General features: G+C 40.7%; 43 protein-coding genes, 1 pseudogene and 1 other annotated feature (1 of these 45 cut by a window edge). Of the genes and pseudogenes, 5 read left to right on the top strand and 39 right to left on the bottom strand.

Annotated features, from left to right (window positions below; all coding sequences use genetic code 11):
- Nucleotides 1–289: 289 nt before the first annotated feature.
- The 9 genes from cas2 to NC238_13465 all read right to left on the bottom strand — a co-directional run bounded on the left by cas2 (nt 290) and on the right by NC238_13465 (nt 8737).
- The gene (gene cas2, locus NC238_13505) at nt 290–580 is read right to left on the bottom strand and encodes a CRISPR-associated endonuclease Cas2 (protein ID MCM1566924.1); all 291 of its coding nucleotides are present in this window, start codon (nt 578–580) and stop codon (nt 290–292) included.
- Between the two features lie 8 nt (nt 581–588).
- Nucleotides 589–1620, bottom strand: coding sequence for a type I-C CRISPR-associated endonuclease Cas1c (cas1c, locus tag NC238_13500; protein MCM1566923.1), 1032 nt, complete (start codon nt 1618–1620; stop codon nt 589–591).
- The gene (cas4, locus tag NC238_13495) at nt 1617–2288 is read right to left on the bottom strand and encodes a CRISPR-associated protein Cas4 (GenBank protein ID MCM1566922.1); all 672 of its coding nucleotides are present in this window, start codon (nt 2286–2288) and stop codon (nt 1617–1619) included. The genes cas1c and cas4 overlap by 4 nt, the downstream gene beginning before the upstream one ends.
- A complete protein-coding gene (cas7c, locus tag NC238_13490; GenBank protein MCM1566921.1) occupies nt 2285–3166 on the bottom strand; it encodes a type I-C CRISPR-associated protein Cas7/Csd2 in 882 nt (293 codons plus the stop codon). Before cas7c ends, cas4 begins: the two co-directional genes overlap by 4 nt.
- 2 nt (nt 3167–3168) lie before the next feature.
- Nucleotides 3169–4953 carry a type I-C CRISPR-associated protein Cas8c/Csd1 gene (gene cas8c, locus NC238_13485; GenBank protein ID MCM1566920.1) on the bottom strand — a complete coding sequence of 595 codons (1785 nt, stop codon included), beginning with the start codon at nt 4951–4953 and terminating at the stop codon, nt 3169–3171.
- Nucleotides 4950–5606, bottom strand: coding sequence for a type I-C CRISPR-associated protein Cas5c (gene cas5c, locus NC238_13480; protein MCM1566919.1), 657 nt, complete (start codon nt 5604–5606; stop codon nt 4950–4952). The genes cas8c and cas5c overlap by 4 nt, the downstream gene beginning before the upstream one ends.
- A 124-nt stretch (nt 5607–5730) precedes the next feature.
- Nucleotides 5731–7965, bottom strand: a complete 2235-nt coding sequence (gene cas3 / locus NC238_13475) for a CRISPR-associated helicase Cas3' (GenBank protein ID MCM1566918.1) — start codon at nt 7963–7965, stop codon at nt 5731–5733.
- A gap of 31 nt (nt 7966–7996) precedes the next feature.
- Nucleotides 7997–8170, bottom strand: coding sequence for a DUF3320 domain-containing protein (locus NC238_13470; GenBank protein MCM1566917.1), 174 nt, complete (start codon nt 8168–8170; stop codon nt 7997–7999).
- Nucleotides 8171–8524: 354 nt separating this feature from the next.
- On the bottom strand, nt 8525–8737 hold the full coding sequence (locus tag NC238_13465; protein ID MCM1566916.1) for a helix-turn-helix domain-containing protein: 213 nt from the start codon (nt 8735–8737) through the stop codon (nt 8525–8527).
- 128 nt (nt 8738–8865) lie between these two features.
- Here NC238_13465 and NC238_13460 point away from each other — a divergent pair.
- Nucleotides 8866–8957: pseudogene (locus NC238_13460) on the top strand (response regulator).
- Nucleotides 8958–8998: 41 nt separating this feature from the next.
- On the opposite strand, the gene NC238_13455 reads toward NC238_13460, so the two are convergent.
- Complete coding sequence (locus NC238_13455; GenBank protein MCM1566915.1) at nt 8999–9226, bottom strand: hypothetical protein; 228 nt, start codon at nt 9224–9226, stop codon at nt 8999–9001.
- Nucleotides 9227–9495: 269 nt separating this feature from the next.
- On the opposite strand from NC238_13455, the gene NC238_13450 reads away from it, so the two are divergent.
- Nucleotides 9496–11103, top strand: coding sequence for a helix-turn-helix domain-containing protein (locus NC238_13450; protein ID MCM1566914.1), 1608 nt, complete (start codon nt 9496–9498; stop codon nt 11101–11103).
- An 86-nt stretch (nt 11104–11189) separates the two neighbouring features.
- Here NC238_13450 and NC238_13445 read toward each other — a convergent pair whose 3' ends face one another.
- From NC238_13445 to NC238_13375, 15 genes are all read right to left on the bottom strand, one after another.
- Nucleotides 11190–11468, bottom strand: a complete 279-nt coding sequence (locus NC238_13445) for a dehalogenase (protein MCM1566913.1) — start codon at nt 11466–11468, stop codon at nt 11190–11192.
- A gap of 40 nt (nt 11469–11508) precedes the next feature.
- Entirely contained in the window at nt 11509–12813 is a 1305-nt protein-coding gene (locus NC238_13440) for a reductive dehalogenase (GenBank protein MCM1566912.1), read from the bottom strand.
- Between the two features lie 43 nt (nt 12814–12856).
- Nucleotides 12857–14044, bottom strand: a complete 1188-nt coding sequence (locus NC238_13435) for a cation:proton antiporter (protein MCM1566911.1) — start codon at nt 14042–14044, stop codon at nt 12857–12859.
- Nucleotides 14045–14144: 100 nt separating this feature from the next.
- A complete protein-coding gene (locus tag NC238_13430) occupies nt 14145–15464 on the bottom strand; it encodes a reductive dehalogenase (GenBank protein MCM1566910.1) in 1320 nt (439 codons plus the stop codon).
- Nucleotides 15465–15489: 25 nt separating this feature from the next.
- Entirely contained in the window at nt 15490–15774 is a 285-nt protein-coding gene (locus tag NC238_13425; protein ID MCM1566909.1) for a dehalogenase, read from the bottom strand.
- 519 nt (nt 15775–16293) lie between these two features.
- Nucleotides 16294–16632 (bottom strand): hypothetical protein, encoded by a 339-nt coding sequence (locus tag NC238_13420; protein ID MCM1566908.1) that lies wholly within the window; start codon nt 16630–16632, stop codon nt 16294–16296.
- Between the two features lie 26 nt (nt 16633–16658).
- Nucleotides 16659–17378 carry a DUF169 domain-containing protein gene (locus tag NC238_13415; protein MCM1566907.1) on the bottom strand — a complete coding sequence of 240 codons (720 nt, stop codon included), beginning with the start codon at nt 17376–17378 and terminating at the stop codon, nt 16659–16661.
- 134 nt (nt 17379–17512) lie between these two features.
- A complete protein-coding gene (locus NC238_13410; protein ID MCM1566906.1) occupies nt 17513–18616 on the bottom strand; it encodes a TIR domain-containing protein in 1104 nt (367 codons plus the stop codon).
- Between the two features lie 207 nt (nt 18617–18823).
- The gene (locus NC238_13405; protein MCM1566905.1) at nt 18824–19531 is read right to left on the bottom strand and encodes a hypothetical protein; all 708 of its coding nucleotides are present in this window, start codon (nt 19529–19531) and stop codon (nt 18824–18826) included.
- A 302-nt stretch (nt 19532–19833) separates the two neighbouring features.
- A complete protein-coding gene (locus NC238_13400; protein MCM1566904.1) occupies nt 19834–21741 on the bottom strand; it encodes an AIPR family protein in 1908 nt (635 codons plus the stop codon).
- 307 nt (nt 21742–22048) lie between these two features.
- On the bottom strand, nt 22049–22549 hold the full coding sequence (locus tag NC238_13395; protein MCM1566903.1) for a TIR domain-containing protein: 501 nt from the start codon (nt 22547–22549) through the stop codon (nt 22049–22051).
- Nucleotides 22549–22965 (bottom strand): hypothetical protein, encoded by a 417-nt coding sequence (locus NC238_13390; protein MCM1566902.1) that lies wholly within the window; start codon nt 22963–22965, stop codon nt 22549–22551. The genes NC238_13395 and NC238_13390 overlap by 1 nt, the downstream gene beginning before the upstream one ends.
- A 3-nt stretch (nt 22966–22968) precedes the next feature.
- Nucleotides 22969–23553 carry a toll/interleukin-1 receptor domain-containing protein gene (locus NC238_13385; GenBank protein ID MCM1566901.1) on the bottom strand — a complete coding sequence of 195 codons (585 nt, stop codon included), beginning with the start codon at nt 23551–23553 and terminating at the stop codon, nt 22969–22971.
- A 727-nt stretch (nt 23554–24280) separates the two neighbouring features.
- Nucleotides 24281–24493, bottom strand: coding sequence for a helix-turn-helix domain-containing protein (locus NC238_13380; GenBank protein ID MCM1566900.1), 213 nt, complete (start codon nt 24491–24493; stop codon nt 24281–24283).
- A gap of 50 nt (nt 24494–24543) precedes the next feature.
- Nucleotides 24544–24873: a helix-turn-helix domain-containing protein gene (locus NC238_13375; protein MCM1566899.1), complete on the bottom strand. Its 330-nt coding sequence runs from the start codon at nt 24871–24873 to the stop codon at nt 24544–24546.
- Nucleotides 24874–25024: 151 nt separating this feature from the next.
- Between NC238_13375 and NC238_13370 the strand changes: the two genes are divergently transcribed.
- Together NC238_13370 and NC238_13365 are read left to right on the top strand one after the other, a co-directional pair.
- On the top strand, nt 25025–25411 hold the full coding sequence (locus tag NC238_13370) for a response regulator (GenBank protein MCM1566898.1): 387 nt from the start codon (nt 25025–25027) through the stop codon (nt 25409–25411).
- A 308-nt stretch (nt 25412–25719) separates the two neighbouring features.
- A complete protein-coding gene (locus tag NC238_13365) occupies nt 25720–26601 on the top strand; it encodes a DUF3102 domain-containing protein (protein ID MCM1566897.1) in 882 nt (293 codons plus the stop codon).
- 78 nt (nt 26602–26679) lie between these two features.
- Here NC238_13365 and NC238_13360 read toward each other — a convergent pair whose 3' ends face one another.
- The 14 genes from NC238_13360 to NC238_13295 form a co-directional block, all read right to left on the bottom strand.
- On the bottom strand, nt 26680–28038 hold the full coding sequence (locus tag NC238_13360; GenBank protein MCM1566896.1) for a PFL family protein: 1359 nt from the start codon (nt 28036–28038) through the stop codon (nt 26680–26682).
- Nucleotides 28039–28103: 65 nt separating this feature from the next.
- Entirely contained in the window at nt 28104–28373 is a 270-nt protein-coding gene (locus NC238_13355) for an ACT domain-containing protein (protein ID MCM1566895.1), read from the bottom strand.
- A gap of 144 nt (nt 28374–28517) precedes the next feature.
- Nucleotides 28518–28787 (bottom strand): cell division protein ZapA, encoded by a 270-nt coding sequence (locus tag NC238_13350; protein ID MCM1566894.1) that lies wholly within the window; start codon nt 28785–28787, stop codon nt 28518–28520.
- Nucleotides 28788–28831: 44 nt separating this feature from the next.
- Complete coding sequence (gene pheT / locus NC238_13345) at nt 28832–31243, bottom strand: phenylalanine--tRNA ligase subunit beta (GenBank protein MCM1566893.1); 2412 nt, start codon at nt 31241–31243, stop codon at nt 28832–28834.
- A 161-nt stretch (nt 31244–31404) separates the two neighbouring features.
- Nucleotides 31405–32427 (bottom strand): phenylalanine--tRNA ligase subunit alpha, encoded by a 1023-nt coding sequence (pheS, locus tag NC238_13340; protein ID MCM1566892.1) that lies wholly within the window; start codon nt 32425–32427, stop codon nt 31405–31407.
- A 460-nt stretch (nt 32428–32887) separates the two neighbouring features.
- Nucleotides 32888–33712: an RNA methyltransferase gene (locus NC238_13335; GenBank protein ID MCM1566891.1), complete on the bottom strand. Its 825-nt coding sequence runs from the start codon at nt 33710–33712 to the stop codon at nt 32888–32890.
- Between the two features lie 84 nt (nt 33713–33796).
- Nucleotides 33797–34183 carry a 50S ribosomal protein L20 gene (gene rplT / locus NC238_13330; GenBank protein MCM1566890.1) on the bottom strand — a complete coding sequence of 129 codons (387 nt, stop codon included), beginning with the start codon at nt 34181–34183 and terminating at the stop codon, nt 33797–33799.
- A 28-nt stretch (nt 34184–34211) separates the two neighbouring features.
- A complete protein-coding gene (gene rpmI / locus NC238_13325) occupies nt 34212–34412 on the bottom strand; it encodes a 50S ribosomal protein L35 (GenBank protein MCM1566889.1) in 201 nt (66 codons plus the stop codon).
- Between the two features lie 22 nt (nt 34413–34434).
- Nucleotides 34435–34956 (bottom strand): translation initiation factor IF-3, encoded by a 522-nt coding sequence (gene infC, locus NC238_13320; protein MCM1566888.1) that lies wholly within the window; start codon nt 34954–34956, stop codon nt 34435–34437.
- A gap of 44 nt (nt 34957–35000) precedes the next feature.
- Nucleotides 35001–35130, bottom strand: a sequence feature (ribosomal protein L20 leader region).
- A gap of 36 nt (nt 35131–35166) precedes the next feature.
- Entirely contained in the window at nt 35167–36225 is a 1059-nt protein-coding gene (locus tag NC238_13315) for a BMP family ABC transporter substrate-binding protein (GenBank protein ID MCM1566887.1), read from the bottom strand.
- 4 nt (nt 36226–36229) lie between these two features.
- Nucleotides 36230–37132: an HD domain-containing protein gene (locus tag NC238_13310; protein ID MCM1566886.1), complete on the bottom strand. Its 903-nt coding sequence runs from the start codon at nt 37130–37132 to the stop codon at nt 36230–36232.
- Nucleotides 37133–37230: 98 nt separating this feature from the next.
- Nucleotides 37231–39156: a threonine--tRNA ligase gene (gene thrS / locus NC238_13305; GenBank protein MCM1566885.1), complete on the bottom strand. Its 1926-nt coding sequence runs from the start codon at nt 39154–39156 to the stop codon at nt 37231–37233.
- A gap of 385 nt (nt 39157–39541) precedes the next feature.
- The gene (locus tag NC238_13300; GenBank protein MCM1566884.1) at nt 39542–40375 is read right to left on the bottom strand and encodes a putative sporulation protein YtxC; all 834 of its coding nucleotides are present in this window, start codon (nt 40373–40375) and stop codon (nt 39542–39544) included.
- 121 nt (nt 40376–40496) lie between these two features.
- Entirely contained in the window at nt 40497–41141 is a 645-nt protein-coding gene (locus NC238_13295) for a hypothetical protein (protein MCM1566883.1), read from the bottom strand.
- A gap of 167 nt (nt 41142–41308) precedes the next feature.
- Between NC238_13295 and NC238_13290 the strand changes: the two genes are divergently transcribed.
- Nucleotides 41309–42060, top strand: partial view of a GerAB/ArcD/ProY family transporter gene (locus tag NC238_13290; GenBank protein ID MCM1566882.1) — the 5' portion only. The gene runs 334 nt beyond the window's last position; the window shows 752 of its 1086 coding nt (coding positions 1–752); its start codon is at nt 41309–41311; its stop codon lies off the right edge, out of view.

Genomic DNA, 42060 nt, shown 5'->3' with positions numbered 1-42060 from the left:
CTGATATATCAGACTGATTAACAATTTCAATCCACGCACCCATGTTGGGTGCGACTCGACGAGTCAAGAATATTAAATTGTTCTACTTATTTCAATCCACGCACCCATGTTGGGTGCGACAGCAAAAACAACCCCAAAAACGATTAATTGACAACAATTTTGTTTGTTATATACCTTTAAAATTAAAAAATCAGATTACTCCTTATCGATTCTTTAATTTTAAACGTGAGTTTTGCCCCATATTACGGTGCGAAAGTTCCAGCAATTTCATGTTCGCTAAACATTCGCACTAAATGATAATTGTGTCTTCAACGTCAAACGATTCCTTGGTACCGATGTGAATAATTTTGCTTTTATAATTATTTCCTAAATAATAAAACCGCAAGCTATCTTTTTCTTTATCGATGATTTGCTCCAGTTTATGCTGCACTTCTCGGCATTTAGCAGCATCCAGTACACACTCAAACACTGAGTTCTGAACACGTTGCCCGTAATTTACACATTGCTTGGCAACTTGGCGCAAACGTTTTCTCCCAAGTGCTGTTTCCGTATTGACATCATAGGTTATCAGCACCAACATTTTTTCACCTACTTCCACATAAACGGCGGATATCCGTCCAAATCGCCGCGAATAAATCTGGCCAGCAGCATGGCCTGCGCATAGGGCACAAGTCCCCATTCTAATTTTTCTTGTAAAAATGGATGTGTAATGATCTCCTGCTTCCTACTCTGCCAAGCTTTCAAGATGATTTTTCTTGTGTCATCATCCATGATCACCGCACCATTTTCCTTTTGCGTAAAACCTTCCGCCTTGACTTCTCTTTTGTTGATTAAAGAAATAACAAACCGATCGGCATAAACCGCACGCATCTCCTCCATCAGATCCAGCGCAAGTGAAATTCTTCCCGGCCTGTCCCGATGTAAAAATCCGACATAAGGGTCAAGCCCGACCGTTTCCAGGGCTGCGGCGACATCGTGAGCTAAAAGCGTATAGACAAACGACAGCATGGCATTGACATTGTCCAGAGGCGGGCGTTTATTCCGGCAATTGAAATAGAAAGATTCTTTTTGTTGGAGAATTAACTCGTCCAATACGCTGAAATACTGAGAGGCGGCTTCCCCCTCAAAACCCCGGAGTTGTTCTAAATCCTCACATTGATCCACGAATTGCAGAGAATTAGCAAGAACTTTAGAAACCTTTTTTAACTGATCGACATCCAGGCGAATCGCGTAGTCCCGGGTAGCGCGTTCAATCACCCAACGGGCATTATAAATCTTTCCCAGAATAAAGTTTTTGGCAATCTGTATACTTTGCTCCTTGTTGTCGGCAAGCCTGTACTGCGCCTTTCTGAGCGTCACATTGCCCCGAACCTCCCCCACCACTCTGGCCAGGAATTTACCGCTTGGTTTCATAAAGCTTAAGGCAATATTGCGTTTAGCGCAGGCGCCCATTAAAGCCGGACTGGCGCCGGTATAACCGAAAGCCACAATTCCTTCAAGATTATGGAGCGGGATTCTGGATACTTCTTGATCTTCTTTTAAAATGACAATATTTTCTCCATCCAGTGATAAATACGTGTTGGGAGAAGTGACATAGATCGTATTGAGCAGTTTTCTCATTCTGTCACCTCCAGGAGGTTTTTCCGGATGTAATGCTGAACGGAGGGATTTTTACATAACCTCGGCATACAGATCTCCATAAGGGAACAGGACTTGCAGCCTTTATTCGGCTTGACTTTCGGGGTATATCTCCGATCATAGTATTCATGCATTTCTTGAAACATCGTTTTCACCCGCCCGCGTAAATCCTCATCAAGAATAACTTTGAGCCGGCGCTTTGTTTCACCGTAGAACAAAAACGCTTCCGGAATTTTGCATAAGAGCATTTCCTCCAGACACATGGCCTGGGCGCATAGTTGCAGCACATCGGCTTCGTTTTCTTTGGGTTTTCCGCGCTTATACTCTACAGGGACCGGTTTAAATGTTCCTTCCCGGCCGAAGATATTGACGCCGCCGGGATCCCTGTACAGTTCAACCACATCACACGTTCCGGTTGTTCCCAGGATACGCGAAAAAATTCCCATACCCCGGGAAATAATTAAATCCCCGCGTTTTTCTTTGATGGTGTTATCGTGGGTTTTTTCATGCAGGATTCCACCCTCGACGGTCCGCAGGTTTTCCTGCCATTGCTGTTCGATGTGAATCAAGGCCCACTGGCGTTTGCAAAAGGAAAAGTGCTGGATGCCGGACAACAACAGGAAATCTTCTTCCTTATATTCCTTACTCATATCATTCTGATGCACTGTACTTCTTTCGGAATTTTTTCCTCATCAACACTGATATCATAATCAGAATATATTCTCGCCGGTTTTGTTTCATCTTTACGCTTAATCATTACTGTATCGAATAGCTTATATGCTTGGGTATTCCCAAATTCACTTTCATGTTTAAATACAATTAACTCTCTGACATTCATTTTTCCTCTTGCTGCAGAGTGATCATGTTCAAACATATTAATGATAGCTTCCCATAAAAGTTGTAAATCCTCCTCAGAAAATCCGGTTACATTTTTCGCTAAGTTGGCGGAAATGTAGCCTTCCGCCCGATAGAGAGCGTAGGGTACGATGTGTTTTCTCCCCATTTCCGTTTCTTTTCTCTTAAAATCTTCTTCTGTCGTTATCGCAACCCTGGTTATGGTAATTTCTTGCTGAACAATGGGGTCAATACTTCTGGCAAATCCAATTTGCACAGGTCCCCTGACTTGTCCACAGTTAAGCTTTGCTTTTACAAAAGTCGTCATAACGGCTCCAAATGTTCTGATATCAAAGAAGTTCGCACACATAAAATCCCGAATCTGACTATCCTTTTCACCCTTGCTCTTTTGTGCTTCTTCCTCTTTGATGCCCAAATATTCATAGGCTGACTTATCACTGGTGTTTAAGGGAATACCATCTTTGATATATATTTTGTAACCCTTGCTGTTCCCTTTCACTGTTTCAACATAATTTCTGATTTTTCTTTTTAAGCATACATCCGTAACAATGCCATAGCCTGTCTCCGCATCAATTCTGGGCATATTACCGGCATCAGGGTCCCCGTTAGGGTTTCCATTCTCAACTTCAAATAAAATTACAAATTCATACCTGTTCTTAATTGCCTCGCTCATCATTATTTCTCCTCACTTTTTTTATTATTTTTCTGATAGAGTGCATTTTTTTGATGGTAGTAGCCTAAAATGAACACGCCTTGTTCTTCTAACGATAAATTTGCTGGAAATGGATTCTTCTCCATAGCCAGTTTGTCTAAAATATCGGCTATTCTTTTATCACTAGCATATCCGTAGTCTGCTTTGGAAATATGGTGTTGCGATAATCTTAACAACACCGGAAAAACTGACGCCGGTGTAGCACAAGCTGATGTAAAATACCGGTCTTTAATCGTTGTATTGATTCCTGGATTGGCATCTTGCTGTGCCTTTTCTAAAACTGCAAATAATCTTCCTAAGATATACGCGCTGTTTTCACTTTGCTCATTCAGGGCCATCGTTAATACCTCCTCGAATTTTTTCGTGTTTCTTGATAAATACGCTTTGATTATTGACACTTTATAATAACTGATATCTTTTTCCGCTTTAATTCTTAGCATGATGGCATTATAGAGTCCTGCAGGATATGGCGTATCGGTAATAATCGCCTTGAGTGCAGCACCCGCCATTAACGGCGTAGCTGCTTTATCCTTAGACGTCGGAGATACCGTTTCGTTTAACAATCTCCATACCGAAAAGGTATCCGGATCTGTAGGATATTGTTTCTCTATTCTTAAATCTTCGTAATGTTTTCCTATTTTTTTCACGAATTCCCCAAAAGAGTTAGAAATATAAAATCTGACCGCTAATCTCGCTGCATTTGGAGATATTGCAAGGATATGGAAGTTTGTTTTTTCATCAAAAACATCCGACAATTCGCCAATGGGTTTCCCTTGTGTTATTTTTTCAAAAATAGATTTAATTTCCCTTGCCGCTAGTTCATCATGAACTGAATTCTCTCCATTACTTACTTCCCCGCCATTTATATATAAGGACATAAGATCCGGATAAATTTTCTTTGGACTTTCTGCCCAAAAAATAATGGTTGCATCGCCTAAATTTAGTTTATGAGAACTATCTGCTAAGAGGAAATTCAAAACTGTGGTATAGGCAAAGGTTGCATATTCACTTACCGGTGCATTTAAACCCTGCTCTTTTTCACGGCCGTAAGACTCATAGGCGCGTTCATTAAAAGAAACCAGAGAACCTCCTACGGATAGTGCACCTCGAACGCCGCTTATTTTTGGATGTACTTTTACAATAGAACTCTCTTTGCCTGTTACAAGGCACTGCATAACATTTAGATTATCTACGTTACTCTTGTATCTTTCCCAAGCTTGTCTAATTTCTTTGTTCTGGTGAACAAATTCACCACCATTAAGCTTAAACACAAAGTTTGCACCAGTTAATATTTCATCTAAATAATCTTTTAATGCAGGATGCTCCATTGCTTTATCAATATTCCAATTACTCACGAACTTAACAACTGCTTTAGCCGTTGCGTTATTAATATCTTGTAGAAATCTTGTATGCAATTGTTTAAAAGCTTCGAAACATTCTTTTGATCTTTTAATCTTTCCTTTATTATCTATACCAAAGAAATAATTTGAATTTCCCCATAGGAAATTTGACTTTACACCACTAGTTTTTCCTCCTAAATCCGGTACTTCCATACTTTGCGGAACTTCTACAATTTTTTTACCCCGCTGAGCACCTATCTTGAGAGGAATGATATTTAATAATTCACCTTCTAATGATAAATTAACGGCATAGGATACATTCGCTTTGCTGTAGCCTAATTTGGGTATGTTGTTATCCTTATCATTTGCCAATATCTCATAATACTTGACTAAAGACTGTAAAATCATTTGACCACCTCACAAGCTGATAAATCAATAATACCGTCACGCATAACTGCTCTAAAAAACATTGATTTAATATCTTCCAAATCCGTAAAATCCATATCATAGAGCATATACCCAAGGTCTGTTTCTCCTATCAAGCCGGATTTGGGCACGTCATCCTCAATCAATCTAAAATTTGCCGGAAATTCTCTGCAGCCAAAGCAAGGATTATGATAACATTGGCCTTTTCTCATCCTCCTAAGCGCAATATTATAATGTTTTTCGATTGTATCCGTTTCTCCGGCTTTGTCTGTTAGCTCAAAGTGTGCTTCTATGATATAACGTACATTTTTAAGAATTATTGACGCTCTCTGCTGTCTATCTTCATTCGTATTTATGTAGAGGAGTTTAGCGCCGCCGTTCATAACCGAATCAACGGATCTTGCCGATATTTTAGAACTAACTTCATTTCTTCTAATATTAGTAAATTCAATCGGATTGTAGACATGTATCTTGTCTATACGCCAGATAATTGCGGGTTTCCAGTAAATAGACTCTATAATGCCCCGTGCTGCAGACGGCGTTATGACGTCATAGCTGACCCTCTCCACTTTCATCTCCGGGCGCGTGAAAAGCGCATAATCCCCCCACGTCTCCAAGCTAACTCCATACCCCATTTCCATCACTCCTTTATTCTTATTGTCGCACCCAACCTAGGTGCGTGGATTGAAATTTATTCTAGTTGTTAATCGAAGAGATTATGTCGAGCAGCCAATGGTACATCCTTGGCTGCTCGATGTTTTATACAAAAATCGCTACACCGGATTCTACGGTAAATTCAAGTCCCGTTTTTTCATTGTACATATTGATATCCCTCAAAACATAGATTCCCTCATTGATAACTTCTACCATACCGGCTCCGTTCATTTTCTCAAACTCATTTTCATAAACATTGACTGAATAGGGTTGTATCGCTCTTAAGATGGCCTTATATTCGTTTATATAACGAAGCTTATTAATTAATCCTTCTGCCTTCTCATCAAATCCAATGATGATCGGTACCGTATTATCATCAATCAATTTAAATTGACTAGCAACTTGTTTGAAGTTGAAATTAAAATTACAACCTGCCGCTCCATTTTCCATTTCCTCAAAAATATTATTTACATCCAGTCCCTTCTCCCCTTCGAAGTCATATAATTCTTTAAAATATGTCTCGATGGCTTGAGGAGAAAGGATATCTTCAAATCGCGTCATAATTGTTTTACTTACTTCAATCGGTCGTTTTATTGAACTTGGCATATTTTTAGTAAAAATGCTTTCCGGCTCAAAAACGTTGACGATACCGACTTCGAATTTATTCTCCCTGTTACATCTCCCCGCAGCTTGCACAATGGAATCAATTCCAGCCATTGATCGATAAACCAAAGGGAAATCCACATCAACTCCAGCCTCAATTAGTTGGGTAGAAACAACTTTACAAGGCAGCCCATCTTTTAATCTTTGCTTTATTTCATCCAATACTTCGCTCCGATGTTTGGGACACATTCTTGTTGATAAATGAAATACCCCCTCCCCACTTAGTTTTGAATATATTTCTATGGCGTTTTTTTTGCTGTTAACGATGCATAAAGCCTGATTGGAGCTGTTTAACCCCGCTGCAATTTGTACTGCTTCCATTTTCCCTCTATTGATAATTTTGGTGCGTCTGAAAAATTCGTATAACGAATCCGTATTTTCACATATTTCATTGACTGTTATTTCTTTGGGGAATCTGTCCTTCAGTGATGGTTGGGTAGCACTGCATAATACACAGGTTGATTGATAACTCCTGACTAATTCTGAAATAGCCATAAGACAGGGCGTAAGAAATTGCGTGGGTATCATTTGGGCTTCATCAAAAATAATGACGCTGTTGGCGATATTATGAAGTTTTCTGCATTTTGAAGACTTATTTGCAAACAGGGATTCAAAGAATTGAACATTCGTCGTTACCACAATCGGGATATCCCAATTCTCCGATGATAATTTCAATTTATACAAAATTAAATCTTCATCATCCTTAAAATCAAAATTGGAATGATGTTCCAAGACATTTTCCTGCCCAAATATATCTTTAAAAATTTTTCCGGTTTGTTCTATGATGCTTGTATACGGAATCACATAAATAATTCTCTCCATACCATGCTCAAGTACATGGTTAATGGCAAACGCCAGGGAGGAAATTGTTTTACCCCCGCCAGTTGGAACAGTGAGCGTATACAGACCTTTTTCACGCTTTGCTTTTTCGATGCAATCATTTAAAATTTCGGCTCTTTTTTTATTGATCTCCCGTTCAATATTTTTAAAATTACTGATATAAAGATTCAGTTTCTCATTAAATAATTGGTAATCATAATGAACACTTCTATCAACTTTACCCATATTCATAAATTCTTCTGTATCTAGAAAATCGGAATCTACCAAGCATGAATAGATCATTCTGATGAAAAAGGACAGTGAGAATCCGCCTTTATTTAAGGGTTTTATAATGGGAAGCTTTCCAGGCAAAAAATCATCAATATTGATCTCTTTTTTGAAATATGCGTAATCATGAAGTTGATTTGCTCTTTTTAACCGCCCGTTTAAGGTCACTTCCAGCGGGGTATCACTTTTATTCCCGCCATCAGGAAGTCCGCCATGATGACCGGCAATACAATAGGCTAACAATTTACCCATTGAATCAATCGTTTCATTGATTTCAATTGCCCCAGCGGTAGAATGATCTACCCTGTCGTTAGAATTATTGATTACTTTATTTTGAAATTCTGTTGAGTACTTTCCGATATCATGTAACATTCCGCATATATAGGCATAGTCTCCATTATTAAAGCTATCAGCAAATTTCTTTGCTTTATGAGCGGTATTTTCCAAATGCTCTTTTATACTTTGGGTTTCCGAATCATTTTCTCTAATATGAGCTATATGCATGATCGATATCGCATTCCTCTCTCCATCTGGAACTATTTTGGGTCTCCACAACCCTACCCCCATCATCAACCGTCACATATCCCCGCTTTATCCCATCTTAACCCCAGCCCGAATAACCTCTTCCATCCCAGCACTCCTCCTGGCGAACCCAAACAACAAGAATTTTATCCAGCCTTCTTTCCAGTCTGGCTCCCATCCGCGCAATGCCCCAGGCGTTTAAGACCAGCTTGCCTAACAGGTTTTTGGCGATCAGGGCTTCCGTGGCCGCCATGACCTCTCCGGTCTGGGAAAGAATCAATCCGGTTACTTTTTAATTTGATATTCGCTAAATTTCGCAGCTATCCTCCCAAATAATTAGAGTTGTGGAAATTAATTCTAATAATAACAAAGTAACCCTTTGCTGGAAAAGGCTACTTATATATCAGAAAGGATTCATACTTTCTAATATACTAAAAAAAGTGCTGTTCGCACTTTTTTAAAACTATAGTTTTTCATCAACTACCCACGTTATGAAATGATCAACCAAAGCTGGGAATAGAATGATTGTTTTCTTTTTTTGCAATCCGTTCACCTAATTCTTTGTAATCAATCTTCAAATATTATCACTCTGTTTAACTTTATCAACTCAGCGATAAAGTTGTTTATTTTCTGTAAGCCCGACCAGATAGTCAACGCTGGTTTTATAAAACTGTGCAAGTTTAATCATGATGTTCAGTGGAACATCACGCTCCCCTCGCTCATATTTGGAGTATAAAGATTGATCACACATCAGGTATTCTGCAATTTGTTGTTGGGTTAGATCATGATCTTCACGAACATCACGTATTTTTAAGCGCATTATCATCACCAAAGCAAGTATATCTTAGGACGATAAGTCCTATTGACATATTGGACTACTATTTGTCCTAAATTATTCAACGAAGGCCACCGATGTGATTGTGGTGGAATATGTGGAGGAGATGAGTATTGCTTACTATCGGCATTTACGATGACAGGCCGTTGTGTCGCCAGTTATTGGAGGCATTCATTTATATGAAAAAGAGAAGGGGGTTTTATTTACCCTTAATGTCCATTCCATAATTCCCCATTCTCTCTTTCATCACTCTGAATAAAAATCATTCACTTGTTTTTTATACCCGGCATGCACCCGCGGATCAATCTTAGCCAACAGATCCATCTCATAAGTCAGTTCCTTGAATACCTTCATAGCTGGGTCTGTGTGCCACAGTTCCAGCGTAAGCGGAGCATGGATGCGGAGCACGGCTGCGCCAGGGAGGGCGCTATCTGCATACCCCGCTCTCTTGACATAAGTAAAACGAATTTCCATAATGATTGTATTAGATTCTCTGACGTATCAGAGGTAAGCCATGAACTGCTATAAAGCCTTTATAAAAACCATGGGAACAGGGAGTTTATAAAGAACTTTTACTTTGGCTTTAGAGATGGGTTAATCATTACGTAAAATGCATTAAAGACTATAAGATGAAATACTTCGCAGTTTGTACTATACTATGAAGAAGATTACCAATAAGGCTCGTTCCAACTGAAAAGTATATGACTTTTATACTTGGGGGGGTATATTCGCTGGATATCTACATGACTACACTTCTGGAGAAATTAAATGCGTTTAATCCAAAACTCTATACATCCGCCAATGGGCTATCTGCGATCCGAACCTTGAAACTCATAGAAACTGGAAAGCAGACCTTTGAATCCGATGTTCTGTATATGGGTACTAACGCTAACCTTGAAACTTTTGCAAAAAATGGTGGAACTCATCTTATTTTGATAACAGATGAGGCTTTACCAGATTACTTCGAAAAGAATCCACCCTTTAACCTATTGAAAATTGAGGGAGAAATAAATTTTAATGCAGTTTTTAATACGATACAGGATATTTTCAATAATAAAACCAAACACTCCCTTGATTCTGAAATTTTACTAGATTCTCTCGCTCAGGGGCAGGGGATACAACATATTATCGATATGGCATTTAGATTAATAGGAAACCCGATGATGGTATTAGATAAAAGTTTTAAGCTGCTTGCTTACACAAAAAATATTACGGTTAATGATCCTATTTGGATTGAACTGACAACAAAAGGTTTTTTTTCTTACGAGACTGTTTCTTTGATGAAACACAAAAAAGCTTTGGAAGAAGTTAACAACAGCAAACTTCCCGTATTGTTCTTACCTAAGGAAAAAATTAAGGATGGCCATTCCAATAGCAATTATTCAGTATTTCCTTTACTATCAGAAACCTCTGTTCCCCAAGTACTTTCAAGTATTAATATTAAAGGAAAAGCTGTCGGCAGAGTTGTAATAATGGAAGTATTACAACCGATTAAGGATGAAGATATCGATCTTCTTTCACTTTTATGCAAAGTCATTTCCTCTGAGATGCAGAAAAACAAATTCCTGATTAACTCAAAAGGCATTATGTACGAATATTTTTTAGCTGACTTGCTTAGTAAAAAGATAAAGGACTCAAAAGTAATCGATGAAAGATTAATGTATTTAGATTGTAATTTTAAAAAAAACTTATGTGTTCTCACAATAAAACCCGCTCAATTTGACCTTGCGAATATTCCCCTTTCATACATTAGAGATATGGTGGAAAGTCTGATTAGTTTTAGCAAACCGATCATTTATGAGGATAACGTCGTGATCCTTATTAGCAGGAGTATTGATACTCCCTTTCACGAAATTGATTTTGAGTATATGTTGCAGTTCCTTAGTGAAAATAAACTACATGCAGGGTTAAGTCGCACTTTTCAAGACCTCAGTGAAACCTATGAATTTTACCAGCAATCACTTACAGCAATGGATATCGGCGTTAAATCTTCTCAAGAAAAATATTTCTTTGAATATGAAAAATATTTAATATATCATGTTATTGAGTTATGCTCATCTTACACTGACTTAAAAGATTTATGTCATCCATCCCTCCTAACCCTTATAGATTACGACCAGAAAAATAAAACTAATTTCACCCAAACACTCTATACTTTTATAGAAAATTCAAAGAAACTAATTGAAACCGCAAACATTTTACATATTCACCGTAACACAATGAGCCTTCGTATTGAAAAAATACAAGAAATCATGGAAGCGGATCTAGATGACAGCAATTTTTTACTTCACCTGCAGTTTTCTTTTAAAGTTTTAGACTACCTAAACAAGTTGAATCTAAATAACGACTAAAATAAACAAAAGCGCTAGACAACATTGCTTGTCTAGCGCTTTGAACGATGTACATGATTAATTTCTATTATCATTAATTCTTTAGGCTACATCCAGGAATGCCATACCGCCCAGAGGCTTAAACAACCAACTACAGATCCCGCAAAGAGAAGCATTGCCCCTCTTTCCCTTGCAACCTTGTGCTTTCCCACAGCATTAATGTATACGAAGGACGTTCCCATTACGATACAGGCATAAATGAAATAAACCAGCACCCAGCCGTACCAAGTCATAACCTTTCCGCTGGCAGAAGTGAGACTATTAACTCCGATTTCAATTAAAACAGATAAGGCCCCGACAAAAAAAGAGTAAATCATTCCGACCATACGCTCACCTCCTTTGCTTTGTAATCTAGAGATCTAAAAATTAAAATAGTTCCGGCCATTCCAGCCACCACTTATTTTCTTCTATGACTTCGGTACCGTAACCAAAGAAATCATCAATATTTTTTAATAGTCTTGAAGCTAATTGCGACTTGGAAGCCGCGGCTACTCCCATCGAGTGAAACCAACTTTCTTCCTTATTGTTCCATGGACAAACTTTCATACAGCGGCCGCACATCGTGCCATTCTTATTAGAAATCCGGAATGTCGTGCATCTTTGGACGTTGGTATTCCATTTTTCATAGCCATTATGAATAATAGGGTTATCATCATGACTGATAGCTCCCGAAGGGCATTCATCCGCACATTTTTTACACGTGGCACAGAATTCCCGGGCACCAAAGGATATGGGTTTATCGGGTTCCATAGGCATGTCCGTCGTAACAACGGCTGCCTTGAAACGGTAACCCAGGCGGGGATGAGCAACACACTCACCGGTGCGGGTCATTTCACCAAGACCGCACGCTACCAATACCGGTGGAACTACCACCTGATAATTTCCACAATGATGCGCTCTTGCTGAATAGCCAAGATTACGAATATAAGCGGCAATGGAGCATGCAATAACACCCGAATTCATATAAGCCATATAACTTTGGGATGAGCTAATTCCGTCAAAGCCCGTTGAACTCAATACTGTGGGCAGGCTCTGGTCCACGATGATCCCAATAGCATATTTATGAGTCGTTGTTATCGGGGTTGTTTGCGAAACATTATAGGGACCGTGGCCTACCGCCGGACCTTTCTCGGAGTAGAAGGCGTGAGGCGGCATTAACCCAACCCCGACCTCCGAGGCTCCAAGAAACATACCCAGATCTTTAATATGGTTAGCCAGCAAATCCTGCGGCGGCAAAGGAAGTTTGTCCTCTCTTACCGGCCCCTCCACAAATTCAAGTGTACCAATGCCATGAGACATTGTGAATAGCGCGCTCATCAGAGGGTGCTTTCCACCAAGTTTGATGAGTGAAGCTAAAACCTGGTCGCCATAAATACCACGGGCAGCTTTGGCAAACCCTGTTTCCGTTTCACTGATCCTTTCAATGGGCCCAACAATTTTTGTTGAACCCAATTGTGTCGCATTTTCAGGGTTATACTCATACCGTTTGACGAAGACAGCTCCGTGGTCTCCGGCCTTGAGAACTGTTTTTTTATTGGATTTCTGAAGGGCGGCTTTACTATATCTTACGTTCGTAACCGACGGCTTTAAGGTTTTATCTGCCGTATTGGGTGCAGTTCTGCTTTTATGAATCTCCTGTTGATCTTGTCTTTTTTGGTTTTCTTCATTCATTTCTTTTCACCTCGTATATAATTTGATTATTAATGATTTTCAATTAGTCTTTCGTCAACCAATTAAAAATAGGCGGAGATAAGGTACAAGTTACAATGGCTAGTAAAATAATCGTTCCGTTTAAACTACTGCTAATAATTCCAAGTTTTAGGGCCACTGCGCCTGTCGCGATAATTAAACTCAATCTTGTTGATAGAAGAGTCGTTGCAGCGATTGATCTTTTCCACGAATAATTGATTTTTAGGAAGAATACCGGAGATAAGGTAACCGCGTAAACAGCAAGAACTAAAATTGGCAACAGTAAGAGCGAACTTACATTATTGATAATATCTTTAATGCTAAAATTAACCCCAACCATGATAAAGAAAATCGGTATGAATATACCATAGGCTATTGCGTCCAGCTTATGAAAGATCTGACTTGTTTTCCGATCACTTACTAAGGAAATAATAACCCCCACCAAGAAAGCGCCAAGAATAGCTTCAGTCTTTAAAAGCTGTGCAATGATAATAAATAAAATAAGGAGTGCAAACGATGCTCGGATTTTTATCTGAGAATTTTTATGGGCCAGTTGTTCAATAATCGGTAATTTTGAAATAACCTTACCCAACTTCCAGATAATGATAATGATGGGTATGAATAACAAGATAGAAGCAATATCTTTCATGGAATTTGCGCTTTTGAAGGTGATATAGGACGACAATAGCAACATCGTAAATAAATCCGATAATAATGCGGCCAGTAAAACGCTTTGCCCATATTGCGTGGTCAACATATCACGTTCTTTTAGAATTGGAACCACAACGCCAACCGATGTACTGGACAAAATAATCGTGAAGATAACGATATCGGGTATTAACCCAATGGCTTTAAGCCCAATCGATACGAATAACGAGAGAATAAAAGTTGTTGCAAATAGTAATAAGGCGATAAGAAAGGGGTGTTGGTGCCATTTTACATTCTTTGTCCTTGCCATTGATCTGATCATCTCAAAATCAATTTCCAACCCAGCCATAAACATGAGAAATGCAAATCCTAGATTATAGAGCAGGTTTAGCCATTCGCTCCCTTGAATTAAGTCAAAACCGCTTTTCCCAATAATAATTCCTGCGATAATTTCCCCGACGACTATCGGGATAGAAATATATTTAATCTTTTTGACGATGAGTGGAATAATGAGAGCAATGACTGCAATGATTAAGAGCGGATAATAAGATATTCCTTCGGCCATAGGTCTTGCTCCTTTTCAAACATACTTCTGCCGTTGATACGATCATTACGATGAGATAAAAAGAGACGCTAGACAACATCGATCGCCTAGCGTACGAAAACTACTTTTTAAATAGTTCCGGCCACTGAAGCCACCAGCGGTTTTCTTGTATAACTTCGGTACCATATCCGAAGAAATCATCGATATTCTTCAATAATTTTGCTGCAAGCTTAGATTTGGAAGCAGCGTAAATACCCGCGGTATGGAACCAGCTATCCTCTTTATTGTTCCAGGGACACGATTTCATACATACTCCGCACATGGCTCCTTTAGTATTGCATATTCGGAAAGACGTGCATTTTTTAATATCTGTGGGCCATTTTTCATAGTTATTAAACCGTGACGGACAATCGTTATGACTAATTGCGCCTGATGGACACAAATCTGCACATTTTTTACATGTTACGCAAAATTCCCTTGCTCCGAAAGAAATAGGTCCATCGGGTTCCAAAGGCATATCTGTCGTTACAGCAGCCGCCTTAAATCGGAATCCAAGCCTCGGGTGCACAATACTTTCACCAGTTCGCGACATTTCGCCTAACCCCGCGGAAACGAGAGCGGGTGCTAAAATCATTTGGTAATTCCCGCAGTGATGGGCCCTGGCTGAGTACCCCATGTTTCTGATATAAGATGCAATTGAAGTCGCTATAACACCGGATGTGAAATACGCGTAATAGCTCTGGCTGGAGCTGATCCCATCCATTCCTGTCGAAGAGAGAATCGTATCTAAATTTTGATCGATAATAATACCTATAACATATTTATGGTTTGTCGTTACCGGGATTTTTTCGTCGGGCTTTCTCAAGCCACGGGCTACTTCGACAGCATGAGGTACAGTATGTGTCCAATACGCATACTCGGGCATCAATCCTACTCCGACCTCATCCGCCTTGAGAAATTTAGCCAGATCTTTAATATGTTGTGTCATGGATTTCGGATCAAGAATAGGAAGAGGCTCCGCTCTTACAGGTCCATCTACGACGTTTTCACCGCCAATGACATGTGACATATTGAAAAGAGATTTTACCAAAGGATGCCTTTCTGGGATCTTCTTCAAACCTTCAGCAACCTCAGGGCCGTATTCTCCTCTACCCGCCCTGTTAAAGCCTGTATCTTCTGCGCTTTTTCTAGGGATAGGACCAAAAATTTTCGTTGATCCCAAATAATTTGGGGAATAATCGAGATGTTTGACTGGGATGCCGTAATTTCCCCCTCCAAGAATCGTCGTGGTTTTCCCTACTCTGGAAAAAGCGGCTTTGTTAAAGGCAACCGTCATACCGGCGGCATTCGCAATGGTATCTCCAAACTGGGCATATTTATCTCTGGTCTGTTTAAAGTCTTTGTAGACTGATTCTTTTTCTTTATCGTTATAAGTCCCCATGATTTCCCTCCATCATCATTAATTTTTAAGGATACATACAGTAATGCCAAAACAGCAAAAGTACTAAAACACCAGCTGCAGATCCCGCAAAGAGAAGTATTGCACCTCTCCTCGTTGCAACTTTATGCTTTCCAACGGCATTAATATAAACGAAGGAAATTCCCATAACTATACTGGCATAAATGAAATAAATCAGCACCCAGCCGTACCAGGACAAAATCATTCCGTTAACAGATGTAAGACTATTAACTCCAATTTCTATTAAAATAGATAAGGCCCCTACAAAAAACGAGTAAATCACTCCAGCCATTTGCTCACCTCCTTTGCTTTGTTATCCTGAAATCCATCACACTTCGTGCGCGTTGCTTTTAAAAACACTTTTTTGTATTTATCAAGACTGTAAGCTAAATTTAACTTTTTCATCGATAATTTAATCATAAAATATCAATTTAAGATATATGCGCGATGTTAGTAATTTTCGTTTATTTTAGTGCATCAAGCACTATATATATTTTTTTAATAACTAAGAATTTTGAGAATCTTAAATAAAAAAAGACACCAACTACAATTAAATAATCGGTGTCAGAGATTTTTGTTTTTCTGCTGTCTACTTGATAGGAAATATTTTGTTTTCAAGGTTATGATCTTAATCTTTGCTTAACTTTCGTTTTTCGCTTAATATTCTTTCCTTGTTAGGACTGATGTCATCCGATAAAAAATCAAAACAAAGCCCTTCCATCCTACTTCTTTTATTCTATGGCTTGATTATTGTCATCTGTCGACTGGGGTACTACTTTATTCTTCATCTTGTTACCAATTACAAGAAGTACTATTGAAAACAAATAGAAAACCAATAGAAAACCAAAACCAATCCAAAATATTTGAAAACACCGGGAGTTAAAGCCATATAAAAACCTAAAGGGAGTAAGATAATAAAAACTATAACCATAAGCCATACCTTCTTAAGAATCGCTGAAACTAATCCCACTACTCCCGGAAAAATCTGAGTCAATATGTATATGTATGATACTTGCTGTTCCCTGGAATATGGATTGAAGAAGAGAAGAATTACCCACAAAGTAATACCTAGAATCGAACCAAGTAATCCAAAAATAATACCAACCTTTTGAAGAAGATTACTTTCTGAGTAACTAGCTAAAATCTTCATTCACGTCCCTCCTAACCTGAGAGAATCTATTCTATCCTTGACTTAATCTTGAGCCATGTTTCTTTGGTTAGAAAACTCTCTTCAACTTGCTCTTCTAACTCTAAAAAGCGTTTATATGGAATGCTGAATGAAAGAATGTCTTTGTCAATATAATTTCGTGCGGAAGGGTCCGTTAGTCCGATAATACACTTTGGATCCTCCTTCTCAGCTTGCTCTAGTGCATATAGTACAGACTGCTGACAGCCAGAACCAAAGTCAATTTCAACGTTGTCTTGAGTTGATTTATCGTAATTGGCGAACCACATCAGTGCTGAAAGTTGATCTGCATTGGCTAGGAATATAATAATTTCTGGTGTTTCATCTTCAGTCAATTCCGATAACGGTTTAAAAATTATATACTTTGCGGGTACAACTTCAGGTAACCCAGTTGCGAATTTCGCTGCTAACTCCGGGTTCTTCTTATAAAATTCTCCTTCTCTACCACCGGGGACACCCGTTGACAAGAAATGTTCAATAAAACCTAATTGAAAACGATTGAAGCCAAGTCCAACTTTACCACCCGGACAATTCGTAGTCTTATCTTCAAATACCGCCACTCGTCCTTTAGCTGCAGCATTTAACATGGAAATAACACAACCCCGTTTCCCTTCTTGAAACTGCATGGCACCCTCGGGTTTAACATTTGAACGGAATACTGCAACTGGCTGAGTTTTTAACTTTATTGAATCAGCAATTTTACTTTTCATCATAACACTCCTAATTTTATTATTTTTTCTGATTCTCAGCATGTCATAGAACGTTTTGCATTTCCGCCGCGTCCCAACCACATTCATCATCCTCTAAGTGGAGGAAATGTGGTGTTAGGTGATGTGGCGCGCTTTTAAGGATTACCAGTATATTTTTTCCAGGGTTTGTTCTTTGCAACTGCGGGGTAATCAATATCATTTTCGTTAATATCTTTAACGTTTCTAAATGCTAGCTCTTTCTTTATTATTCCATATTCAAATAATGGTTTAATTCTGCCGTTTTTCTCATCTACAATGCTTGGCATCAAAATGTACTCTTTATGTTTAAAGTACTGAGCTTTAAACATATTAAACATAGCAAAATTGTCAGTTGGATTTGCCCTCTGAATTCTTGAAATAGTCATTATTAAACTTTTATCAAAATCCATTCCCATTTTATCCATTCTTTTTGCAACTCTATCTAGGTTTGCAGATATATGAATAGTATATCCTGTTTCTTCGCCCGGAATTTCTCCTTCTACAATGGCTACTCTAATTTCATTATTTATATCTTCGTGCCCATACAAAGCTATCCAATCTTTAAAAATTTTTATTGCGTATTTTTCATTTTTATAAGGCAGTAAAAATAACGGTATTTTTTTCCCAGATGGATCTAATAAAAATGCAGCTCCTCTCCAGGTCGCCTTATCCCACGTAGGCACATCAATTGGTGATGTAACATATAAAGATTTACGCTCTTTTTCTGGTAAAGATCTAAGTTTACCAAGCTTAGGTTTATCCTTAATATCTACACCTCTTAATCTCCAATACAATTTGTCATATCTAAATGGTTTAGACACATCATAATGTGTAACACCTTGAAGTGGCATCGGAATAAAGTTAATATCATTTTCATTAAATACAACAGGAATAAATTTTTCATTTAAAGCCTCATTATTATATAAATGCTGATATATAATATTGCCTTCCCATTTAACCCCCTTACCAACTCCAGTACTGGTCTTGCCCATTATCCGATTAAAATATTCTTTAGTACAAACTAGAATGACAAAATTTGAAGCTTCGATAGAGTTCTCCATCCATCTTGGCCAGCCTTCTTTGGGAGACTCAACATATTGGTCAAGTATTGTATCTATTCCTTCACTTCGTAATTTATTTGAAAATTCTAGAACCATATCTGAAAATTCAATACTTTCTTGGCAATAACTAATAAATACAATAGGGTTTCTCTCTATCATAAGAAACCTCCAAATAATTATTCAGCATACTAAAATATCCACATGAGCCATTTCATCTAACGGTCTTGGCAGTTCCCGAAGCGTCATACTACATTCATATATTATAAGTTTTGGGAACTGCCTGTTATGTAAAGTTGCGCGCCCCCCATATCCAGAGGCCGACAGGACGTGGACGTCGGCTCCTTTAATACCCCTCAAGTACTTTACTTAATAAAAAAAGCTCTTAAAAACACTCATAATTATGCCAATAATCAATATTATTGTTGGAGTAAACGTAAAAAAGATTAACTTCTTAATCTTTATATATTCATTTAATATTAAAGACTTTATAGCTAATAACAATATCATTATTGATAAAATCATTGTTCCATTAACAATCAATAAAGAGGAAAACAAATTAAATAATTGGGTCGCTTGTGATATTTCTTTTATAAAGCTGATATTTAAACCAAAAATTGAAAATATTGCTATAAACACACCAAATATCTCAATATATTTTGTTTTCATAGACTGCATTTCTTCTACTTGATTATTTAATCTATATTCCATCTGTATATTTTTAGCAGTAAGTGTTTGAACTCTAATTTCGGCTTCGCTTAAAGAACCCTGTAGCTTATTCGATATGTTTGTAAACTCTTGATGGATCTGCATAAGCTTAATTAAAATATCAATATTGTCAGTCAAATTATGGTCAATAAGATATCTAATACCTGTGAACTTGAGAACATAAAAATCGTTTATTTGTTCTCCTATATGACCGATATCAACCAATTCCTTAATATTGTCATCAATCTCTTTAAAATTAAATATACCGTTTTTTGCTAGCGCATTAACAATAAAATCTTTAGAGCCATTAAGATATATTTCTTTAGAAAGCGAAAGCAGAATTTGGACTTTAAGCGGGCTTAGTTCCATAAAATACTACTCCTTATTAATCAATCTACAAATATTTTCCTGAAAATTATCCCGCCACACGATGTGGCGGTCCGTGCGCGCGATTTTATATAACGGTTCGCGTGTTTGCGACGCGTTCCAACTGCATTCATATTTACAAAGTGTCGAAAACACGCTGTTATCGGATGGATGAGGCCCCCCTAAGTCAGAGTGCGACAGGACGTCGCACCCTTACTGTTTTTTTTAACTTGATCTTTTCAGGGTAAACTATGAAAAAGGTATACAACTTTTGTCAAAAGAATTGTATACCCAAAATTGATTTGCTAGTCTTGAATAGTTGCCGCAATTTCTTTATTAACTAAATTAGCTGAGAAATAACTTCGAATATCGTTAATCAATGTTCGCCCTTTATAATAACCATCGAAGTTTACCTCTAATGTAATATCTCCAGTAGCTATGTCCTCCATTCTAATAAAGTAATCTTTGTTATGAGGCTGCTCTTTTACATAATCTTCAAAACCAATCCACATATCCAGTACATGACTGGCTAATTCTTCTACCAATTCTTCAATATTAAAAGGAGTGACTTTTACAGGCAATAATAAATAAGCAACAGTAATAACAGCTAATTTGCCATATCTTAATGCATAACCATAATTTACCACCCCAAATTTATTATTCGGCTGTCTGTTATATACTTTTTGAATTTGATCAAGCTTTTTAAATATTGAGTAAGCGAAAAACATTTCTTCAAATGATCTACTCTGCAGAACTTTATTTAATATATCTTTTTTAAATAAGTCCTTCTGGCTGTTTCTTCTAGCTGGTGATGGTAATTCTGCGATTGAATAACAAGCTCTTAAAAATGCTTCTCTATCAATGATTTTAGACTTGTCTATATATCTATTTTGTAATCCGTCATAAAACTCACCTTTTTTTCTCTCATAAAAATAACCAAAATTCTCAAAAATATATTTTTGTAGTTCCATTTGAATTTTATCATTAGAGATTCTATCCGAATCGTTTACAGCTGTCTGCTGATTTGTTGCTTTTGATATTTCCTCAATTAGTTTCAGAATATCTTCTTTGCTCTTTATTTTATCTTTAGTTAATTCTTCATTACCTGTAAAAGTAATAATTTTTAGCATAACTTCTTTATTTAAAAAAATCTGATCTGTTGATCCTGCTTTAAGGCTTTCCTCGTAAACTTTACTTAATGTGTAAGCAGTTTGTCCTCCATTTATTATCTGTGGGTTTTTTATATGTAGTTGCCCTTTACCTTTTTGCCCAATTCGTTCATTCAAACTAGTTTCGTCAGAAAGTATGGTAATACCATTATTAAACAAAGAAAATTCATTAGTTGACTTATCCCTAATAGTCCGTGCTATTTCTCTATTGACTTGATTATATGATAAATCCAAATAACTTCTAGGATTATGTTTTAATATCGAATTCTTATACTTATATAATGTTTTTGCGATTTCTAAAGTAGGGACGAACAAAATTGTAATCTCACAATTACTATAACTTGTTTCAACTGGGTAACTTATTCTGGATTGGCTAAATTCTTTATTGGCTAAGTTTAAATTAATAAATAAATCGGCCTCATTATAATATGTTCCAGAAACAACAGGAAACACTAAGTTATCATAACACTTATTAAAGTCAAATACCTTGCAAGGAAACCCAGCTGTAAGTTTTTTAAGAGTAATGTCATTAACGCCTTTTATGTTTGCTAATAGAACGACCTGGTAATTATACCTAGCAATGTCTTCAATACTTTTGATTCTATCGATCATTCCTTTGACTTTGCTATTGTATTCGTTGCTATATTCGTCAATAAGTTCTCCTGCTAAAATTCTATCTATTTCCATATTAAGTATTTCGGCTAATGAGATTTCTTTTGTTTCAAAGTTATTCTCATTAGTTCTAAACTTTGACTGAATGAAATAAATATTTTTCCTCTCATCATCAATATAATATGCATCAATACCACCATCATAAGGATCATCAGTTATATACTTTTCCCTATCTTTAAAATCTAACATTCCAAATTTGACTTTTAAATAGAGATGAATAAAAGTCCTTGCTCTTGCCTGATTAACTTTTTCAATATCACTTTCAATAGGATGATATCGCTTAAATTCTACAGGAGCCTCTAATCGTAGCTTATCAAGAATATTGACTAATGTCTCATACTTACTTTTAACCCCAAGTGTTTTAATATCCATTTATTCACATCACTCCCGACATGATTATTCTGTGATATGATGTAAAACTCCTTTTTTATTTTACATAAATATACAAAATTTTTATAAACATAGCTTGCGGAATTGTTACAAGCTAATAATTAACTAAGTTTAATCCACACCGCAGGACGCGGTGGCCTCGCCTCATCTTTCCGATAACGTTTCGTGAATTCCCGAAGTCTGGTTATTACGTACATATTCTCTCCGATTTTGGGAATTCACTGTTATGTAACGTGGGAGGCCCCATAACTAGGAGGCCGACACGATATCGGCCCCTTAAATAAAACAACTAAACATTCCTATTTCTAATATCTATGGCTTCTTCAATCCAATCTTCAATATTTGTTGCTATATAATTATACACGCCTGAACTTGTTATTTGTGGAGGGTTATAAGTCTTAACAATTGTTGAAAGTTTTTTCTTTGTAGGTCCATGAGTAATATAATCAAAAGGATTATTACCTTTATTACATTGTTCACAAGCACTATTCTCAATATTATGAATGTATATTCCAAAAACTCCCATACCCTTATCCCAAGACTTTACTATCTCGTGATTTATCCACTTTCTATTAGCAGTATTTGTTCCAATAAGTACGATTGTACAAGTACGCCCCTGCATTTGTTCAGAAATCCATTTCTCAATCTTTGCATCACCGCCTCCAACAATTGTCTCCCAATCATTATCTGATGCAGGTCTATTGCCCTCAATAACTCCAATATTCCTTATCTTTGCTACTCTCCAGTTATCAGGCTTGTAATGAAAGCTGTAAAAACATCTCCTAGCCATTAGTTTTTACCTCCCAAAATAATACTTATAAATGTAACAGCAATAATAGAAAACAATAAAACAGTATAAAATGGCCATATCGTTTTTGAAAAAACTACTGATATCCAGCTATCCACATTCTTTTCTAAAGAAGAAGTATTCATAGAAAAATTTATTTCATTCTCGGGTAATATCCTTACATTATCATAGAGCTTTCTAAATAAACGCTCCTGTCGTAAAAAATATCCGTCCAATCCCCAAAATACTATTGTCGGTAAATAAGCAAGATACACGAATAATATTTCCGCGTCTTTGGCTGCTAATGCAAATAGTGCAGAAACAAGAACGACACTCCAACCTTTTAGCATAAATGAATTATTTGCCATTCTGTTTATAACACCTTGTATCATATTCAAATGAGCTACTTTTATTTCCATATTTTACTTCCACTCCAACTTATCATTAGGTGTTTTAACCCAATAATCATATAATGTATATCGATTGTTATCCTTATATATAAAAATTACATCCTTGCCAGAAGTCGATCTACTCTTCCTACAATGAGGATATAAATTTAAATACTCCTGGCCATTAAATTCATAAGAGATTGTCTTCTTAACAGGCAATATAGCGACTTTTTCCTTTAAACCATCAAAGTATCCACATTCCCACGGCATCCACTTTGAATTAGTAGCATTATCTGTCGTTACATAGAAAAGAGATTTTGAAGCAGTCATTCTTTCTCTTAATTTTGAAGCTGTATCTTTATTTACATTACTTCTATCTAATTGCGGATCATCAATCCAATCAATATAAACCTTATAACCCAAATCCTCAAAGATAGCTTTTATTCCTAATATTAGTTCTGCATCTCGAATACTATGAGACAAAAAAATATCATAAGAAACAGACTTACTAAACTTTTTTGACTCAGCTAATACTATCTCTCTTGCGCTCCCCGTAAAACTTTTTTTTACTTCGACTTGAGCTCTACTTCGGACTTCATCTTCTGTAAATAGTGGCAAGAATATCACTCTCCAAACTTAGCTTTATTTCTCATTTAGTCAGTGAAATATAACCATAATACCCATATTATAACATAATTCAAATAATTTCAGTGAATTTTTTTCCGCCACACGATGTGGGCGGATTGCCTTCCATGTTATATAACTACGGTATTCCCAAACTAAGTTTGTATATACCTCTCTTTTAGTGGTATTTCCGAACTAGGTTCGGAAATACTTACTATATTTGAAATTAGTTCCTCCATTCAGCCCCCCCCAATAAATCCAAACAGCTTATAAACTTCTTTCATCAAGTCTTTCTTCGATAAACTGATCTGGTTCGTTAGAATGTGCTTAATCTGGTATTTTTATGCCCTCGCTTGCCTACTGATCGGGGCTTCCGCAGCTATAACCTGATGGATCTGGGAAAGAATCAATCCGGTTACTTTTTAATTTGATATTCGTGAAAATTCACTGCTATCCTTCTAAAAAATTAAAATATGTGGAAATTAATTCTAAAAATAACAAAGCAGCCCTTTACTGAAAAAGGCTACTTATGTATCAGAAAGCATTATACTTTCTAATATACTAAAAAAAGTCGCACTTTTTGAAACTATAGTTTTTCATCAACTACCCACGTTATGGAAATGTGGTTGTTGCTTAGACACCTTGCACCTTATTGTAATCGGTTCGCCTAATTCTTTGTAATCAATCTTCAAATCTTATCACCCTGTTTGACTTTATCAGCTCAGCGGTAAGGCTGTTTATTTTCTGTAAGCCCGACCAAGTAGTCAATGCTGGTTTTATAAAACTGTGCGAGTTTAATCATGATATTTAGCGGAACATCACGCTCCCCTCGCTCATATTTGGAGTATAAAGATTGATCGCACATTAGGTATTCCGCAACTTGTTGTTGCGTTAGATCATGATCTTCACGAACATCACGTATCTTTAATCGCATCATCATCACCAAAGCAAGTATATCTTAGGACGATAAACCCTATTGACATACTATAGTTTTTCATTAACTACCCAAGTCATGAAATGATCAACCAGTTCCAGCTTTCTCTCATCGCACAGCTTAATTTTTTGATTAATCTGAGAAAGCAGACTGTCATTCGTTTGTCTGAAAATACCCAGCAAAAAATAATCTGGTGTGATGTCCAGAGCCTCGCATATTTTAAGCAATGATTCGATACTGGGGATAGAATGATTGTTCTCTATATTGGATATATGGTTGTTGCTGAGCCCTGTTGCTTCAGCGACGTTATCCTGGGTCAGATTCAAAACCTTGCGCCTTTTCGCAATCCGCTCGCCTAATGCTTTGTAATCAATTTCCATGTTTTATCACCCTGCTTTACTTTAGCAATTATGAATAGCATTCTTAACAAAGTATAAGAGTATTTATTACCCTTGTATTTGTATTATTGTCAATATATAATGAACTTAATACCTTTTTAGTTGGATAAACAGGTTTTTGGAGGGAGATGTTTTGCTTACTATCGGCATTTGTGATGACAGGCCGTTGTGTCGCCAGTTATTGGAAGCATTCATTCATTTATATGAAAAAGAAAAGGGGGTTTTATTTGATATTTACCAATTTGGAAGTGGTGAAGAGCTTCTCGAAGAGCTGAATAAGCGTGATATGATTTTTGACCTTCTTTTTCTTGACAATAGCATGAAAAAGTTGACTGGTCTCGAAACCGCCAAACATGTAAGGCAATCCGATTTTATGTCAACATGCAGCATCGTGTTTGTGACATCTGCCGATGATCACAATCAATTCATACAGGTCCAGCCTTTGCAAGTAGTATGCAAGCCTGGTACCCAGGAGCACATTGATGCTATATTAGACAAAGTTCTGACCAAGAAGGCGTAATCATAAGCTTCACTTTTCTTTACATAATCAGCTTCAATTTTTTTATTTGAAGTGTGCTCCAACAAATTCTATAATACCCTTCATGTCCATTCAATCAATTACTCTCATGTCTTGGGAAGCAAGCGGTAATCCACCGCAAGTTTAAGCGAAGCGACGAAAAGAATGGCGGCCGTGTGGCCGCCATTTTAATACTTCAAATATTTTTTGCGCTTACCCTTCATGATACCTTATCTATTTAGACCTTTTGTCACGATTGTCAGGCTTATCCCATATGATGTCAATAAAGAACAGGAAAGAACGGTATCAATATGCGTGATTTGCTGACAGAACGCACGCCGCCTGTCATCGCGGCTGAAATCAATACGATAAGACAACAAACCAATAAAATTCTGCTGGCCAGCGCCGTCGAAGTAGGAAAACGCCTGAAGGAAGCCAAAGCGCTGCTGCCGCATGGTGAGTGGGGCAAGTGGCTGGAGGAATCAGTAAGTTATTCTCAAAGAACTGCAGAAAAACTGATACAAGTCTTCGATGAATATGGGATTAAACTGCTCGTCTCATCCGAAGATCAGGAAATGTCAAATTCGCCACCGGTGGCGAATTTGACCTACACCCAGGCCCTCATTCTTCTTGGGCTCCCGGAAGATCAGCGGGATGCGTTTATCGCTGAGAATGATGCAGGCAGCATGAGCAAGCAGCAGCTGCAGCAGGCGGTATATGTTAGGAACCAGGAGCTTGCCGGGAAAGAAGACCTGCAGAAAGTCTGTGCTGAGCAAAAAGATAAAATCTCCAAATTATCAGATGAGCGCGACCGGGCGAAAAAAGAAGCCACGGATAACCTGCAAGCCGTATGGGCCGAGCAGGGAAATGTTTTGAAGCTGCAGCGGAAGCTTGACGTCCTGGAAAATGAAAATGCAGCAGCTAAGCACATCGCCGAGATAGAATACGAAAGCAAGCTCTTAAAGCTCAACCTCTCCATGAGCCAGGCAGATGCCCGCTTTGAGCTGATAACCAAAGGATTGGAGGAACTCTTTATCGCCATCAAAGAAATGGCCGCAGCGGACCCGAATGCTTGCAAATTATATATCAGCCATGCCAATCAGTTAATGTCTAAAGCGATGAACAAGTTGAAGCGCATTGAGAAAACGACCATGGTAGCTCCGAAAGCTCCGGAAGATCCTGAGAAAAATTAATCTCTTCCCATTTCCCCAATTTCAAGCCACTCTTTCTGGTGATGTGGCTTTTTTTGTGTTTATGTCAATTGGCAATTGTTAATTCCTGAAGCTGTGAATCGGCGCTGGAATTCTGCCACCCCGGTTAATGAACTCTTCCGCGCTGTATGGATTGACCGCCATGATTGGCGCATAGCCCAGCAAACCGCCGAACTCGGCAGTATCGCCGACCCCTTTGCCATATACCGGGATAACACGGACTGCGGTCGTTTTATTATTGATGACGCCGATTGCGGCTTCGTCTGCAATCATGGCTGAGATCGTCGATTCCTTCGTATCTCCGGGTATCGCAATCATATCCAGTCCTACGGAGCAGACACTGGTCATCGCTTCGAGCTTGTCAAAGGTCAGTGCACCGCACTTAACCGCATTGATCATTCCTTCATCTTCGCTGACCGGGATAAACGCTCCGCTTAATCCCCCTACGGAGGAGGAAGCCATGATGCCGCCTTTTTTGACAGCGTCATTCAGCATGGCCAGGGCTGCCGTCGTGCCATGGGTTCCGCAGGCTTCCAAGCCCATTTCTTCAAGAATCCTGGCCACACTGTCTCCGATTTCCGGTGTTGGGGCCAGGGACAAATCCAAAATACCGAACGGTACGTCCAGTCTTCTGGATACTTCGTTGCCAACCAGCTGGCCGGCCCGGGTAATTTTAAAGGCAGTCTTCTTAATGTTCTCGGCTACGACATGCAAGGGTTCTCCCTTGACTTTCTCCATGGCACATTTGACGACGCCGGGACCGCTGACGCCGACATTGATCACAACTTCGGGTTCGCCAACCCCGTGGAAGGCGCCCGCCATAAACGGATTGTCATCGACGGCATTCGCAAACACCACCAGCTTCGCACAACCCAGAGAGTCTCTGTCCCTGGTCAAATAAGCCGTATCTTTAATTACTTTTCCCATCATCTTCACTGCATCCATGTTGATGCCGGCTTTGGAATTGGCCACATTCACAGACGAACATACCCGTTCTGTTTCATTCAGAGCCTCAGGGATGGATTCAATTAAGATTCTGTCACCTTTCGTAAAGCCTTTCTGCACCAGAGCGGAGAAGCCTCCGATAAAGTTAACGCCGACCTCCTGGGCTGCTTTGTCCAGCGTTCTCGCAAACTCGACATAGCTTTCTTCTTCACTCCCGGAAGCGATGATGGCCATCGGGGTGACTGAAATTCGTTTATTGATAATGGGAATGCCATATTCAGTTTCGATTTCATTGCCCACTTTGACAAGATTTTGTGCCAACCTGGTAATTTTGTCATAAATTCTTTGGCGGGCCTTTTCTCCCGAAGAGTCGATGCAATCAAGCAAAGAAATGCCCATCGTGATGGTCCGGATATCCAGTTTTTCTTTCTCGATCATGCGGGTGGTTTCAAAAATATTTTTATAGAGATTCATTATTTACCTCCAAAAGACTTCCCCTGTTTCCGGCTGGCAACTTGTCAACCCTTGTTACCTGTAAGTTAAATATTGTGCATATAGTCGAAGATCTCTTCTCTTTGAATCTTCACCGACAATCCGATCTCTTTGCCGAAGGCATCAAGCTCTTCCTTCAGAACACTGAAATCGCATTTTATGTTGGAAAGGTTGACCAGCATCATCATGGTGAAATAATCCTGCAAAATCGTCTGGCTGATATCCTCCACGTTTACATTATTCTCCATCAGAATCTTGGTAACGCCATAGATGATCCCGACTTTATCTTTTCCTATTACAGTGACAATTCCTTTCATTGTAACACCTCCGTTTGTTTCATTTTATTCTATCATTTCCTGATAAACAAAAAAAAGACTGGGCGCCTGCGATAAATAATAAAGAAATGGCCGAATAATAAGCGGGATCGACCATTTCTTAATCACCGTCAGATGGTAAAAAAATTATTCGCCGCCGCTTTCTCCTAACATGTTAAGAAGCGTCATCTGTTCTTCTTTTATGGTTGCCAATTCATCTGCAAAATTAAGCGCTGCCAGGATAGCTACCTGATGTGCTGGAAGCTTCGGAAATTTCAACGCAATTTCTTCCATTCTTTTATCGACATCATGGGCGAGTTTTTTGATATATTCCTCAGATCCCTTGCCGCGAATAACATGAAGTTCTCCGAAAATCAGAACCGATACTTTTTGCTCTTCCGGATTCACCGTCTTCACCCGCTCTCCTGTCTAGTACCTTGTTGAGCTCGCATCATTATTGTTTATTTTCGCCATTTTGCCCCAAATTCCTGCTGTATTCCCGAAAGGATGTCGGAATTAAAGGCGTTCACTTCTTCATCTTTCAAGGTTCGTTCTGCAGACTGGTAACGCATCGTAAAGGCAAGGCTTTTGTGTCCCGCCGGAACGGGCTGTCCTTGATACACATCGAACAGCTCTACTTCTTTCAGGAATTTCCCGCCGAGTGCCATTACCTTTTTCTTAATATCTTCTGCGGATACCTCTTCCGGAACGACAACGGCCAGGTCACGCTGAATTGCCGGATAACGCGGGTACGATTTGGCAACAACCGTGAGATTGGCATTCTTGAACAGCGCTCCAAAATCAAGCTCAAAGAGCACCGGGCGCTGCAGGTCCCATCTCTGGTCGAGCTGCGGATAGATTTCACCGAGAATACCAAGGTACTCACCATTGCAGTAAATATTTGCGGACCTCCCGGGATGAAGCAGGCTGCAGTACTTACCTTCGTCAATTCTCCGATATTCAAATTCCATTCCGCATTCTTCCGTGATCTGTGTGAGTATCCCTTTAACATAAAAGAAATCAAATTTCACCTGCGAATTCAGCCAGTGACGTTTGCTTTCCCCCTGCGCCAAGCCGGCAATCCGGGAAACCTCATCGGGCAGCTTCTTTAACGGCAGCTCTTTTGGCAAATAGACATTGCCGATTTCAAACAGCAGCAGATCCGTGTTGCGTCTGGCGGTATTTCTGGACGCAATCTCCAATAGTCCGGGTAAGAGTGACGTCCTCATCGTTCCTAATTCTTCCCTTAATGGATTTAAGAGCGGGATATTCCGGCCTTCTGACCCCCATTGATCATCCATTTCTTTATTGCTGAAAGAGTAGGAAATGACCTCGTTCATCCCGGCTTTGATCAGGATCTTACGCAGTTTGTATCGGAAAGCCTGTTCGGGTGTTCTGCGCCCCTGCGTTTGGCTGCCCTGCGGCAGGGTGGTAGGAATCTTATCATAGCCGATGATGCGGGCAATCTCTTCAATCAAATCAACTTCAATTTTAAGGTCCTGCCTGTAGGAAGGAATTTCGACACTGTACCGGCAGTCAGACAATTTCAGATATTCAAAGTCAAGAGCTTCAAAAACCTTTTCAATTTCCTGATCCGCATATTCCACACCCAGGACCTGGTTAACCGTGGAAACCGCTATTTCAATCCGGACCTTGGGCGGAAGTGCACAGACTTTTTCCGTAAAGGACATCGGTACACCTGCCTCGAGTTCCAGCAGCAATTCTGCCACTCTGCCCAGGGTGGGAACCGTCCAGTAAGGATTAACCCCTTTTTCAAAACGGCTGGAAGATTCCGAACGGAGTCCCAGCTTTCTGCTGGTACGCCGGACACTCGAACCGAGAAAATGTGCTGATTCAAACAGGATCCTGCAGGTCTTGCCGGTCACTTCACTTTCCAGGCCGCCCATGACACCGGCAATGGCTTGCGGCCCGTTATCATCGGCGATCACCAGCATATCAGGTTCCAGTCTTCTTTCGATGCCGTCCAGGCTGACCATGGTTTCACCTTGTTTAGCTTTGCGGACTCTGACCGTACCCCGAAGTTTATCCCGGTCGAACGCATGAAGCGGCTGTCCCATTTCCAGCATGCAGTAGTTGGTAATATCGACAATATTATTGATCGGACGGACCCCGGCAGCCCGAAGCCGGTTCTGCATCCAAAGCGGCGAGGGTTGAATGACGACATCATCCACCAGCAGCGCCGAATAACGCCAGGAAAGTTCCGGATCTTCAATTTCAACCTTCTGCCTGACATCTTCCGGCCAGGAAGGCATTTCCTCGCGGGCCCATTCCGGCAAAACAGGCTTTTTCCCGAGCAAAGTTCCGGCCTCTCTCGCAACATTGACCATCGCCAGACAATCCGGCCGGTTAGGGTAAAGTTCCAGTTCCAGGACGCTGTCCTGCAGACCAAGATAGGCTTCCAGGCTCTCACCGACAGGCGCGTCAGGAGACAGGATCAGGATCCCGCCTTTACTGCGTTCCTGACCGACAGCTTCGATCTCAAGTTCCTTATCGGAACAAAGCATCCCATACGATTTTACGCCTCTCATCTCGACCGGTTGAATCTCTTTACCCCCCGGAAGCACCGCTCCCGGAACGGCTACCGGTACTTTATCCCCGACAAGAACATTCGAGGCACCCGTAACAATGGTCAGTTCTTCCCTGCCGGTATTCAAACGGCATACCTGCAGTTTTTGGGCATCGGGATGGGGCTGGATATCCAGAATTTCACCGATATAGACTTCTGTGAATCCTTTATTCAAGCATTCTACCCCTTCAACTTCAATCCCGCCCCTGGTCAGGACTTCTGCCAATTCCTCAGGGCTGAGACTGAGTTCGAGGTATTGTTTCAGCCATTCCATACTTACTCTCATCAGAGCATCCTCCAGTACATCAACATGTTATATGATAAATAAAAACAATCTATCTATACAATCATTCAAACTATTTCTAGGATACCGTTCTCTAAATAACTAGACATTTAAACCTTCATAGCTGGGTCTGTGTGCCACAGTTCCAGCGTAAGATCAATGTCCTAGAACTGTTCCAGGAAGCGGATGTCGTTATCAAAAAGCAGCCGCATATCTTCAATGCCGTATTTCAGCATGGCAATCCGTTCTACGCCCATGCCGAAAGCAAAGCCTGTTACTTCCTTAGGATCATATCCACCCATCTCCAGCACATGCGGATGAACCATCCCGGCCCCCAGGATTTCAATCCAGCCGGTTCCTTTGCACAGCCTGCAGCCTGCACCGCCGCAAAGCATGCAGGACACATCAACTTCAGCACTGGGCTCCGTAAACGGGAAAAAGCTCGGCCTCAAGCGGATTTCCCGGGATTCGCCGAACATTTGTCTGGAGAAGTACAGAAGCAGTCCTTTAAGATCGGACATTCTGACTCCCTTATCAACCAGCAGCCCCTCTACCTGATGGAACATCGGTGAGTGGGTTGCATCATCATCGTTGCGGAAAACTTTCCCTGGCGCAATGATCTTGACCGGAAGCTGGGGCCTTAATTTTTCCATGGTTCTGATCTGGACCGGCGAGGTCTGCGTCCGAAGCAGAATATCCTCGGTGATAAAAAACGTATCCTGCATATCCCTGGCCGGATGGTCTTTCGGCAGGTTCAACGCTTCAAAGTTATAGTAATCCGTTTCTATTTCTGGTCCCTCAGCGATCGTAAAACCCATGCCCATAAAAATATCTTCAATTTCCTCGATCACTTTGCTTAGAGGATGCTGGTGCCCCTGAGGCAAAGAATACCCTGACAGACTGATATCGATCCGTTCTTCCCTAAGTCTGCTTTCCAAAGCATTCTTTTCGAATTCCTTCCATTTTTTGTCCCAGGCATCTTCGAGCTGGCTGCGTAGTTCATTGACGATCTGCCCCATTTGGGGACGCTCTTCCGCACTGAGCTGACCCATCTGCTTCAGCAAGGATGTGAGTGATCCCTTTTTGCCCATCACCCGGACTTTTAGCTCCTGAAGCTCTTCCGACGAAGTCAGCTTCGTCAGTTGCTCCAGTGTATCTTCCTTAATCTTCTTTATTTCTTCTCGCATTGTGGTCACCCTTTCAGCAATGAATTCATGTAAAAAAACAATAAACTCTCGTCCTCTAGGGACGAGAGTTAGGTTTCCCGTGGTACCACCCTTTTTTGACCATGCGTCAAATCACAGTTCACACTTCATAAGCTGGTAACGGCTGCCAACCGGTTAACTCCCGGAATGAACTTCAACCTCAAGACTCCCATGTTGAGGTAGCTGCCTGCCTGGCCGACTTTCAGTCTGGGTCGGTCCTCCCTTTAGAGGCCTGCCTGCCTTTTGTTCCGTTCATTGTCACTTGTCAATTTGTCGTTGTTCTTGTATAAAAGATATAATTGGGGAGAACCGGTTGCCTCGAAGGCTTTCCAAAAATAATCAGGCGCTGACATTTTGAGCCCACCTTTCCTCGGCTTAGGTTCGGAAAGCAAAGTCATTGTTTTCTTTGCCTGATCAGAATTATATCATTTTCAATCATGGTTTACAAGAATTGTCCCTGTCTTCGCATTTCATAAAGGAATATTCCGGCAGCCATTGACGCATTCAGTGATTCAACATTGTTAAACATTGGAATGGAATACTGCTTAGCGGCCTTTTCCATAAAAAAAGCTGACGGCCCCGCAGCCTCATTGCCAATAATTAACGCCAAAGGATAGTCTTCACAAATGTTCGTCTTAAATATGGAAGTCCCACCCATGGTAGACACGACCATGGAACATTCTCTTTGTCTGCAAAAAATTGCTATTTCTTCAGGCGTTTTATCCGTTAGGATCACTTCAGAAAAAACGGAGCCCATACTGCTGCGCAGAACTTTAGGATTATAAAGATCCACCGTTTTTTTTGTCAAAATGATTTGCTTGACATCTGCAGCCAGGGCGGTTCTTAAAATCGTGCCCAAATTACCCGGGTCCTGGATTCCATCGACGACGAGAAGAATGGTATCTTTCCGAACCTTGATATCCTGCCAGTCAAATTCAGTTCTCCGGATGATTCCAAGGATACCCTGAGGCTCTTCTGTAGCGCTCATTTTGCGCATCACCGCTTCAGACACCTCTTCAGCTTCTATTCCCAGCGCACGTACCTCCGTCACCAGTCCGGAAATATTTAAGGAGTACTGCGGATCTGATGGTCCTGTCGCTGCGTCCTGGGCCGTATAATAAACTTTCTTAAGCTGCGCTTGCCTGAGAATGGCTTCCTGTACAAAACGTTTGCCTTCTACAAGGAATTCCCTATATTCTTTACGGCCTTTTTTATCATGCAGGGATACCACATGCTTGACCTGTCCATTCTGCAAAGAAACAATCATGATGATCCTCCCGGACTACCTGAAATAGAGCAGGAGTCCGGTCCTGAAAAGACCGAACTCCAAAGATTCATAGGTATTCTTGACTTAAGCATTTGCCTGAGCTTTTGCATGGGTGTTTTCAAGTTTGCTTTGGGCAACTTCTACAAGTTTGGTAAAAGCTGCAGGATCATTGACTGCCAAATCGGCCAGCATTTTGCGGTTGATATTGACATTGGCCAGCTTCAGACCGTACATCAGCCGGTTATACGTAATGTTATTCATTCGGGCAGCTGCATTAATCCTGGTGATCCACAGTTTGCGAAAATCGCGTCTTCTCTGTTTGCGGTGAACATAAGCATACGCCATCGATTTAACGACTTGCTGTTTGGCCATTCTGAAAAGTTTGCTCTTACGTCCTCTATATCCTCTGGCTAATTTTAATATTTTTTTATGGCGTTCATGTGCTCTGACGCCTCTTTTTACACGGGCCATTTTTAAAGACCTCCTTTAAGTGATATTCTTATTTAACATAAGCGATCAGACGAGCAATACGCTTCGCGTCGGTACTATGCATAACCGCCGCTTTGCGAAGATTCCGTTTACGCTTTGGCGACTTCTTCTCCAGGATATGGCTTTTATACGCATGATAACAAACAATTTTGCCGGTAGCCGTTTTCTTAATACGCTTGGCAGCTCCACGATGTGTTTTCATTTTAGGCATTTATGATAACCCCCTTTTCATTTTAATCGTGTTTATGTGCGGAAGGAGCTAAAATCATAACCATATTGCGGCCTTCGACTTTGGGTTCACGCTCGACAAGAGCTTCTTCACGAAGAAATTCAGCCATTCGTAAACACAATACTTTACCATGGTCTGGGTGTGTTATCTCCCGTCCTCTAAACATGATGGTAACTTTAACTTTATCGCCATCGCCTAAAAAGCGTTGGGCATTGCGCGCCTTGGTCATAAAATCATGGTCTTCAATATTCGGGCGGAGCTTGACTTCTTTAATTTCAACAACCTTCTGCTTCTTACGGGCTTCTTTATCACGCTTCGCCTGCTCATATTTATATTTCCCATAATCCATCACCTTACAAACCGGTGGTTTGGCAGCAGGAGCAATCTCCACTAAATCAAGCGCTTTTTCAGCAGCGACGCTCAAGGCATCTTTAATAGGAATGATCCCGAGTTGTTCTCCTTCTTCACCTACTAATCGAACTTCCCGAGCCCGGATTTCTTCATTAATCCGTAAATCTTTGTTAATAGCGAATCACCTCCAATTTTTTTACTTACAACGAGCCAAAAAGTATAAAAAAATAAAGACGGTATTCCACCCGTCTTCATCATACAAAATGAGCATAATCCTGCTGGAAAACTCACTAGGACCTCATCGGCATTACGTCATGAGGTGAGAAGCGGATGGCTTCTACTTGGCATGAATATTATACATAGTTCAGCGTTCAATGTCAATCATCTAATATGTGATTTTAAATGTTTCATTTTCATTGGCCGGAACCGTGATCTTTCCGTCAATAATTTTTTGCTTATATTCATTTATTTTGGTATAGGTTTCTTCCGGAACCATAGATTCAGTTGTCTCTGCCAAACCGACGGCATTCTCTGCTAAGCCATACGATACATTTTTACCGGACGCCAAGGTGTTCTCTTCAATTTGTTTGATGATTTCGTAAGCAACCTTGCCGTTCTCCTTGATGACTGAAGTAAGGACAGTCTGAGGCGCCAGATCATTTTGATCGATGTCGGCACCTATCGCATACTTGCCTTTTTCCTCCATGACTTCAATCATTGCTTTTCCTGCCAGACCTGCGCTATGAAAAATAACATCGGCATCAGAATTGACCATCGCTTCCGCCATTTCTTCGACCCTGGTCTTATTGGTGAAAGTGGCGGCATTTCCTTTCAAAAGCTCACAGTTGGGATTGACGAACCGTACTCCGCTCTTGAAACCATAAAAGTAAGGCTGTGCTGCTTCTTTATTGTCCCCTGAGATAAAACCAACGACATTTGTTTCCGTCCTTTTTGCCGCCAGATACCCTGCCAGAAAAGCAGCTTCCTCTACTCTATAGGACACGGCCAGAACATTGTCAGGTATGGTCCCCTCGATCGTGCTGTCCAGACAGACATAGGTGATTTTAGGGTTTTTTTCTGCCGCTTCCAGGGTTGCCGGAACGGCAGCGGAACCTATGGTAAATATGACCTGACAGTCCTGGGATTTAAGCTCGGCAAGCCCCGACGGATAGTCTTTATCATTCTTGACCTTAACATAGCCGACCCCGGCGTTTAGTTCCTGTTGTGCCTTTTGCAGTCCTTCCCAGGCTTTTTCAGAATAAATATCCTCGATTCCGTCCTGGCCGGTAATCAGTCCGACCTTGATCGCGTAGTTTCCCGAGTCATCCGAAGGTACGTCCTGACCGCCGCCTCCCAGAATCCCGCAGCCAGTCAGCAACAAAAAGGCTATAACAAGCAAACAAAGCATCTTTCCCCATATTTTCACTGCATTTCTTTTTGACATTTTTTCACCTCTTGTATAACCTTCTGTTATTGAGCGTCCAGAGCCTATCCGTAAAATATCCCGGCTCGGTTTCATTCAGGGCTTTCTCCATATCAAACATCCTGGCGTCAATGATATCCAGATAATGAAGGATTTCTGCCTCCGGAAACATCGGTCTCTTGGGACTGCCAAATTCCGGCTCATAATGGTGCGAAAGCAGCATATGCTGAAGAAGGAGACTGGTCTCCTCATCGAGACCCACTTTGTCTGCAGCCTTTTCAATTTTCTTGATTCCTTGAACAATATGGCCTAACAGCTGCCCCTCAACAGTATACTCCGTAGCAATCCCGAGGGCGTTGGCATCAATTTCATCAAGCTTGGCAACATCGTGCAGCATGATCCCGGCATAAAGAAGATCTTTATCCAGGAAAGTATAGACATCCGCTAGTTTTTCTCCAGCTTTAAGCATTGTCAGCGTATGATACAGCAGTCCCGACCTTAAGGCATGATGATTCTGCACAGCAGCCGGATGAATCAGCAGTTTCTCTCCGGCTTCCGTCAGAAGAAGCTGAACGGTTTCTCTTATTTTGACATTCTCCATCCCGGCGAGGTATTGCAGAAGCTCAGCGTACATTGCTTCTGGACTATACGGCGCCACAGGTATAAACGCATTAATGTCAACTTGATCGTCCTCAACAACTGCACGGATTTTATCGATCTTAACTTGTTTCTTGCCTTGCCATTCCGCCATACTGCCTTTGATCTTTACAAGCATGTTGCTTTGATACAGTGTTTCATCTTCCTGCTTGCAGTCCCACATCCTTGCGGTTATTTCCCCGCCGGCGTCACCTAAGACGATATCAAGATACCGGTTTCCGCCAGCCGTAGTCTTCGTTTCAACCCTGCGAATCAAGAAAAATGCAACCAAAGACTCTCCTGACTTCAACTCATTCCAATTCTTTTTCTCAGTCAAGTTACCCACCACTCTCCGGAATTTGTATTGTTTTCCGCTGGTCAATCCAGTGTTCAAGCCTGATTGCCTGCCGAAATTTTTTTGGTACTTATTTCGTCCTGAATCAAGGAAATAAAATCTTCCAATTCCATGACGCTGGTCTTCTGCTCTCCATAACGACGGACGGATACCGTACCCTCTTCGGCTTCCTTATCTCCGACGACCAAAGCAAAAGGTATTTTATCTGTCTGTACTTCCCTGATCTTATAGTTGATTTTCTCCCGGCGTTCATCAAGCGCGGTGCGGATATCCCGATCCATAAGCAGCCCCTTGACTTTTTCAGCATAGGCGCTGTGCTTGTCACTGATCGGCAGAATGCGCACCTGCTCAGGCGAAAGCCAAACAGGGAAAGCGCCGGCGTACTGCTCGGTCAGAAGTGCAATAAAACGCTCGATACTTCCGTAAACAACCCTGTGGATCATAACAGGACGGTGCTTATCCCCGTCTTCCCCAATGTAGGTCAGGTCGAACCGCTCCGGCATCTGGAAATCCAACTGGATGGTTCCGCACTGCCAGGTTCTGTCGAGACAATCCTTCAGGTGAAAATCAATTTTCGGTCCGTAGAAGGCTCCATCACCAGGATTAATTTTGTAATCCATCCCTTTGGCCTCTAAAGCATCTCTTAGGGCATTCGTCGCCATTTCCCAATCCTGATCCGAGCCCATGGAATCCTCCGGCCGGGTGGAAAGCTCAACATGGTACGCAAAGCCAAATATTTTATAAAAATAATCAACTAAATTAATGACCCCAATGATCTCATCTTTGATCTGGGACGGCAGCATAAAAATATGGGCATCATCCTGTGTAAAGTTTCTTACTCTCAACAAACCATGCAGAGCACCCGATAGTTCATGCCTGTGCACCAGACCTAGCTCTCCGCAGCGGATCGGCAGGTCCCGATAGCTGCGCAGTTTCGTCTTGTACATAATCATACCGCCGGGACAGTTCATCGGTTTAACGGCATAGTCCTCATTGTCTATTTTGGTGAAATACATGTTCTCCTTATAATGATCCCAGTGCCCGGACTGCTGCCAGAGAGCTGTATTCAAAATGATAGGCGTTCTGATCTCGACATAGCCTCTTTTCTGGTGCTCTCTGCGCCAGAAATCTTCCAGCGTATTCCTTAAGACCATACCCTTCGGATGAAAGAACGGAAAGCCAGGACCTTCATCGTGCAGACTGAAAAGGTCAAGCTCCATCCCAAGCTTCCGGTGGTCACGCCTTTTGGCTTCTTCCAGCTTAAATAAATAATCCTCAAGATCAGAGGTCTTGGCAAAAGCTAAACCGTAAATTCTCTGAAGCATTTTGTTCTTCTCGCTGCCGCGCCAGTATGCACCAGCGAGGCTCTGCAATTTGAAGGCCTTCAATACCTTTGTTCCGGGAACATGCGGTCCGGCACAGAGGTCTGTAAAATCCCCCTGCGTGTACATGGATATTCTGGCATCTTTGGGGAGATCATTAATCAATTCTACTTTGTATTTTTCCCCTTTATTTTGGAAATAGTCAATCGCTTCTTCACGGGTAACCTCACGGCGTTCAAACTGATAATCGTTCTTGGCCAGTTTGCGCATCTCCTCTTCGATCTTGCCTAAATCCTCAGGTGTGAAAGTGTATTCAGAGTCAAAGTCATAGTAAAAACCATTGGCAATCGCGGGACCGATACCCAGAATGGTTCCCGGGAAAAGATTCTTCACAGCCTGAGCCAAAAGGTGGGAAGCTGAATGGCGCATTACTTCCAGCCCCTCTTCATTATCAAGCGTAAGTATTTCTACGTTAGCATGCTCTTCTATCGGAAACGAGAGGTCTTTGACCTCCCCGTCCACCTTGCCTGCAACAGCAACCCTGGCCAGACCCTGAGAAATAGAAGCAGCCAATTCCAGAACCGTTGAACCCTGTTCCACTTGACGAACCGAACCATCCTTTAAGGTTACATTTAGCATGATCATATCACTCCCTGTTCTTATTCATTATTCATCATTTATTCATCATTCTTTAAATTCTTTGGCATCAACACTAAAAAGCTCCCGTCCTTCCTATGGGACGAGAGCGATAGAAACCCGTGGTTCCACCCAAATTCAAAAATACGACCGCCTACTATACTGGCAGCTGATTTTCCTTGGAATCCTTAACGCGGATAAACGTCCAGCCTACGCAAATCATGTTCGGCGAGGAACTCGGAGGCGGTCTTTTCCCAAACATCGCAAAAATGCTCACAGCCCAGGCATTTCTCTCTAAATGCGAACGATTAGGATATTGTCCTCTTCATCGTGCCTTCATTATTTCTTTCTATAGTCTTAGATTATACCACTTAAAGTATGTTGTCAATCAGTTCTCTTTACATAGGCTGCATCCCCTGCAATAGGTCATCTTATCACCAAAAACTTCCTGAACAATCTGGGCGATTCCAGACTGTTTTTCTGCTGCAACATGAACGATCAGGTGATTCGGAGAACGTTTCAGCAAAACACTGATGGGGTGATCTTCGCTTTCAGCACCGGAATTTATCAGAACGGAATGCTTGTCATCGTAAAATGACACTTCATCTTTGTGATTGATGACCATATGCATCGTATTTTTGTTATCCCGCTGGGATTCAAAAAATCTTTTCAGGAGTCGTACAAAGCTTTCATGCTCCTGCTGAAGGGCATAAACATTCACAGCACGCGCAATCTGTTTCTTTAATTCTCTCTTATATTGACCCGATCTGAAATTCATAAATCCTTCCAGATCAATTCTTTGATGGTCATTCAAAAATTCCAGAATGGACTTTACCAGGATTCTGTTTCTAAGCCGAAGAAAACCAGTCTCTGCCTGGTCATTCAGATATCCGGCAACCTTTGGATAAGCCTCGTCCATTTCGCTCCCGAACATGTTGTAGTCATTTTTTAATTTTTTTCTGATATAACGTTCTTCCCATCCCTGAAGAACAACGCTTCCCAGCGCATGGGCAATATAGTACTGAACGATTTTGACGGTAAGCTCATTCCGGACATTTTTTCCTTTCAAATTAGCATAAATGAAGCTGACCAGATAGTTTGGCTCACGGCAGACTTCAGATATTTCAATCGGCAGCCCGTCTTTATGGTACAAATCGTGCACTGCTTGAGAAAGCTCTTCTTTATAATCAGAAGTTCCAACTTCCAAATAATAATCATTCAAAAGAAAAATCCCCCCCTGGAAATATATGCATCATCCTTCCTAATATTTCCGGTAAGGAATTTTCTTATTCTTATCTATTCTTATATAATCTTATATTGGTTAGGATTACATTGTTTCTTGTCTAATTAATATTATTTCTGCCGCTTAAATAAACGATAAGGCCAATCAGCAGCAAACTAACCGCCATGATCCCGAATTGTACATATCTGGTTAAGTACAGGAATTCTGTCACATTCTTAACATCGATATCCCCTGCCAGAACAGCATACGTCTTTCCGCCGGCATCCTTCACTTCCTGGTAACTCGATACGAATGTCCCCAGTGAAGTCGTGTGATATTCTCCCTGGACAACTTTGCCCTTCAGCGTGTTCTCTACTGCCGACGAGGCGTTGTTCTCCAATTGTCCCAAAGATAAATGTGCCGGGTCATCCTCGGCCCTCGCATCGACAACGTAAAACCAGGCCTTATTCTGCTCATCCTTGTACAACATGTAAATATTTTCGAGCTGGTGCTCTGTCTTTAACTGCATCAGCTTCGCCCGAAGTTCTCCGTAATAAGCATTCTGCTGATTCTGCGTTTGAATAAGCTCATGAAGTTTTTCGTTATCAAAATCAGCCACGGCCAGAGTAAGCGTGTTGCTGACCCGTTGGCCTGCCAAATCTAGTGCGAGCTGTTTGGCTCGGAAATTTCCTATCCCCGTGACAATAATCAGGCAAAAAACAGCAATGATGATGACAGCATATATTTTTTTCTTTTCCGGTGACATTTTTACCCCCCATAAGCATTCAAATTAATTCCTTTGTGCCTATATTATTCTACACCATTATTACCTATTCTGCATGCGTTGAAGTTCATTTCCAGAGATATTTGACATAATAATCTTTAAGGATATTGTTCCTAGAACCCTAGGTTCAGAGGGAAAGCAGGTGAAGTATGAAAAATACAAAACAGTTTTCCACAGTTTCAATTGCAGCCGCCTTCATCGGAACAATTGTCGGAGCAGGGTTTGCGACCGGACAGGAGGTTCTCCAATTTTTTACTGTATTTGGAACGAAAGGTTTTGCCGGTATCGCCGTGTGCACTGTCTTGTTTTGTTATTTCGGGATTCTCATCATGCGGATATCCAGAGAACAAAATGCCGATTCGCACCTGGAACTGGTCAGATTCACATTTGGGAAGCCTCTTGGCATTTTGATGGATTGGTTTATTACCTTGAGCTTCTTGGGTGTCCTGATCGTCATGGCGGCAGGATCCGGCGCTGTCGTTGAAGAGCAGCTTGGTTTTTCCCCGCTTCTGGGCAGTATTACCGTTATTCTGCTTGCGTTTCTCACCGTCATTTCCGGGGTCAGAAACGTCATACGCGCCATTGGTTTTGTCGTACCTTTTCTGCTCCTTGCCGTCTTCAGTGTTGCCATAATCTCGATTGTCCTCGATCCAATCACACCATCCAAAATTGCACTGCTTGGATCGTTAGAATCTCCGACAGCATCCCATTGGCCCACGGCAGCCATACTCTATGTTTCTTACAATATTGTACTGTCTGTGGCTATCCTGTCTCCCTTAGGTGTGGAAGGCCGGAGTAAAAAGAGTCTTGTTTGGGGTGGCCTGCTGGGTGGTCTAGGGTTGGGTGCTGGGATTCTGGCAATTAATCTGGCAATCATCTGCGGGTCTCCGGAAATTCTTCC

Origin of the sequence: Dehalobacter sp. (genome assembly GCA_023667845.1) — a bacterium.
GTDB lineage: Bacteria > Bacillota > Desulfitobacteriia > Desulfitobacteriales > Syntrophobotulaceae > Dehalobacter.
Note: the sequence above shows the minus strand (reverse complement) of the source record. Positions and strands in the feature narration are given on the sequence as shown.

What these genes read in the sequence shown, in the direction of transcription:
- cas2 (MCM1566924.1), bottom strand. Translation starts at nt 580, where the DNA reads ATGTTGGTGCTGATAACCTATGATGTCAATACGGAAACAGCACTTGGG.
- cas1c (MCM1566923.1), bottom strand. Translation starts at nt 1,620, where the DNA reads ATGAGAAAACTGCTCAATACGATCTATGTCACTTCTCCCAACACGTAT.
- cas4 (MCM1566922.1), bottom strand. Translation starts at nt 2,288, where the DNA reads ATGAGTAAGGAATATAAGGAAGAAGATTTCCTGTTGTTGTCCGGCATC.
- cas7c (MCM1566921.1), bottom strand. Translation starts at nt 3,166, where the DNA reads ATGAGCGAGGCAATTAAGAACAGGTATGAATTTGTAATTTTATTTGAA.
- cas8c (MCM1566920.1), bottom strand. Translation starts at nt 4,953, where the DNA reads ATGATTTTACAGTCTTTAGTCAAGTATTATGAGATATTGGCAAATGAT.
- cas5c (MCM1566919.1), bottom strand. Translation starts at nt 5,606, where the DNA reads ATGGGGTATGGAGTTAGCTTGGAGACGTGGGGGGATTATGCGCTTTTC.
- cas3 (MCM1566918.1), bottom strand. Translation starts at nt 7,965, where the DNA reads ATGATGGGGGTAGGGTTGTGGAGACCCAAAATAGTTCCAGATGGAGAG.
- NC238_13470 (MCM1566917.1), bottom strand. Translation starts at nt 8,170, where the DNA reads ATGGCGGCCACGGAAGCCCTGATCGCCAAAAACCTGTTAGGCAAGCTG.
- NC238_13465 (MCM1566916.1), bottom strand. Translation starts at nt 8,737, where the DNA reads ATGCGCTTAAAAATACGTGATGTTCGTGAAGATCATGATCTAACCCAA.
- NC238_13455 (MCM1566915.1), bottom strand. Translation starts at nt 9,226, where the DNA reads ATGGAAATTCGTTTTACTTATGTCAAGAGAGCGGGGTATGCAGATAGC.
- NC238_13450 (MCM1566914.1), top strand. Translation starts at nt 9,496, where the DNA reads ATGACTACACTTCTGGAGAAATTAAATGCGTTTAATCCAAAACTCTAT.
- NC238_13445 (MCM1566913.1), bottom strand. Translation starts at nt 11,468, where the DNA reads ATGGTCGGAATGATTTACTCTTTTTTTGTCGGGGCCTTATCTGTTTTA.
- NC238_13440 (MCM1566912.1), bottom strand. Translation starts at nt 12,813, where the DNA reads ATGAATGAAGAAAACCAAAAAAGACAAGATCAACAGGAGATTCATAAA.
- NC238_13435 (MCM1566911.1), bottom strand. Translation starts at nt 14,044, where the DNA reads ATGGCCGAAGGAATATCTTATTATCCGCTCTTAATCATTGCAGTCATT.
- NC238_13430 (MCM1566910.1), bottom strand. Translation starts at nt 15,464, where the DNA reads ATGGGGACTTATAACGATAAAGAAAAAGAATCAGTCTACAAAGACTTT.
- NC238_13425 (MCM1566909.1), bottom strand. Translation starts at nt 15,774, where the DNA reads ATGGCTGGAGTGATTTACTCGTTTTTTGTAGGGGCCTTATCTATTTTA.
- NC238_13420 (MCM1566908.1), bottom strand. Translation starts at nt 16,632, where the DNA reads ATGAAGATTTTAGCTAGTTACTCAGAAAGTAATCTTCTTCAAAAGGTT.
- NC238_13415 (MCM1566907.1), bottom strand. Translation starts at nt 17,378, where the DNA reads ATGAAAAGTAAAATTGCTGATTCAATAAAGTTAAAAACTCAGCCAGTT.
- NC238_13410 (MCM1566906.1), bottom strand. Translation starts at nt 18,616, where the DNA reads ATGATAGAGAGAAACCCTATTGTATTTATTAGTTATTGCCAAGAAAGT.
- NC238_13405 (MCM1566905.1), bottom strand. Translation starts at nt 19,531, where the DNA reads ATGGAACTAAGCCCGCTTAAAGTCCAAATTCTGCTTTCGCTTTCTAAA.
- NC238_13400 (MCM1566904.1), bottom strand. Translation starts at nt 21,741, where the DNA reads ATGGATATTAAAACACTTGGGGTTAAAAGTAAGTATGAGACATTAGTC.
- NC238_13395 (MCM1566903.1), bottom strand. Translation starts at nt 22,549, where the DNA reads ATGGCTAGGAGATGTTTTTACAGCTTTCATTACAAGCCTGATAACTGG.
- NC238_13390 (MCM1566902.1), bottom strand. Translation starts at nt 22,965, where the DNA reads ATGGAAATAAAAGTAGCTCATTTGAATATGATACAAGGTGTTATAAAC.
- NC238_13380 (MCM1566900.1), bottom strand. Translation starts at nt 24,493, where the DNA reads ATGCGATTAAAGATACGTGATGTTCGTGAAGATCATGATCTAACGCAA.
- NC238_13375 (MCM1566899.1), bottom strand. Translation starts at nt 24,873, where the DNA reads ATGGAAATTGATTACAAAGCATTAGGCGAGCGGATTGCGAAAAGGCGC.
- NC238_13365 (MCM1566897.1), top strand. Translation starts at nt 25,720, where the DNA reads ATGCGTGATTTGCTGACAGAACGCACGCCGCCTGTCATCGCGGCTGAA.
- NC238_13360 (MCM1566896.1), bottom strand. Translation starts at nt 28,038, where the DNA reads ATGAATCTCTATAAAAATATTTTTGAAACCACCCGCATGATCGAGAAA.
- NC238_13355 (MCM1566895.1), bottom strand. Translation starts at nt 28,373, where the DNA reads ATGAAAGGAATTGTCACTGTAATAGGAAAAGATAAAGTCGGGATCATC.
- pheT (MCM1566893.1), bottom strand. Translation starts at nt 31,243, where the DNA reads ATGAGAGTAAGTATGGAATGGCTGAAACAATACCTCGAACTCAGTCTC.
- pheS (MCM1566892.1), bottom strand. Translation starts at nt 32,427, where the DNA reads ATGCGAGAAGAAATAAAGAAGATTAAGGAAGATACACTGGAGCAACTG.
- NC238_13335 (MCM1566891.1), bottom strand. Translation starts at nt 33,712, where the DNA reads ATGATTGTTTCTTTGCAGAATGGACAGGTCAAGCATGTGGTATCCCTG.
- rplT (MCM1566890.1), bottom strand. Translation starts at nt 34,183, where the DNA reads ATGGCCCGTGTAAAAAGAGGCGTCAGAGCACATGAACGCCATAAAAAA.
- rpmI (MCM1566889.1), bottom strand. Translation starts at nt 34,412, where the DNA reads ATGCCTAAAATGAAAACACATCGTGGAGCTGCCAAGCGTATTAAGAAA.
- NC238_13315 (MCM1566887.1), bottom strand. Translation starts at nt 36,225, where the DNA reads ATGTCAAAAAGAAATGCAGTGAAAATATGGGGAAAGATGCTTTGTTTG.
- thrS (MCM1566885.1), bottom strand. Translation starts at nt 39,156, where the DNA reads ATGCTAAATGTAACCTTAAAGGATGGTTCGGTTCGTCAAGTGGAACAG.
- NC238_13295 (MCM1566883.1), bottom strand. Translation starts at nt 41,141, where the DNA reads ATGTCACCGGAAAAGAAAAAAATATATGCTGTCATCATCATTGCTGTT.